Genomic DNA, 54,597 nt, shown 5'->3' on the forward strand with positions numbered 1-54,597 from the left:
GTCGCCCGCTCGGTCTTGTCCGGCGGAGCGGCTGGCTCCCCCGGGGGCGGTGGCGTATTCGGGCTCACGGTCGGCTTCTCCGCGTGCGCCGGGTTGCTCGCGGTCGCACCGAACCCGACGGACACCCCGAGCGCGAGAACGCATGCCGCCGCTCCGGTCCGAACAACACGAAAACGCTGCGAGCCCAGATGTTTCGGAGTCATCGAGCCGAGCTCACAGACCCCGGACGAGGGAGTAGAGATCCGAGACCCAGAAGACCAGCGGCAGCACGGCGGCGACGAAGGTGTACTCGAGCAGTTCGACGCCGCGGCGCATCGGCGGGGTGGCCGACTGGTTCGGGATGATGATGCCGAGGATCAGCGCCGCGACCAGAACGATCATCGCAGCGCCGAACACGGCCAGCGGCTGGTGCATCGCGAAACCGGCGCCAACCAACATGATCAGCACGATCCCCGCGCCGCCCGCGATGAGCACGACGGCCTGCTCCGCGCCCGCGTAGGTGCGGCTGCGGAACATCAGCACCGCCGCGCAGACCAGCGCGAGCGCGACGCCCTGCCAGTACGGGTCGTCGGATGCCGGGTCGGTGGCCGCGAGCGCTCCCGCGGCGGTGACCAGCGTCGTCGCCGCGACGAGACCGGCGAGGTACATGCGGGCGCGTTCGGACTTCACCCGCAGCACCTCCATGGTCGGCAGTGCGCGGTGATCGTCCGGGTCGTCTTCGGTCGGGTCGATCGGGGTGCCCGGCGACGGGACAGGCGGCAGCGGCAGTTTCGCCAGCAGCATGGAAATCCGCGGGGCCAGGGAGAGCCCGCCGAGACCGAGCGCCGCCGCCCCGGCGCCGATCGCGCGCTCCGGTTGGTCGGTGAGCAGGCCGACCAGCGCCGCGGGCACCGTGTACGTGGCTAGCGTGGCCATGCCGATGAACAACGCGAGACCGACGCCGGTGACCCGCCAGGCCAGGATCGCCGTCGCGCCCGCCAGGACCGACCCGAGCAGGATGTGCGCCCAGCCGTAATGGTCGGGTACATAGAGCATGCCCGCGCTGAACGCGGCGGGCAGCGCGCAGCCGCCGAGCACCAGCGCGGTGCCGGTGTCGCCGTACATCCTGCTCAGCACCATCGCCGTGACGACGAGCAGGATCGCGACCACCAGCGCGATCGAACCGCCCACCGCGATCGGCAGCGAGCCGGGGGACAGCAGCAGACCCAGGCAGCCGACGACCATGGTGATCGCCGCGAGCACCGAGCCGGTGATCCGCGCGACCCGCGGGGTCCAGCTGCGGTAGTGATCGGTGTCGGCGATCGCGACGTTGTACATGATGTCGTCGAACAGCGGCGTAGGAGCGGTGTGCGAGGCGCTTTCCAGCATCAGCAGTTCGCCGTCGCGGACACCGTGCTCGCCGAGGCTGAGCGAGTTGGAGAACGGCGGATGGCCGATTCGGGCGAGCACCCATTCCGCGGGCTCGTAGCGCTCGCCCTCGTTGTCGAAGTCGTTGGTGCGGCTGTGCTGGGCGACCATGTCGACCACGCTCGGAATGACCAGGGCGACCGGCACATCCACCGGTATGGCCATGTCGACCTGGGTGTGCTTGGCCAGAATCGTCACCCGGGCGAGGTCGGGAGCGCGGACGATCCCGCGCGAGGATTCTTCGTCGATGTGGTCAAGTCGCGCGTGCGTCAAGCTTCCCCCAACTCGGTCTTCTACCTCGTGATTCCGCAGCCTCGCGGGCCGAATGCGAGCTTGCGAACCCACGGTCCGGGCAGCAGAATGCTGGTCGAACTGTACGACATGTCAGCGGTGACCTCTACACTGAGGCCGAATCACAGCTGGCCGAAGGGGGATTTCTCGTCGATGAGCACTGTCCGCTTCCAGCGCCGTGCGCGCCGCGAGATGCCTCGAACGCCGGGGGGCGAGGTCACGCTTCAGCCGCCGCCCGAAATCCCCCGGGTCACACCGGGAAACCTGGTCATGAAGCTCATGCCGGTCGTGATGGTGATCGGCATGGTCGGCATGATGGCCCTGCTGTTCACCCAGGGTGGCGGCATCGCCTCCAATCCGATGAGCATGATGTTCCCGCTCATGATGCTGTTCTCCATGGTCGGCATGTTCGCCGGTCAGGGCGGCGGCAAGGGGCAGAAGGCCGCCGAGGCCAACGAGGACCGCAAGGACTACCTGCGTTACCTCGACCAGGTTCGCAAGGACGTCAACGAGACCGCCGCGCAGCAGCGCGCTTCCGTCGAGTGGAGCCACCCGGAGCCCGGCCTGGTCTGGATGCTGGCGGGCACCAGCCGCATGTGGGAACGCCGCGCGGGAGACAAGGACTTCTGCCACGCCCGCATCGGTCTCGGCGGGCAGCGCTTGGCCACCAGGCTGGTCGCCCCCGAGACCGGCCCGGTCGAGGAGCTCGAGCCCATCGCGGCTGTTTCGCTGCGCCGGTTCGTGCGCGCGCATTCGACCGTGCCGGACCTGCCGACCGCTATCGCGGTCAAGGGCTTCGCCACCATCGCGCTGGACGGCGACCGCGGCCAGGCGCGGGACATGACCCGCGCGATGCTGGTGCAGCTGTGCATGTTCCAGGCGCCGGACCAGGTTCTCGTCGCGGTCGTCTGCGGGCCGGACACGGCGGCGGAGTGGGAGTGGACCAAGTGGCTCCCGCACACCCAGCACCCCGACTCGCAGGACGGCATCGGCACCGAGCGCATGTTCTACGGTTCGATCCGGGAGGCCATGGCCGGGCTGCATCCGTTGCTGGGCAACCGGGTCCGGTATTCGCGAAACCAGCCGGCCAACGCGAACATGGTGCACATCGTCATCGTGGTCGACGGCGGTCTGCTCGAGGCGGAGGACGATCAGCTGCGCGAATCCGGCTACGAGGGCGTGACCATCATCGACTTGTGCGGTTACGCGCCGCGCTTGGCGGTCTCTCGCGGCATCAAGATGATCGTGGAGAACGGCGAGTGCGTCGGCCGCGGCGCGACCGGCAATCAGGAGCGCTTCGCGCTGATCGACCGGATCAGCCCCGAGCAGGCGCAGCAGGTGGCGCGCAGGCTCGCGCCCTACCGCGCCGCCACGCAGCGCAGCAGCGACGTGGAGAACGACGACTCCGAGGTGATCTCGACCTGGGCCCAGCTGATGGGTCTCGGCGACATCGGCTCCTTCAACCCCGAGCACGCCTGGCGGCCGCGCTACGGGCGGGAACGCCTGCGCGTCCCGTTCGGTGTCGGCGCCGACGGCCTGCCGGTGGATCTGGACATCAAGGAGGCCGCCGAGAACGGCATGGGGCCGCACGGTCTCTGCATCGGCGCCACGGGTTCCGGTAAGTCGGAGTTCCTGCGCACCTTGGTGCTGAGCCTGCTGGCCACGCACTCGCCCGATCAGCTGAACCTGGTTCTGGTCGACTTCAAGGGCGGCGCGACATTCCTCGGCCTGGAAGGGGTTCCGCACGTCGCCGCCGTCATCACCAACCTGGAGGAAGAGGCCGACCTCGTCGACCGCATGAAGGACGCCCTGGCCGGTGAGATGAACCGCCGCCAGGAAGTGCTGCGGGCCGCGGGCAACTTCGCCAACGTCTCCGAGTACGAGAAGGCCAGGGCCGCGGGCGCCGACCTGGATCCGCTGCCCGCCCTGTTCGTGGTGCTCGACGAGTTCTCCGAACTGCTCACCCAGCATCCGGATTTCGCCGAGCTGTTCGTCATGATCGGCCGTCTGGGCCGTTCGCTGCACGTGCATCTGCTACTCGCTTCGCAGCGCCTGGAAGAAGGCAAACTCAAGGGCCTCGAGGCCCACCTGTCCTACCGGATCGGCCTGAAGACGTTCTCCGCCAACGAATCCCGGCAGGTGCTCGGTGTGCCCGACGCCTACAACCTGCCGAACAACCCCGGTGGCGGCTACCTCAAGGCGGATTCCGGTGAGATCCAGCGCTTCCAGGCTTCCTATGTCTCCGGACCGTACGTCGGCGGGGGCTCGCAGCGCGACATGATCGTGGCGACGCAGTCCGGCGAAATCGACGTCAAAGCACGGCCGTTCACCGCGACGCATGTCGACTTCCGTGCCGCTGACCGCGTTCCGCTGCCACCCGAGCCGACTCTGGAGCAGGAGCACCAGGACGAGGACGGCGAGCAGGTGTCCAACCTGAACATGCTGGTCTCCCGGATCCGCGGCCACGGCCGCCCGGCGCACGAGATCTGGTTGCCCCCCTTGGACGAGGCGCCCACGCTCGACCAGCTCCTGCCGCGCTCCCTCCTCACCGGCGAGTACTCCGCGGTGTCCACGCTGCGCGCCCCGATCGGCATCGTCGACCGGCCCTACGACCAGCGCCGCGACCCGATGATCATCGACCTATCCGGCGCCCGCGGCAACGTCGCCGTCGTCGGCGGCCCGCAATCGGGCAAGTCGACCGCGCTGCGGACACTGATCATGTCGATGGCGTTGACGCACACCGCCGAACAAGTGCAGTTCTACTGCTTGGACTTCGGTGGCGGCACCCTGGCGGGCCTACAAGGGTTGCCGCACGTCGGCTCGGTCGCGAGCCGGTTGGACGAGGACCAGGTCCGGCGCACCATCGCCGAGATGACCACCATCGTCCGTCAGCGTGAGGCGCGCTTCCGCCAGCTCGGCATCGAATCGATGGCGGACTTCCGCAGGCTGCGCGCGATGGACCCGGCGAGCAGTCCGGGCGCCGCGGGTGCGCACGAGGATCCGTTCGGCGACGTGTTCCTGGTGATCGACGGCTTCAGCTCGATCCGCCAGGACTTCGAGATGCTCGAGCAGACCATCATGAACCTCGCCGTGCAGGGTCTGTCCTACGGCGTGCACGTGGTCATCGCGCTGAATCGCTGGGCGGAGGCACGGCCCGCGCTCAAGGATCAGATCGGCACCAGGATCGAGCTGCGCCTGGGTGATCCGATGGACTCCGATCTGGGACGCAAGTTCGCCTCCCTGGTCCCGCAGGGGCGGCCGGGCCGCGGCATGACCCCCGAGTGCCTGCACATGCTGACCGGCCTGCCCCGCATCGACGGCAATCCCGATCCGACCGACCTCGCCCAGGCCGTCGCCGACGCGGTCGCCGCCATCGCCCGGCTGACGCCGGGCCGTCATGCTCCGCAGGTCCGCATGCTGCCCGAGCAGCTTGCGCGCGAGCAACTGCTGTACCTGGCGGGCGATTGGCCGTCGCAGGTCGACCCGAACACCAAGTGCCTGCGCATTCCGTTCGGCATCAACGAGTCGGAGCTGGCTCCGGTCTACATCGACTTCGTGGAGAGCCCGCACTTCATCATCATCGGCGACACCGAGTCGGGAAAGACGACATTGCTGCGCTCGCTGATCGAGGGCATCGCCGCGTCCAACACCCCCGATCAAGCCCGCTTCATCCTCGGCGACTACCGGCGCAGCATGCTCGGCCTGGTCCCGGAGGGGTACCTCGCCGGTTACGGCTCGACGGCGCCTCAGTTCACCCAGAACATGAACGACCTGGCCGCTTACGTCAACAAGCGCACGCCGGGTTCGGATGTCACGCCGCAGCAACTGCGGGATCGCTCGTGGTGGAGCGGACCGGAACTGTACGTCATCATCGATGATTACGACCTGGTCGCCACGTCCGCGGGCAACCCGGTCCAGGCGCTGCTCGAACACCTGCCCCATGCTCGCGACCTCGGCTTCCACGTGATCATCGCCCGGCGTTCGGGTGGTGCGAGCAGAGCGATGTTCGAGGCGACGCTGGCCAGGATGCGGGATCTGGGCTCCGCCGGCCTGATCTTGAGCTGCAGTAAGGACGAGGGAGTCCTGATGGGCACCAAACGACCGAGCCCGATGCCCCCGGGCCGGGGCACCTACGTCACCCGCAACCAGGAGGGCCTGGTACAGACGGCGTGGATGCCGTCGCCCTGATGTCCGAGGTCGAGCTCGTCGTCACGGAAGCGCGCATCTGGGCGCGCGGCGCCGACACCCACTGGGACGCGCCGCCCTCGGTCGTTCTGGGCAGCAATGGCTTCGACCTCGTCGTGGGGCAGCCGCTGACCCCGCCTACCCAGGTGGGGTCGGTAGTCCAGTTCGTGCCCGCCGCCGCCATGGCCTTACCGCCTCGAACGCCGTCGGTGGTGGACGCGATGGGCGCCGTTTTCGCGAGTGTGCTCGAGAATCTTCGCGTTGCCGCACCGTGCGCCCGGATGACGGTGATCTGCCCTACCGAATGGGGCGCCGCCCGTCGCGGCGTACTCGAGGAGGCGGCGCGGCGCTGGACGTCGGAGGTCGTGTTCGAGGGGATCGCGGTGCGATCGGTGGCGTCGGACGAGGGCACCAGCCACAGTCGGCGAACGCTGGTGCTGGAATTCGGAACGTTGACCACCACGGCCTCCGCGGTCATCCGAAGCCATCGCGGCGTACATGTCGAATCCTGTGAACACGACCCCGCACTCGCGCTCGCTGAAATCACCGAGGAATCACCGGCTTTCGATGCTTTGCGCGGGCTCGTCACTCGGCTGCTCGAAGGCGGCCCGATCGACCTCGCCCAGGTGGTGGGTATCGCCGACCCCACGAAGCTCGGCCTGCTCGGTGCGGCGATCGAGCAGGCCGCGGGCGCCGCTGTCGAGCTGCGCTCGGTCGCCGGTAACGATCTCCTCCGGGGTCGCCGGCCGGGACCGAGCCATCGACAGGAAATGCCGCCCGCGACCGCGCCCACCGAGTGGATGCGACCGCTGCGGGACCGCGCCGCAGCCGAGCAGCCCCGGTACAGCACAGCGCGGTTCGCGGTCGTTGCGGTTGCTGCTCTCGTAGTCGTCGCACTGGTAGTCATCGGCGCGGTAATCGTGTCCGGTCGCGGAGACGACGCGGCGACAGCAGCGCCGAGCACGGAGACGGCCTCGACCAGCGTGGCGCCGTCCCCGGCCGCCACATCGGCTGAGTCGGCACCGGAAGCATTCGGCCGCATACGGTTTCGAGTTCCGCCCGGCTGGCGTGTGGCTCCAGCGCCGGAGAGTGCACGCGCCCGTGTCGATCTGGTTCCCGAAACTGGTGCGCGGCAGCGCATTACGGTGATGCAGACGCCATTGACGGCGGGTTCCGGCTATGAACAGGTCGCCGCGAAGCTGGAGGTCCAGATGGCGCAGCGTCCGCCGGGAGTCCTGACCGATCTGGAACGCGACGTCGTATTCGGTAGCCGTTCCAGCCTCGCCTACTCGGAACACCCTGAGGACGGGTCAACCGTGCGCTGGCACGTCCTGCTGGAGTCGGGAATTCAGGTCAGCGTCGGTTGCCAGTACGTGGGGGAAGGGTGGAGTCAGTTGGAGACCTTGTGCACGAATTTCGGGGACTCGGTCCGCGTCGTCCCGTGAGCTGCCTCCGGTGTCGCGGCAGCGGTTGTGGTCGCGGCAGCGGTTGTGGAGGAAACGAAGTTCAGCGTAGAACGATTCGAGCCCCCGGCACCGAAGTACCGGGGGCTCGAATCAGCCGAGACGGGATCTCAGAAGAGGCCCGCCAGCGCGGTGTCGGTGCCCTGCAGGTCGGCGTTGCCGCTGCTGACCAGCTTGCCCGCGCTTTCCAGCGTGGTGTTCAGCTGGGTGACCTGCGTGTTCCACTGGGCCTGCAGTGAGGCGAACGCGTCGTTCGCGTCACCCTTCCAGTAGTTCGTCACGAAGTCGGTGACCTGCTTGTGGAAATCTTCGAGCATGGTCATGACGCTGCGCGCCTCGGCCACGATGGCCTGTGCGCCCGCATCGACTTCGCCGAAGTTGGAGGCAATCCGACCGGGGTCGTTCGCTACCATGGGGAGCTCCTTGTTGTCTGTGGTACGGCTATCGGATCAGGGGAGGTCCAGGCTGGAGGACTGCGCCGCCACCTGCTGGGCGAACTGCTGATCCTGATCCGCGAACTTCCGTCCGGCGTGAGCGAGCTTGTCCGAAGTCTGATCCAGCTGGTCGTTCAGCTTCCGCGCCTGGGCGAAGTAGCTGTCCATGAAGGTGTCGAACGCCTGGCGGGCCGCGCCGCTCCAGGTGGCGGTGGTCTGATCCGACTTGCTGTTCAGTGCGGTGATCGCGGTCTGCAGATCCTGGTGCCGCTGGCGGCAATTGTCTACAAACTTCGTGATCGCCTCTTCGCTCGCTTCGAGCTGTCCTGCCATTTCGGCTCCTTTCGGTTCCCGTCTCGGCCAACGGCGGAAGCCTCAGTTGGCCTGTACATCTGGTTGGACGCGGTGCGGGTCTGATCGGTTCCATCCCGACTCGAGAAAGTTCGGCCTCGAGAAGTTCGGTATCGCCCCACGGGATCAGGGCCCTGCGCCCCTCAGTCCGGCCCGTCCGTGATTTCGGCGGCCGCGCACGGGCCTGCTCGGAAGACCACGATGCGGTCCGGGCCTGCATGACTTGTAACGCCAGCGCTCGGCTCCCCTCCTTCCCCCTGCTCGCTGCTGTAATGATCGGCGAGTGGGCTGGCTGCGGTACACCTTACCGAACGCCTAAGTCCGCCGCTACCAGCAGATTGCAGTTCGACCATGGCGAAACCAGGTTGTCGCGGAACGCGAAAAGCCCTCGAAGCCTTCGCCGCAGCGGATGTGGCCGCTACACAGGATTCCGCTCGAACCCTTCGTGTTCGGGTGTCTCGAGTGGGTGCCTGGGGTGACTCGTAAGTGGCTGCCGGCCGGGCGTATCAGCGACGACCGGAGGGTGTGGAGTCGTCCATGAGATGTTCACGGCCCCAAGCTTCCAACGGGAGCAGGGCTTGGTTGAGCAGTTCGCCCAGCGGGGTCAAAGAGTACTCGACACGCGGGATCAACTCGTCGTATACCTCGCGATGGACGATCCCGTCGGCTTCCAGTTCGCGCAGCTGTGTGGTGAGCACCTTCTCCGTGACTCCCGGCACCTGGCGGCGTAGCTCACCGAAGCGGTGGGGGCGTTCGCTCAGGGGCCACAGAATCATCATCTTCCACTTGCCGTTCAGTATCGACAGTGTGGCGTCGAGCCCGCACGTGTACGCGCCCGGTCTGCGTGTGATCGGCACGACCACCCCTTTCAGCTGCCTGCTGGCTTACCCGGAAGTAGGTGCCCACTTCCATGTGCGTACTTGATCCACCCGGAATGCCCGGCCAAGAGTAGCCCGTATGTTCGATCATTCGAAGAAGTCGCTCACCGTCCTCGGTCTCGGAGATATGGGCTCGGCACTCGTCCGCTCATGGCTCACCGCCGGATACGCCGTCACGGTCTGGAACCGCAGTGCCCGGCGTGCGCCGGAGGGGGCGGTGGTCGCGGCCACCGCCGCTGAAGCCGTCGCCGCGAACGCTCTCGTCGTCGTTTGCCTTCTCGACGACGCGTCGGTTCGCGCGACTCTGGACGGCATCGACCTCACCGGCCGGGACATCGTCAACCTGACCACCAGCACCCCCGCCGAAGCCCGGGAGTTGTCCGGCTGGATCGCCGAGCGCGGCGGACGTTTTCTGGACGGCGGGATCATGGCCGTCCCGTCCATGATCGGTGTCGCCGACTCCGGCGGGTACGTCTTCTACAGCGGTTCGGTGGAGCTGCACGAGACCCACGCCGAGACTTTGGCCGTACCCGCCGGTGTCACCTACGTCGGGGCGGACGCCGGTTTCGCGGCTTTGTACGACATCGCTCTCCTCAGCGGAATGTGGGGCATGTTCGCCGGGGCCGCGCATGCCTTCGCCTTGATTGGTGGAGAGGACATCTCACCGGTGGAGTTCGCGCCCCTGCTGGTCGGCTATCAGCAGGCGATGGCCGGGTACGCGTACGGCACCGCCGCGCAGCTGGCGAGCGGCGACTACGCCGAGGACGTGGAGTCGAATTTGGCGATGATGGTCACGACGAACGCGACGCTGCTGCGTACCGCCGCCGAACAGGGCGTCAGCCCCGAACTCCTCACGCCCTTCATGGCATTGATGCAGCGCCGGGTCGCCGAGGGCGGGGGGAACGAGTCGACTACCGGCGTCGTGGACCTTCTGCGGCGTCGGCGATCGCAACCTGTGGAATGACCTTCACCCGGGGGACGCGCCGATCGACTTCCTACTTCACCCGATTGCGCAGCACCGGCACCAGACGTTCGAGCAAAGTCTGTTCGGAGGACGCGCTCCAATTGCGGACCGCGGCGACGGCTGCGGGATCGTCGAGCGGGATCACCGTGGCGCGTGTGCCCGCCACCTGGTACGGAAGGCCGAGTAGTCCACCGCCACCGGCCTTCTCGTCGCTGCGCACGGCCAGCACGTAACCGTCCGGTGCGACTTCCAGCCTGGAGGACCCCGTCAATTCCCGAGGTCCTGTCTCGTCACCCTGCCGTGCGTAGTTGAGGTTGTAGACGAATCCGAGATCCTCCAGGAACTTCGTCTGCGGGGTACCGCCGAGGAAGATCGAGACCTGCGAGCCGCGGGCCACGTCGACCATCGTGATCGTCTTGCCGCGGAACACCGGGTTGTTCGCCCGCGCCTGCTCCAGCGGCGACAGCGCGGCCGTACTGCTCGGCGTCGCGACCGCGGGCGCGGGCCCGGATTCGTCCCGGTTCAGTGCCCAGATGCCGATTCCCGCGGCGAGGGCGACGGTCACGACGCCGGCGGCCGCCGCGAGCAGCCAGTTCTTGCGTGCGGGTTGCCGGGGGACGGCTCCCTGGACGGAGACGGCGACGCGGGGATCGGTCCTGGGCCGCGGATCGAAAACCTGGATCGGATAGGTCGGGGAAGTGTTGGTGGCGACCGGGTTGTAGCCGGGAGTGAGCGCGGCGGCGGCGGCGTCGGTGAATTCGCGGCAGCTGGAGAAGCGGTCTGCCGGGTCCTTCGCCATGGCTCGGGCGAAGACATGGTCGATGGCAGGCGGCAATCCGGGGTGGACCGAGGTGGCCGACGGCGGGGGCTCGTGGAGATGCCCCATCATCACCAGGGCGGGTTGCGTTCCGGGGAAAGGGTTGCGCCCGGTGAGCAATTTGTAGAACGAGCACGCGAGACTGTAGACATCGGCGCGGTGGTCGAGCGGGCTGCCGGTGAGCTGCTCGGGCGGAGCATAGGCGATGGTCGCGACGAAACTGCCGGTCTGCGTGAGTTCGGTGGTGTCGTCATTGGCTTTCGCTACGCCGAAATCGGTGAGCAGGACGCGTTCTTCTTCGCCGTCGGCTGGGGTGGACAGCAGGAAATTCGCCGGTTTGACGTCGCGGTGCAGCAGGCCCTTGCGGTGCGCGTAGTCGAGGCCCTTACCGACCTCGGTCGTGATGCGCAGTGCGCGCAGCGGATTCATCGCGTGCGGGTCGCGGGCCAGTTCGGCGGCAGCATCGGTGCCGTCGACGTATTGCATGGCGATCCACAATTGGCCCTGTTCTTCACCACGGTTGTAGACCGAGACGATGTTCGGATGGTCGAGCCCGGCGGCGAGATTGGCTTCGCGTTCGAAACGCGTGCGGAACTCGTAGTCGCGGCTGAGTTCGCCGCCGAGCACCTTCAGCGCGTCGGTCCTGGGCAGGCTGGGATGTTTGGCCAGATATACCGTGCCCATGCCGCCCGCGCCGAGCACCCGCATAATTCGGTACCCGCCGACGATGGTCCCGGGGCTCATCGCCATCTTTTACGATCTCCTGACTCGACGCGGGCCGCTGCGCTCGCCACGCAGCATACTGGACCCCTGTCGCGACGAAAGTGCGGCATTATCGGCTGTTCGCGAAAATGGAATACTGCGCGGCGGCTCGTTGCTGAGCGTCCAGTAGTTGATTGGCGGCGACGAATCCCACGTATTCCTTGTACGCGACGACGCAGGTGAATCGTCGGTCGTCGAAAAGTCCGGACCGGTTCTCCACACAAGACGAATCCGGCAGATGCTGCGGTGGCTCGGCCGGGCCCGCTACCGTCGTGGGGGTGATACGTTCCGCGGCGACACGTCGCGCCGCCTCCGGGCTCGCCGTGCGAATCACCAAGGTGCCGCCGGAGGCCGCGAATTTCTCGGCGCCCATCGCCGTGAAACGTTGTTTCGCGTAATCGCGGTCTTCGGCGTATTGCATGATTCCGCGCAGACCGAACAGGGCGTGCGAGTCGTCGTAGCTCGGGGACTGGACCTCGGCCGGATTCAGGGTACGGCTCAGCAGATGGTCGGGGTCCCACGGCAGCCGCAACATCTCTTCTTCGGTCAGCGCAGGCAGTTGGTCGAGCAGTGGCAGCTGGACGTCGTACGCCTTCTCCGCCAGCGCGACCAAGGCGTTGCGATCAGGTGCGTTGGCCGAGACGAGGAACGCCACCACATAGGAACCGTGCGCGAGCACCGTACGCAGGAACGGAGAGCCGGGACGCCAGTGCGCTCGTGCCTGCGGCTGCCGCGGCAGCGTGAGGGGTTCGTTCTGATCGCGGTAGGCGCCGAAATCGGCATCGTGGAACTCGGTCGCGGCCTGGCGGGCACGCTCCGGGTCGGGGAACTGCATGACGGTCGTGCCGACCGTCGTGGAGTTGGGCCGTGGCTTGGTCGGCCACCCCGAGGGAAACAGGCTGATGTTCTGGTCGGATCCGTTGGTATGGAACCCGTACATCATCCGGTTCCGCTCGGCGATCGGCCGCATGTCCTCCGATCGCCCGAGTTCTCCGGGCAGTACCCCTTTGCTGACGCTCGCCGATGTCCAGCCGTACCTCATCCGCGGATCTATGTCGTATGCGGAGGCGACGTAATCGGCCAGCCGCATCGCGGCGACCTTCCCCATGTCGATGAACAGCGGTTGATAATCGTCGTCGTGGGCGTTCAGCGGCTCGGTGGGGTAGTTGCCATGGTCGAGACTGCGAACGTCGATCTCTCCCGGCTGCGCGGCACCCGGCATCGTGGAACCACAACCGGTGAGGATCACGGTGGCCACCGTGCACGCGAGCGCCGCGGCGGTGGTGCGGAATGTCGTCATGCGGCGTTCACCAACAACGCGTACTGAGACGAGATGCGCTGCTGCGCGTCGAGCAACTGATGCGACCACGCGAATGCCGCGTAGCGGTCGTAGGCCACCGAGCAGTAGAACCGGACGACGACCGTCTTGTTGCCGATGTACTCCTTGCATCGGGCGACGGGGAGGCCTTTCGGCGACTCGGCCGCGCGGAACTTCTTCGACAGGCCGCCGCGTTCCTCCCGCAACTGTATGGCCGCGGCGGCATCGCGGGTGCGGAACAGATCGGTCCCGTCGGTGGCGTACCGATCCGTTCCGGCCGCTTCGATCATCCTGCGGTCCTCGGCCGAATCGGTGGTGAAGTGCAACGCGCCATGGCCGGTGTAGGCGCCCGGCGGGTCGATCCAGGAATCTTCCCGTGGACGCGGCAGGGTTCGGTCCAGCATGCGGTCCATGTCGATCGGCAGCGTCATCAGCTGGTCGACGGGCGTCGGAGTGAAGCGGCCGATCGCCGGGACGACGGTGTCCAAACTCTTCTCGACCAGGGTGAGCAGCTGGGGAAGGTCGACCTTCTCCAGGAAGATCTTCACGTAGTCGAATACCCAGGTGTAAATGACGAACTTCCCGGTGGCGAACCACGAGCCGATCGACTGGGTCTGCGGTTGCCAATGCGCGTGCGCGGCGGGGTACTTCGGGATCTGCACCGGCGTATTCCGGTTGTTGGCCTCGAAGTCGACGCGTTCCAGGGCCGCGGCCGCGGCGGCCGCCTTCTGCTCGTCCGGGAAGATCAGGATCGCGTTGACCAGGTCCGTGCCGCGATTGTCCGGCGCGCTGCCCGCGCTGCTGAGGAACCCCGCGACGAACTCAGGTGCGGCTTCGGCGAAGCGGGAGACGTCCATGATCCGCCCGAGCGCACCCTTCGGCTCGAGGAAGATCTTGGAGATCGACGGATTCGCGGAGACGAACGCCGGGTCGATGTCCGACGGCAGCGGGACGAAGTTCGCCAGCCGCTCCGCCTCGATCATGCGCGCCTGCTCGGGATTCTTCGCGGTTCCCAGCGAACGTGGCTGGGTCGGGTAGTTGCCCACGTCGAGCTGCGCCAAGTCGATGGGTGGTGTGGTTTGCTCCGGCCCGGCCTCCGAGCCGCCGCACGCGGCGCCTGCGACGGCGACGACTGCGGCGAACGTCAGGGCACAGGCGGTTCGAATAGGTTTCGACATGACGCCGTGCTGCACTTCCCTCCCCTGATTGCGGTAGTTGCGCCGGAATCCTACTTCGGGCCCCCGGCGAGCGAAGACCGCGAAAATGGCGGCACCTACCCTGCTGAACTCAGAAACTGTTCGCCAACAGCGCATACTCCGCGGCGACCTTCTGTCGCACGTCCGGTTCCTTATCACTGGTGACGACTCCGACGTACCGCTTGTACGCCACGTAGCACCGGTACTTGTACTCCCGTTCCGCGTCACCCTTGCTGTTGAGCTGCAGGCACTTGGCGCCGGGAACGTCCCTGGGAGCGCCCAGCGGGTCGTAGTGGGCGCCTTCGCTCTCCAACAGGCCGGTGACCAGCTTCTGGGCGGCTTCCGCATCGCGGGTGCGGGCGACGTAGCTGTCGTCGACGAGGCCGATGTGGTCCACGCCCGCGTCCTCGATCAGGCGCAGGTGGACGGACTCGTCGTCGGCGCGGTGCACCGTGTGGTAACCGCCGTAGACGGCGAAGGACGCCGGGTCGGGAGCGCGGTCCTTGCGGTCGGCGACCGCGACGCGGGCGAGCAGGCCGTCCGGGTCGACCTCGAGGGAGTCGAGCTTGTTCTCCGGGGTGGCTGTGAACTCACCCAGCTGCGCGACCTGGGCGGCAAGGGTTTTGTCGACCCATTTCACGAGGTCGTCGCCATCGGCGGTGGGCCGCTGGATGAACAAGGAGATGACGAACTCCTTGTGCGCCATGAAGGTGCCGACAGTCGGAACGCCGGGTCGCCAATGGATGTGGGCGTCGGGATATTTCGTCGACGACAGTTTGCGGTTGTCCGGGGAGATGGCGATGTCGACGTCTTCGAGTTCGCGCGCGGCCAGCTTCGCGGTGGCCTCGTCGGGAAAACGGAACAGGGCGTTGGTGACCGCCGTGGCATCCGGGGCCGGGTTGGACTGGCCCGCGGGATCGGGGCGGTCCGCGCCGCTGGCGGCGTACCCGACGATCAGCTTGCGGTTGTCGAAGACCGGTTTGGACACCTTGGCCACGAAGTTCAGCGCCTGCTCGGCGTCGGTCACGACGGTGCTGCCGCGCCCGAACTTCAGCATTGGGTCGATGCGCACGGTCGGGACCACGGCATCGGACATCCGCATGCCTTCCAACAGCGCGCCCTTGCCGCCGGAGTCCTGGCTGTAGTCGTGCTTGTCGATTGGATAGGTGCCGACTTCCAGCACGCGTACATCGATCTCGCCCGCGGTCGGCGTTCCCTGCACGCCTGCGCAACCGGCCAGCATCCCCGCCAGTGCCAGGCAAGACGCGGTGAGCGCGATGCGTTGCGTCCGAACCATCTCAGGCCCCTCGTTCCTCCCGTTACTGACACTGAAGTTACCCGACGGACGACGGGGAGGGGGACCGGTGGTGTTCGTATTGCCATACCCTTGTGGGTGTGGCGACGACCTTGCACTGCACCCCCGGTGGAGGCCGATACCGTTGAAGGATCGGCAGGTCGAAGTCGTCGTAGGCAGCCACGCCGTGGCCAGGGTCGCGGGGGCGGTCGTAGTCGTCGCGCACCGCAGGCCGGGCAGGCCGACGCAGGACTCGCCCGCCGTCGTCGCTGTCGAATCACTGGCCGAACTGGTGCGCGAGGCGACCGATCGGGAACCGGACGGTCCCGGAGCCCTGGTGGCCCGGCAGGCCACGCGCTGGCTGATGAAACACGCCGAGCGGATCAGCCCGGGGGAACCGATCGACTTCGGCATCCTCTCGCTCGCCGAGAACGGGGGCTTGGCGATCTTCTTGCACGGAGCGGTCACCGCCGTGCTGGCCGGTGACGGCGCCGTCGAGCGGTATCGCGGCAGCGACGCGGCCTTCACGGTGGACCGGGTCGCCGCGATTCCCGCGCGGGCGGCGGCGTTGTTCGTCGACGACGGGAAGGGCCGCATCCCGGATCTGCCGCCGGAGCGCGGCATCGGCTGGCTGGTCGAGGGCATCGCGCAGGCGGGCGGCGCGATCGTCTGGTCGGAGGGTTCCCGCGCCGGTATGCCCGCGAACAGCCACGCGTCCCGTCCACCGGGCACGCATCGCCGCCCGGAGTCGCCGCCGCTGCCGACGGCGCGCATCGAACCCGAGCCCACCGCATCGGAACGGCAGCACCGGCCCGAGCCGGAGCCGCGGCACGTGCTCGGCCAACCGCGGTACCCGACCGCGCCGTCGACCGCGATGCTCGACGCGGAGGCCGAGCAGCCGCCGATCGATCCGCACCACGCGCCCACCCAGGTGGGTGGCACCAACCCCGCGCCGCAGCCGGATCCGCAACTGCGGCGCAGGCTGGAGGCCACTGCGAAAGCCACCGCGCTCACCGTCAAAGTCATGGGATTCAAGTGCGCCCGAGCGCATCCCAGCGATCCGCGGGCGGCGTTCTGCACCGTGTGCGGGATGCCGGTGGACCAGACGCAGGCGCTGATCGAAGTGGTCCGCCCGCCGCTGGGCATGCTGATCCTCGACGACGGCATGACCTACATGCTCGCCGCGGACGCGGTGATCGGGCGCGATCCGGAGCGTTCCCCCGCCGCGGAGAGCGGACTCGTCCCGCTGCGCGTCGACGACGCCTCCGGCGGCATGTCCCGGGCCCACGCGGAGATCCGCTTGGTGAACTGGGACGTGATGGTGGTGGACTGCGGTTCGACCAACGGCACCCGGACCCGGCTGCCGGGCTACCGCGATTGGATGCGCCTGGCGGCGAACCAGTCCACGGTGCTGCTACCGGGCACCGAGATCATGCTCGGCAACCGGGTGCTGCGCTTCGAACTGGCCGCGCCGCCGCCGTTCGGCCGCTGAGCGCGCTAGGCATAGCGTGCGGCGCAGATGCTCTCGCCGTTCAGGACGCCCGCGCGGAAGGCCTCGACCCGGGAGAAACCACTGGGAACGGTCCTGCCTTGGGCGTCGCTCGCGGCCAAGCCGTCGGTGAGCAGACCCGATACCGCCTCGTCCAGATCGCCTGCGGCGAGCTTGATATCGCCCTGACTCACCGGTCGGCCGGATTCGGCGAGCTTGCCGGTGACCACTCCGGACAGACAAGCCGCGCGCAGTCCGGTCTTGGCGCCCACCAGGCTCTGGCCGCGGCTCTGCTGGACGGCCAGGGTATATCGGGAGATGAACACGATGTAGCCGTTGTAGTCGCCGGTCACTTTGAGCGGCAGCGGGTCGTCCTCGCCGGAGTTCGAGGTACCCCGCTCGGCGAGCCCGGGAATGTCCGCGGCGATCGTGTTCTTCGCGGGGCAGTACGACACCGGTTCGGTGACCACGCCGTTGCGGCATTCGATCTTCGCTCGGGAGTAGTCGTAGGTCGGCTCGTGATCGACCGGCAGAATGAACTCGAGCGCTTTGGTGAGTTCGATCAGGCTTTCCTTGGTGATCGGGAATTCGCCGTGCCCTTGGTCGTCGCTGAAACTCTGGGGCAGGTTCGCGCGGCGCTGGTCGATCTCGTCCTGGTCGATGCCCTTGCACCCCTTGGGGCCGTCGGTGAAACCGATCTGCACCGCGGTGACGCGTTCGAAGGCCGAGCCGTGCACGCTCTCCGGGTCGTCGGGGTCGGAGTCGCGGATGGCGACGGTGGCGGCGAGCACCGAGTTCAGGCCGTCGGAGGTGTTGATCGTGAAGTGCCGGGCCTTGCCTTCGGCGACGTGCCGCATGAACGCCCCCGCGAAGCAGTCCGCCTGCTGCTCTTTGACGATCACCGGGTCCTTCGGCCCGACGATCTTGGCCATGGTCTGCACCGCGTGCCCGTACTCGTGCGCGAGCACCATCACCACGGCCATCTTGCCGAAGGCCTCCTCCATGGTGGGAAGCAGCACCGACCGATCCCAGCCGATGGAATTGTCCAAGCGGCAGTAGGCGGCGTTCACCAAGCGGTAGGTGGTCTCCTTGCAGAACTCGACCGCCTCGCTGCGCCCAGCCTTCGCGCTCCACGACAGCAGCTTCTCCACCGGCTTGAACTCGCCTTGGAATTCCTTGCCGAACTCGCCGCGCCAGTAGGTCTGGATGTCGTCGACGGCGTTGAGCGCCAGCGTGTCCACGGCCCCGCCGTCGCCATTCGTCGCGGTCAGTGGGCTGTCCGGGACGCCGGTGCGCGGTCCGCTGGGTCCGCTCGTGGTCGGCAGTCCGGCGACCTTGAACGGATCGTCGTAGACGGATACGGCGCGGCCGTCGACCACTCGGGTGCAGCCCCCGGCCAGTATCAGAACACCCAGCAGCGCCGCGACCAGCGAGGTCGCTCCCACTCTCGGCAAGGTTCCCCCTCGTCGACCGGTACAGCGTTCACGTCGCCGGATCGCGGCAATTGGCGCATCGGGGGCACCGCCGATGTCCGGGTGATGGAATAGTATCCGCTGCATGTCTTCACCGGGGGCGCAGACCATCACCGTGCGCCATGATGGAAACGAACGAGTATTCGATTCGAGCCAGCAGGTCACGATGGGCCGCGCGCCGGAGGTGACGCTGTTCGTCGACAGCCCGCTCGTTTCTCGTGTGCACGCGACGCTGGCCTGGCAGGGCAGCGCCTGGGTGTTGACCGACAACAGGAGCACCAACGGGGTGTTCGTCGACGCGCGCAGGCTGACCCAGCCGGTGTCGATCGACCGGCCAACCCAGGTCCGGCTCGGTGACGCCATCAGCGGTCCGCTGTTGCATCTGCTGCCGGCGAGCCCGCAACCACCGCACCGGCCTTCGGTGCGACCCCCGCAGCAGGCGCCCCAGGCGCAGCCCGGTCCGCCGCCGCAGGCGGTCCGGCGACCCGCGCAGCAGTTCCAGCGTCCGCACTATTCCCCGCCGCAGGACACGCCCGCGCCCGCGCTGAACGTCAACATGACGACCAGGGCCGAGACCTCGAACATGCCGCCGGTCCGGGCCAGGGCCGCCACGGCGCCCATCGCCCGCGCCGACCGGATCCCGCAGACCGGGCTGAGCATCGGCCGCACCACCGACAACCAGATCGTCGTCAACGATCCGCTGGCCTCGCGCAAGCACGCCCGTCTGGTCGCCTCCGCCGAGGGGCTCACCATCGAGGACCTCGGTTCGGCCAACGGCACGTTCGTCAACGGCCACCGCCAGCAGCGGGTGGTGCTGCGCGAACGGGACATCATCACCGTCGGCAACGTCGACTTCGTCGTCCAGCAGGGCACATTGGTGCACCGGCAGAAGCCGGTCGCCGAGCAGGGCCTCGCGGTGCACGGGGTCGGCTTCACCGTCGAGGGCAACAAGCAACTGCTCGTCGACGTGAACATGTCGGCCAGTCGCGGGACGCTGACCGCGCTGATCGGGCCCTCCGGTGCGGGCAAGTCGACGCTGTCGCGCCTGATCGCAGGCACCACCCGGCCCTCGGGCGGCGTGGTCACCTTCGAGGGGCGCAACCTGCACGCCGAGTACGAGGCGCTGCGTTCCCGCATCGGCATGGTGCCGCAGGACGACGTGCTGCACCGCCAGCTCACGGTGCGCCAGGCGCTCGGTTTCGCGGCCGAGCTGCGGCTGCCCCGGGACAACAGCAAGCAGGACCGGCAGAAGGTCATCGACGGTGTATTGCAGGAGCTTTCGCTCACCGAGCACGCCGACACCAGGGTCGACCGCCTTTCCGGCGGTCAGCGCAAACGCGCTTCGGTGGCGCTGGAGTTGCTGACCGGCCCGTCGCTGCTGATCTTGGACGAACCGACCTCCGGCCTCGATCCGGCACTGGACCGCCAGGTCATGGTGATGCTGCGCGAGCTGGCCGACGCCGGCCGCGTGGTGATCGTGGTGACCCACTCGGTGGCGCACCTGGACATGTGCGACCAGGTGCTGCTGCTGGCCCCCGGCGGCAAGACCGCCTACTGCGGCAACCCGGCCGGTGTCGGCGCGGCGCTCGGCACCAGCGACTGGGCGGAGATCTTCGCCAACGTCGCGGCCAACCCGGATCAGGCGTTCGCGGCCTATCGCTCCCGGCAGGCGTTCGCACCGCCGCCTCCGCCGCCTCCGCAGCCGTACGGGTCCGCGGGCAGTCCACCGCAGTCCAGTCGCGGAAAGCAGTTCTCGACCCTGGCGCGCCGTCAGATCCGGCTGATCCTGGCCGACCGCGGTTATCTCACGTTCCTCGTGATCCTGCCGTTCATCCTCGGTGCGCTCTCGCTGGTGGTGCCGGGGAAGAACGGTTTCCAACGCGGCGCGTTGAAAGCGCTGCCGGACGGCACATTCGTGCCGGAGGGCGGCAGTGAGACGCAGCAGCTACTGGTGGTGCTCATTCTGGGTGCCTGCTTCATGGGCTCCACGCTCACAGTGCGCGACCTGGTCGGCGAACGGACCATCTTCCACCGCGAACGCGCTGTCGGGCTGCTGCCTTCGGCGTACCTGATGGCTAAGATCGCCGTGTTCAGCCTGACCGCGCTGCTGCAATCAGCGGTGCTGGTCGGCATCGTGCTCGCGGGCAAGAAGCGTCCTGGAGAGGGGGCGGTGCTGGCCTCCGGCAGCGCGGAGCTGTACATCGACATCGCGCTGACCGCGATCTGCTGCGTGGTCCTCGGCCTGTTGCTCTCGTCGCTGGCGAAGTCGAACGAGCAGGTGATGCCGTTGCTGGTGGTGGCCATCATGTGCCAGCTGGTGATGGCGGGCGGTCTGATCCCGGTCACCGGCCGCATCGTGCTGGAGCAGGTGTCCTGGCTGTTCCCGGCGCGCTGGGGCTACGCGGCCGGTGCGTCGACGGTGAACGTCCGTGAGTTGTTCCTGAACGCGCAGCCCGACACGCTCTGGCAGCACAAACCGGAGATCTGGGCGCTGGACGCGGGCGTGCTGCTGTTGATCACCGTGGTACTGGCGGTCCTCACCTGGCGCCGCTTGCGACTGAAGAAGTCGGCGGCGTGACGCGGCTTCGAGCGTTCGCGGGCGCCCCGGTGCGCGAAAGCGGCTCCGAGCGGCGCGGGAGGGCAACGACGAGCATCTCGGCCGCGAACCGGGCACACTTATGCCTGTGACGGTGCGAGTAGGGGCAGTGCATCTCGGCTGGGATGTGGTGTCTGTGGCGGCCGGTGGCGGTGGCATCCCCATCCGCCCGGTGCAGGTGGAGGGTATGTGGACGCCGCCGGCCTATCTGCTGGCGGATTCGTCGGGCCGGTTGCATACGGCGGGCGTGGAACGCAACAGGCCGGATCTCGGAATGGCGATCGCCGACGTGCGCGACATCCTCGGACATCCGCAGATCGTGGTCGCGGGCGCGACGTGGCCCGCGGAGCTGGTCTTCCGCGCGCGCATGTACAACCCGCTCGCGGAGATCGGCAAACACTTGCGCGGCAAACCGGACCTGGTGGCGCTGCCCTTCCCGGACAACTGGCCGGAGGAGAAGGTCGAGGTATACGCCTCGATGGTGGAACAGCTCGACGTGATGGTGGAGCCGCTGCCGGAGAGCGTCGCGCTGTCCGGCTACGTCCGAGCGCTCGGACTGGTGCACCCGCCGGACCGCTCCATGCCGCACGGCATCGGCGCGACGGGCGTGTACTCCGACGGCCGCAGCATGCTGGTGGTCGCGGTGCACGGCGACGACGAGCAGCCCACCGAGTCGGTCGACGTTCCGGTCGACGCGGAGGCCATGCGCGATGCCAGGTCGGCGGACGACGTGGTGATCGAGGTGATGGCCGCTGCGCGTTCGATCGGCGCGGACACCTCGACGGTCCTGCTGTCGGGCAACGTGCGCTTCAACGACGCGTTGCGCCTGGCTTTCCAGAACCATCTCGGCCACCGGCTGCACGTGGCCGACCATCCGATGCACGCGCTCGTGCTCGGCGCGGCGCACCTGCTGGTCAGCGACACCGAAGCCGAGGAGCCCGAGCCGGCGGGCAGGCATGCCGAGCCTGTCCCGCAGCGCCCGGTGGACGCGCGGCCCCAGGCCGAGTACCCCGCGCCGCCGCAACCCGCGGACGCCGGACAGCGATCGACCGGGCCGGTGCCCGGCGTCCAGTACGGGCCGGGATACCCGACCCAGCACGACGAGGCGCCGCGGGGTCTCCCGCCGAACCTCGCCGAGCTGGGCAGTCGCTTCACCCGGCCGCCGAGCGCGCCCGACGAGCAGCAGACCGGGCGTCCGCAGGGCGACCTCGCGGGCCCGCCGTCGGGGCCGCTGCCCGGTGGGCCGGTGCCGCCGCTGGGCCCGCAGCCGCCCTACTCGGGCGCACCGGAGCCGTTACACGGCGGACAGCGCCAGGACGCCTGGCAGGACCCGGAGTCCGATGCGGACGATCGGCACCGCAAGGGCAAGCTCTGGAACAAGATGAAGGGCAATTTGTTCGGAGCGAACACCGTCGCCGGGGCAGTGGCACTGGCCGTGGTCGCGCTTCCGTCCGGAGGCGATCGGGTCGAGCTGACCGCGCGGCAGGTCGTGGGGGACACGGGATCGGTGGTCGCGGAGGAGATGGCCGCCGACGGTGCGGCCGAGCCGGTCGCGTGTCCGAGCGTCCCCTACGCGATCACCAAGCCCAGACCGGGAGTCACCACAGCGCGGGGGAACGGGCCCGAAGGCCACGAAAGCGTCGCCGAGTGCGGGCGGCCGGACGTCGACACCCTGCGTTACCTGGTCCCCGGCCCGCCCGGAGCCATGGACTTCGGTCCGCCGATCGAAATCTGACGCGATTTCTTCCCGCGATACCCCACTGGTATCGTGGCTCGTTGGCGTGTGGAACGTCCGGTCGATCCCTGGTGGATCGCCCGAGCGTCCACCGAGCCCCGGGTCTCCACCGGCCGCCGGGAACACTCTCGACCGCACGCTCGGCTGGCAACACCGACGACAGACAGGGAAGCACTGTGCCTACGTACAGCCCCAAGGCGGGTGACGTGACCCGTAAGTGGTACGTCATCGACGCCACTGACGTAGTGCTCGGCCGTCTCGCCGTCCAGGCAGCGAATCTGCTGCGTGGCAAGACGAAGCCGACCTACGCCCCGCACGTCGATGGTGGCGATTTCGTCATCATCATCAATGCCGACAAGGTCGCCATCAGCGGCAACAAGCGGCAGGACAAGCTGATCCACCACCACTCCGGGCACCCGGGCGGCCTCAAGTCGCGGACCGTCGGTCAGGTGTTGGAGACCCGTCCCGATCGGCTCGTGGAGAAGGCCGTCAAGGGCATGATCCCGAAGAACAAGCTCGGTAACGCCATCGCGGGCAAGCTGAAGGTCTACGCTGGCCCCACGCACCCGCACGCCGCTCAGCAGCCCATTCCGTTCGAGATCAAGCAGGTGGCCCAGTGACCGCTCCCGAGGAATTCAACGAGGACTTCGTCGAGGAATTCGACGCTGCCGAGCCCGTCGAGGACGGTGCGGGTTACGAGGACTCCGAGGCTTCGGACTCTTCCGAGACCTACGCTCCGGTCGTGATCGACCGCCCGGTGCAGACCGTCGGCCGCCGCAAGGAGGCCGTCGTGCGCGTGCGCCTGCTGCCCGGCTCCGGCAACTTCGTGCTCAACGGCCGCACCATCGAGGACTACTTCCCGAACAAGGTGCACCAGCAGCTGGTCAAGTCGCCGCTGGTGACCGTCGAGCGCACCGAGAACTTCGACGTGCACGCCCGCCTGGTCGGCGGCGGCCCGTCCGGCCAGGCAGGCGCCTTGCGGCTGGCCATCGCCCGCGCGCTGATCGAGGTCACCCCGGACGATCGTCCCGCCCTCAAGCGGGCCGGCTTCCTGACTCGTGACCCGCGTGCCACCGAGCGTAAGAAGTACGGTCTGAAGAAGGCGCGCAAGGCGCCGCAGTACTCGAAGCGCTGATTTCGGCATCGTCGGCCCTCCGCATCCGGCGCCCTCGCGGTGCCGGAGGCGGTACGGTCGACGCGGCAGCTGTACGAGAGCAGGCTTCCAGCGAACAGCTGGTCGCCTGCTCTCGCGCTGTATGAAGATGTGGCGTGCGTGGGGCTTGCATGGTGCACAGTCCGGTGCCTCCCAGGGCCGACGCTCACGTCACGGATCACCAATGAGGGGCGAGGTATGGGACGGTTGTTCGGCACCGACGGAGTCCGCGGGCTTGCCAACGAGTCGCTGAGTCCGGAGTTCGCGCTGCGCGTTTCCGGAGCGGCCGCGCAGATCCTGAGCCGGGGCAAGAAGCGTGCGCTCGCGGTGGTCGGCCGCGATCCCCGGGCCAGCGGAGAGATGCTCGAGGCCGCGGTGACCGCCGGCCTGACCGCGGCGGGCGTGGACGTGCTCTCGGTGGGAGTGCTGCCGACGCCGGCCGTCGCCTACCTCACCGGTCTGTACGATGCCTGTCTCGGCGTGATGATCTCCGCCTCGCACAACCCCATGCCGGACAACGGCATCAAGATCTTCGCCGCGGGCGGGCACAAACTCGACGACGCGATCGAGGACCGGATCGAGGCGCTCGTCGCCGCGGACACGCCGTTCCGCCCGACCGGCGCCGGTATCGGACGGGTGCGCAGCGCGGCGGGCGCGCGGGATCACGGGCTGGTCATCCCGGACCAGTACAGCCTCGCGGGCACCCACGAGCGTTACGTGGAGCACCTGGTGGAGGCGACCGGCCAGGACCTGTCCGGGCTGACCGTCGTAGTCGACTGCGCGCACGGCGCCGCCGCCGAGGTGGGGCCCGCCGCGTATCGCGAGGCGGGAGCGACAGTGATCGCCATCAACGCCGAACCCGACGGGCTGAACATCAACGACGGCTGCGGCTCGACCCATCTCGACCAGGTGCGGGCCGCGGTAGTGGAGCACGGGGCAGACCTGGGCCTGGCGCATGACGGCGACGCCGACCGCTGCCTGGCCGTCGACGCCTACGGCAACGTGGTCGACGGTGACGCGATTCTGGCCATCCTGGCGCTGGCCATGCACGAGGCGGGCGAGCTGGCCGAAAACACCCTGGTCGCCACCGTGATGAGCAACCTCGGTCTGCACATCGCCATGCGCGCGGCCGGAATCATTTTGCGCACCACCGCGGTCGGCGACCGTTACGTGCTCGAGGAGTTGCGGCGCGGCGGCTACACGCTGGGTGGCGAGCAGTCGGGGCATGTGGTGTTCCCCCGCCACGGCACCACCGGTGACGGCATCCTGACCGGCCTGCGCCTGATGGCCCGGATGGCGCAGTCCCGGCGCACTCTGGCCGACCTGGCGAGTGTGCTGCAAACCGTGCCGCAGATCCTGGTGAACGTGCCGGTCAGCGACAAAGCCGTGGTCGCGCGCGCACCGGAGGTGCGGGAAGCGGTGCTGGAGGCGGAGCGGACGCTCGGCGACTCCGGACGAGTACTGCTGCGGCCCAGCGGCACCGAGGAACTGGTGCGGGTGATGGTGGAGGCCACCGATCCGGCGCAGGCGCGGCAGCTGGCGGACGATCTCGCCAAACGGGTAGCGGCTGTGTGATTTCGCCGGCGCCTTCGGCGCTGGGTGTGCGGTCTCGCTTCGCTCGAAACGGGAATTGCGGTGCGCTGGGCAGTATACGCGCGCCCGGTGTCAGTGCGTCTCGGTGAGTACGCCGGCAGCTATGTGCCAGCGACGGGTCGCGCGGACGGTGTCGAGCATGCGGCGGTCGTGGGTGACGAGCAAGAGTGTGCCGGTGAACGATTCGACGGCCTGCTCCAGCTGTTCGATGGCGACGAGGTCCAAGTGGTTGGTCGGCTCGTCCAGCACGAGCAGGTTCACCCCGCGGGCTTGGAGCAGTGCGAGGGCGGCGCGGGTGCGTTCACCGGGGGAGAGGGTGTCGCACGGCCGCAGCACGTGCGGGCCGCGCAGACCGAATTTGGCCAGCAGTGTCCGCACTTCCGCCTCCGGCAGGTCGGGTACCGCGGCCCCGAATGTGTCGGCCAAGGCGGCGGTTCCGCGGAAAAGTTCGCGTGCCTGGTCCACCTCCCCGATCTCCACACCGGAGCCCAGGCTCGCGGTCCCGCTGTCCGGCCGGAGCTTACCCAGCAACAACGCCAGCAAGGTGGACTTCCCGGAGCCGTTCGCCCCGGTGAGTACGATGCGGTCCGCCCAGTCGACCTGGGTGGTGATCGGTCCCAGAGTGAAGTCGCCGCGGGTGACCCTCGCCCGGGACAGCGTCGCCACCACCGAGCCGCTGCGCGGGGCCGTGGCGATGCTCATGCGCAGCTCCCACTCCTTGCGCGGCTCCTCCACTGCCTCCAATCGTTCGATGCGGCGCTGGGTCTGCCTGGCTTTGGCGGCTTGCTTCTCGGTCGATTCGGCCCGCATCTTGCGGCCTGCCTTGTCCGAATCCAGCTTCCTGGGATCACGCGCCTTACGGCGTGCGTTGCGGACGCCGTGCTCGAGCCAGTTGCGCTGCATCTGCGCGCGGGCCTCCAGGCTCGCTCTGGTGTCGGCGTACTCCTCGTAGGACTCGCGCGCGTGCTGCCGAGCGATCTCGCGCTCCATCAGATACGACTCGTAACCGCCGTCGTACTGCCCCACCTGTTGCTGGGCGAGGTCCAGCTCCACGATGCGATTCACGGTGCGCGCCAGAAATTCCCGATCGTGGCTGATCACCATCAGCGGCACCCGCACGCCCGCGACGAACCGCTCCAGCCGGGCCAGGCCGTCCAGGTCCAGGTCGTTGGTCGGCTCGTCCAGCAGCAGGATGTCGAAGCGCGACAGCAGGACCGAGGCCAGCCCGGCGCGTGCGGCCTGGCCACCGGACAAACCGGTCATCGGCGTGTCCAGGCCGCTCGGCAGGCTGTCGGCGAGGCCGAGGTCGGCGGCCACCTCGTGGGCGCGCTGGTCCAAGTCGGCGCCGCCGAGAGCCAGCCAGCGATCCAGCGCGGGGGAGTACTCATCCGGCCCGCCTTCGGCGAGTCGCTCGGCCGCGGCGTCCATCGTCCGCTGGGCCGCGGTGACTCCCGTTCGGCGACTGAGGAAATCGAAGACGGTCTCACCCGCGACACGCTGCGCCTCCTGCGCCAGGTAACCGACCGTCGCGTCCGGCGGACTGAGCGTGATGCTGCCCGTCGGCGCCTGCCGCTCGGCGAGCATGCGCAGCAGCGTCGACTTACCCGCGCCGTTCACGCCGACCAGGCCGATCACGTCGCCCGGCGCGAGGGTCAGATCGAGGTCGGCGAACAGCGTGCGCTCGCCGTGACCGGCCGACAGGCCGCGGGCATGCAGAGTGGTGCTCACCAGCACGAGTCTGCCGTGCTCAGGGTCGCACCCTGAGGTCGGCCCCCGGGAGAAATCAGGGTCGGTATCGCCCGCCGGGCCGATGGCGCGGCCTGCGGCGGCGAGGACAGTGGAGGTCGTAGCGATCACCGCCAGAGAGGGAAGACCAATGACCGTCCCCACCCGCCGTTTCGCCCGTTCCGCCCACGACAAGTGGATCGCGGGCGTCTGCGGTGGCATCGCCGACTACCTCGGCTGGAATGCCAACGTCGTCCGTCTGCTGTTCGTGGTGTCGTGCCTGCTGCCCGGTCCGCAGTTCATCCTCTACCTCGTACTGTGGCTGGTGATGCCGAAGAAGTGAGCTGGAAGGCTGCGCCGAGGCCGCTCGGCTGTCAGGATGGGATGATGCCGCTTGTGCGGCACCGTACGAGTCCTGCTGAGGAGGAGTCATGATCACCTCGGAATTCCCCGGTCTGGATATACCCGGCATCGACGCGTCCTCGTCGCTCGGTGGATTGGGTGCGATCGAACTGCATCACCCGACCCAGGACATCGACGGCGACGGCACCCTCGACACCATCACCACGACGGGCGAGGAGGCGATGCACGTCTGGACCGACTACGACCACGACGGCTTCGCCGACCACGTCACCGTGGTGGAGAAGGACGGCGACTACGCCGCCTGGGAATTCCACCGCCACCCCGACGGCACGTCCGAGTGGGTTCGCACCGATCACGGCCGGATCGGCGGCTAGCCGAACCGGCGTCGGAAGGAACCGATTCGGAGGCGCCCACGTCCAACGATCCGACACGAGCGGTTCGGCCGCCGAGATCGTTGTGCCGCCGGCGCGAAATTCGGGGGAACCGGGTGTCGGCGTGTTGCGTCGAAGGAAGTACGGCGGAATCAGGCGCGAACGAGTTTCACGTCGGCGCAATGACACTACGAGGATGGAGGGGAATCGTGGGTGGGTCGGAGATGGTCGGTGTCCGGACGGGGGAACTCGGTGCGCTGGGCAGCGACTACCGGAGATCGGCGGACGCCGTCCGCGACCAAGCTGTACGAGTCGCCGATCACCGGTTCGGCATCGGCGGCGAGGCGGGCCGCAACTACGCGCCGCAGGGAACGGCGGTTCATCAGGGCCTGGACCGAATCAGCGCATGGCTGCGGAATTGGAGCGACGCCACCACCGCGACCGCCGACGCGCTCGGCGCCGCCGTAGTGGCATACGCCGAGACCGACCAGCAACGCGCCTCCGAGACGAACAAGACATGAAACCGCCGAATGACACGTGTTCGCACCAGCGACACCACACATTCGAGGAGTCGGAATCATGACGGTTTCGTGGCAGGGCAAGGCGATCGACACCCTCTTGGACGAGGGCAGCGCGGGCCTGCAGTACTGGATCGAGTTCATGCCGCTGTACGAGGCGGCGTTCGGCGGCGACGGGGGGCGCGGGAACGTCGACAAGCTGCTGGCGATGTACGACGAGCAGCGCGGCATGCGGGTGGAGAAGCTGGAGCAGGCGGGCGAGGCGCTGAAAGTCGCTCTGGCCGAAGTCGATCGGCAATGGGACGCGCAGCAGGGCTACAACCGCAGGTTGCCCGAGTTGTGGCAGGGAACGGCGGCCGCCACCGCGCTCGACATGCTCGGCAAACAGTCGGTCCTTGCCGACGAGGACCGGCAGCACGCCCGGGCGGCCATGACCGTGATCGCGGATATGGCCGGTTCCTTGCGCTCGGCGGTCGCCGCGAAGGCGTTCGCCACCCGTGAGTTGCTGGAGGGCCCGGTGGGCGGCAGCAAAGTCGTCAAGATCGACGGTAAGACTCCCGAAGACGTGAAAGTCATTGTCGACGTGCACAATGCGCGGGAGTGGATCGACGCCGACCAAGTGCGCGAACTCGGTCGCATCTTCCCCGCGCTCGCCGTGCCGGAGGACCAGATCAACAAAAGCGTTCTCGGCTTCATCAATTCCGACAGCAAGAATCTGCTCACCGGCGCGTACGGCGACCGGGTCCGCAGCGTCACCGACGAGTGGCTGACCAAGACCTTCAAACCGGATTTCGATCGAAAACTGGCGTCGTATGTCGATGTCTGCGCCGAGGTCGATCGCCTGTTCAATGACCAGTACAAGAACCTGACCGATGCGATGGCGCAGGTATCCGAGCAGGCCTACCCCCGCCCGGAAGGACCGGCCACCCCCCAGCCGGATGCTCCTGTGAGCCAGGACAATCCCACGAACACGGCTGCCCCGGGGCCGCCTGGGATACCCGCCACCGCGACCCCGGCGAGTACCACACCCAGCAGCGTACCCACGTCGACCACACCGACCACACCCACTACTCCGACCACGCCCAGCAACCCGACCACCCCGGCGCTCAGGACGCCGTCGCTGGACGGGTTGGCGGCGATCAGCCAGGTGGCCAGGGAGTTCTCCCCCCTGGCAACGGGTCTCGGCCAGGCGGTCACCCAGGGGCTGTCCGCGCTGAGCGGCACGATCAAAAGCGGGGTCGATGACGCGGTCGAAAAGCTCATGCAGAGCGTCGATCCGAAGAACGCCGAGGCCGACGTCGAAAACGAAGAAGCCGAGAACGAGAAAGTGGAGCCGAAGGCCGAATTCGATATCGGCGGAAAGCATGTGAAGTTCGAGATGGGGCCGGACGGCCGGTTGAAACTCCTCCTGTCCGACGCCACCGGCGAAGAACAGGAGTTCACCGTCGAGCTGAACGAGCACGGGATGCCGATCATCTCGACCACCGATCCGAAAGCGGAGAACGCACAGCCTTCGGCGCCTGAGGTTCCGGCGCCGGAGGCTCAGGAGAAGCAGAAATCGCCCGACCCGGCCCCGGAGACCGAAGCCGGTCGGCCCGGTCTGCCGAGCGCGACCCCGCCGAGCACCCGCCGCGAAGAAGACGGCGAGCACTACCCGAAGCCGCTGCCGGAGCAAGGCGAGCCGGAACCCGACACCCCGGTGGACAGCGGCGCGGAACTCGCCGAAGCCGGACCGCTGGGAGCGGACTTCGCCGAGGCTGGTCCGCTGTGAGCGCGGCCGCGACCGGTACCGCCACCTCGGAGGAGCGAGGAGGCGCCGCGTGGTGAATTACGCCGAGGAAGCGAGGCAACTCGCCGCCGAGAATCAGCGCCGCATGTCTCTGCTGCTCGACGAGATCCAGGCGATCAACGAGCAGACTGCGGCGACCGGCCGCGAGTTCGCCGATCGCTTGACCGCGGACATGGACCAGTTCTGGGCGACGCACGCCGCCGAACTGGACAAGGCCGCCGCCGAGGCGGAGGCGCAGCGACGGTTGGAGGACGAAGCGCGGGAGCAGCGCGAGGCCGTCGCGCGATCGATGGCCGCCCGGCGCGCCAATCAGACGGTCGCGCCGGTCGACGAGGAGGACGAGGAGGCCAAGTTCTACCAACGCAAGAGCTGGCTGATCTGACCGGCGCTCCGGACACCGGTGAGTCGGCTACCGTCGCAGCAGCGCGGCCAACTGGCCGACCTTCAGCTTCGGCGGCTCCTTCTCCTGCGGCGCTTCGGGGTCGACGACCGTGGTGTGCGGGATGACCTCGTCGGGCTCGGCGAAGGGACGGTAGGTCTTGTCGCCCGCCAGCGTGGCGAGCAGGTATCCGGCCAGCAGGGCGCGGGTGGTGCGCGCGGTCTTCGATTCGTGCTTGCCCGCGCCGATGGCGGCGAGGATACGCCGGCCCTCGATGATGCCGTTGTGCGAGGCCTTGTCGACGGCGCGAAGGATCGCGGGACCACCCCACGCGGTGGTCAGCGGGATGGCGTTGGAGCTGACCGAGGTGATGTCGGTCGCGCCGGCCAGGATCAACGCCGGAACGTCGAGCTCGGGCGCGACGGCTTCGGCGGCCGGCGACGTCGGCGCGGGGAACAGCGCCACGACGGTGGCGACGTCGCGGCGTCCGGCGGCGATGACGGCGGCGCCCGCGCCCATGCCGTGTCCGGCCAGGGCGAGACGCTCCGGGTGCACGCTGATCTCGCCGTCGCCGAGCCGCACGCCGGTGCAGATGTCGAGCGTGGTCAGCAAGTCGGCGGCCAGCCCCAGATGTGACGGGATCGGCCCGCGCTCGGTGTCCGGGGCGGCGGCCACAATTCCCCACGAAGCGAGGTGTTCCAGCAGGGTGCGGTAGTGCCCCGCCCCGGTCAGCCAGCCGTGCCCGAAGGCGACGGCAGGTAGATTCCGCCCGGACTCGGGGGTGAACACCACCCCCGGCTGGCCGGCGATGGCCAGATTGCCGCGCAACACGCGGTGCGGGCCCCGGCTGGTCAGGGTGCTCAGTAGCGATTTCACAGACGCCGACACGACGTGAACGTTATCCGATAAGTAGTGTGGTGAGCCATGTGCGGAATCGTGGGGTACGTCGGGTACCGAGACGCGCTCGGCGTCGTCGTTGACGCGTTGCGCCGCATGGAATATCGCGGTTACGACTCCGCGGGTGTGGCGATCCTGGACGGCGCGGGCGCGCTGGCGGTGGAACGCAAGGCGGGTCGCCTGGCCAACCTGGAGGCCCAGCTGTCGCAAACCGGCATCGACCGCTTCGTGGGCACCACGGGCATGGGGCACACCCGCTGGGCGACGCACGGCGCGCCGACCGACCGCAACGCGCACCCGCATCGGGACGACAGCGGCAAGGTCGCGGTGGTGCACAACGGCATCATCGAGAACTTCGCTCCGCTGCGCCGCGAACTGGAGGACGCCGGGGTCGAGCTGAGCAGCGACACCGACACCGAGGTAGCCGTGCACCTGGTGGCCCGCGCGTATGCGAACGGCCCGACCGCCGGTGACTTCGCGGCCAGCGCGCTGGCCGTGCTGCGCCGTCTGGAGGGCGCGTTCACCCTGGTCTTCACGCACGCCGATCACCCGGACATGATCGTGGCCGCGCGCCGTTCCACGCCGCTGGTGGTGGGCGTGGGCAAGGGCGAGATGTTCATCGCCTCGGATGTCACGGCGTTCATCGAGCACACCAGGGAGGCGGTCGAGCTCGGTCAGGACCAAGCTGTCGTGATCAACCTGGACAGCTACCGGGTGACCGATTTCACCGGCGAGGACGCGAGTTCGCGCACCCGCCCGTTCACGATCGACTGGGACCTTGCCGCGGCCGAGAAGGGCGGCCACGACTACTTCATGCTCAAGGAGATCGAGGAGCAGCCCGCCGCGGTCGCCGACACCCTGATGGGGCATTTCAGCACCGATCGCGACGGCGCGGGCCGGATCGTGCTGGACGAGCAGCGTCTGGCCGACCAGGAGCTGCGCGATTTCGACAAGGTGTTCGTCGTCGCGTGCGGAAGCGCCTACCACTCCGGTCTGCTGGCCAAATACGCCATCGAGCACTGGACGCGGTTGCCCGTCGAGGTCGAGCTGGCCAGCGAATTCCGCTACCGGGATCCGGTGCTGGATCGCTCCACGCTGGTGGTGGCGATCTCCCAGTCCGGCGAGACCGCCGACACGCTGGAGGCGGTGCGCCACGCGAAAGAGCAGAAGGCGCGCGTCCTGGCGATCTGCAACACCAACGGCGCGCAGATTCCCCGCGAGTCCGACGCGGTGCTCTACACCAGGGCCGGGCCGGAGATCGGCGTCGCCTCCACCAAGGCGTTCCTGGCCCAGGTGACCGCGAATTACCTGGTCGGGCTCGCCTTGGCGCAGGCGCGCGGCACCAAGTACCCCGACGAGGTCGCCCGCGAGTTCGCCGAACTGGAGGCAATGCCGAAGCTGGTGGAACGCGTGCTGGAGACCGCGCCGCAGGTGCGGACCATCGCACGGGAACTCGCGCAGGTGCCGACCGTGCTGTTCCTGGGACGTCACGTCGGCTACCCGGTGGCGTTGGAGGGCGCGCTCAAGCTCAAGGAGCTGGCCTATATGCACGCCGAGGGATTCGCGGCGGGCGAGCTCAAGCACGGTCCGATCGCGCTGATCGAGGACGGCCTCCCGGTGATCGTGGTGATGCCGTCGCCCAAGGGTCGCGCGGTGCTGCACTCGAAGTTGCTGAGCAATATCCGGGAGATCCAGGCGCGCGGGGCGCGCACGATCGTGATCGCCGAGGAAGGCGACGACACGGTTCGCCCGTTCGCCGACGACCTCATCGAGATTCCCAGCGCGCCGACTCTCTTCCAGCCGCTGCTGTCGACGGTCCCGCTGCAGATCTTCGCCGCCGAGGTGGCGCAGGCTCGAGGTTACGACGTCGACAAGCCCCGCAACCTGGCTAAATCCGTCACCGTGGAATAGGCACGGCGGCCGTGCACCCTCGAGTGCGCGGCCGCCGCTTCGCATGTTTCTATGCGTGCACCGCGTCCGATGGCTCCGCCGCAACGGCGGGGGTGTCGCGGCGTTCGAGGTATCCGGACAGGACCGCGAGACCCAGCGCGACCAGAACCAAACCCACGCCGACCCAGTTGGGGGAGGTGTAGCCCAGACCCGCTGCGATCACGACGCCACCGAGCCAGGCCGACACGGCGTTGCCGAGGTTGAACGCACCGATATTGACCGCGGAGGCCAGGGTGGGCGCGCCCGCCGCGTGGTCGAGGACGCGCTTCTGTAGCGGCGGGACGGTCGCGAAGCCGAGTGCGCCGATCAGCACGACAGTGACGGCGGCGGCCACCTTGTGGTGCGCGGTGACGGTGAACAGCGCGAGCACGATCGCGAGCCCGCCGAGGGTGAGATACAGCATCGGCATCAGGTGGCGGTCGGCGAACTTGCCGCCGATCAGGTTGCCCGCGAAGAAGCCGAGCCCGAAGAGCACCAGCAGCCAGATGACCGAACTCTCCGCATAGCCGGTGACCTCGGTCATCATCGGCGCCAGATAGGTGATCGCTGCGAATACGCCGCCGAAGCCGAGCACCGTCATCGCCATCGCCAGCAGCACCTGGGGATTGCGGAACACCGCCAATTCGGTGCGCAGCCGCGCGTCCGCGGGGGCGGGTTGTTCCGGGACCAACGCCGCGACTCCCACCAGCCCGACCAACCCGACCAGCGCGACGAACAAGAAGGTCAGCCGCCAGCCGAAGTGCTGACCGAGCAGCGTTCCGAGCGGCACGCCCACGATCGTGGCGACGGTGAGACCGGTGAACATGATCGCGATCGCACCGGCACGCCGGTCGGCGCTGACCAGCGTCCCCGCGACGACCGCGCCGATACCGAAGAACGCGCCGTGGGCGAGCGACGCCACGATCCGTCCGCTGAGCATCAGCCCGAAGGTGGGTGCGACCGCGGAGAGCACGTTGCCGAGAACGAGCAGCGTCAGCATGCCGAGCAGCATGCGTTTGCGCGCCACCCGGGTGCCGAGGCCGGTCATCAACGGCGCACCCACCACGACGCCTAGCGCGTACCCGGTGACCAGCAGGCCTGCCGTGGGGATGGACACCGAATAGGTGCCCGCGATGTCGGGCAGAAGACCGACGACGACGAATTCCGTCGTCCCGATCCCGAATGCCCCGAGGGTCAGGGCGAGGAGTGCGAGCGGCATGGAGCCTCCACATGGATGTTGCCTTAGAGCTTTACAGGCGCAAACAATAATTGCATACGCTTGATAATTGCAAGCGCTGGATATTGCGTAGCCTGTCTATCCTGGAGGCACGATCCCCGAGCCGAAGGAACGCCATGACCGCGGATGCCGCCCTGACGGGCCTGGCCGATGGTTGGTACGCACTCTCGCTGCTGCACGACCGGATCGAGGCGCACATCGAGCGGGCGCTGCAATCCGGCCACGACCTGAGCGTTCGCGAGTTCTCGCTGCTGGTCGTCCTGAGCCGCCAGCACGATGGCCCCGGCGGGCACCTGCGCATGAACCAGGTCGCCGAAGCCGTGGTCCTGAGCCAGAGCGCCACCACCCGCCTGGTCTCCCGGCTCGAAGATCGCGGCCTGCTCCAGCGCTACCTGTGCCCCGACGACCGTCGTGGCATCTACACCGACGTCACTCCGGCGGGATTGGACCTGCTCGCGCGGGCCCGGCCCACACACGACGCCGCCCTCGCGGGCGCGCTCGGTCAAGCCGCCGCCAACCCCGAACTCGCTCCGCTCGTGGCCGCGGTCGAAGCCCTCAACACCAGCTCGGCGCGTGGCGCACGCCCCCGCGACTACCGCCCGGTCTGACCGGATACAAGGAGGAGCCTGCGATCTGGCGGCAGGCATGTGGTGGTCCGCGAACGCGCCGCAGCGCGCCCTCGCCCCGCTATTCGACGGTGACCGACCCGCGCATCTCCGGATGCAGTGAGCAGAGGTAGCGGTAGGTGCCCGGCGTGGTGAAGGTGTAGCTCCACTCGCCCCGGTCGAGGATCGGGCTGTTGATGCCCATCGCCTTGTCGCCGATGCCCTGCACGGTGTGCGGGACCTGGTCGTCGAATTTCCAGGTGACCGTGTCGCCGACCGCGACGGCGACCTCGGCGGGGGAGAATTCCATATCGTCCACCACCACGGTGGCGGCGGCGGGTTTGCGCTCGCCGGTCTGCTGAGCGGTGGTGGTGGGCCGAGCCGGTTTCCTCGTGGTGGTGGCGGCCGAGCCGGGTTCGTCTCCGCCGCAGCTCGACAGCAGCAGCGCCCCGGCCAAGGCGACTCCCGTGACGAGGCGGACAGTCCCGGTGTGGCGGCGGACGCTTGGCATGATGGCCAAGCGTAGTAGGCCACACCGACGAAGGGAGCGGCGATGTCCACGCAGCGGGGCTATTTCACCGTAGACGAAGTGCGTGCGGCGGAGGCCGAGCTGTTCACCCGGGTGCCGGACGGCGTGCCCATGCGTCGTGCGGCGCACGGCTTGGCCACCGTGGTGGCGGGCGAACTCCGGGAGCGCACCGGCGGTGTCGCGGGTCGGGCGGTGACCTTGCTGGTCGGGTCCGGCGACAACGGGGGCGACGCGCTTTACGCCGGAGCGCAGTTGCGCCGCCGCGGTGTCGCGGTCACCGCGGTATTGCTGAACCCGGAGCGGGCGCACGCGAAAGGACTCGCGGCGCTGTGCGCTGCGGGCGGTCGAGTCGCCGACGACCCAGGTCGCCCGGATCTGGTGATCGACGGGATCGTCGGTATCTCCGGTCGTGGTCCGCTGCGGCCGCGTGCCGCGGAAATCGTTGCGGCGCTGGACGCTCCGATCGTCGCGGCCGACCTGCCCAGCGGCGTCGATCCGGACACCGGCGCGATCGAGGGCCCGGCCGTGCGCGCGGACGTCACGGTCGCCTTCGGCGGCTACAAACCGGTGCATGCGCTCGCCGCGCCGCAGTGCGGCCGAATCGAGTTGGTCCCCATCGGTTTACGTCTCCCGGAGCCGGGTCTCGTCGCACTGGAGCCCGCCTCGATCGGCGCCGAATGGCCGGTTCCCGGCGCGGCCGACGACAAGTACACACAGGGTGTGACCGGCATATGCGCGGGAAGCGCGACATATCCGGGCGCCGCGGTGCTGTGCGCGGCCGCTGCCGTCGCCGCGACGTCGGGCATGGTGCGGTACGCGGGAACCGCGGCGGCCGAGGTGCTGAGCCACTTTCCGGAAGTCATCGCCACCCGGCAGCTCGCCGACACCGGTCGCGTCCAGTCCTGGGTCTTCGGTCCCGGCGCGGGCACCGATGCCGACGCCGGGCAACGCCTCCGCCAGATCTTGGACACCGACCTACCGGTCGTGGTCGACGCCGACGGCCTGACCTTGCTGGCCGCACGGCCGCACCTGGTGCGCGATCGCGCGGCGCCGACCGTGCTGACCCCGCACGCGGGCGAGTTCGCCCGCCTCACCGGTCACGAAGTCGGCCAAGACCGGGTGGCCGCGGTCCGGGACCTCGCGGATGCCTGGCAGGTCACGGTACTGCTGAAGGGTCGGGCCACGCTGGTCGCCGCACCGGGCCGCCCCGTGCTGGTCAACGAAGCGGGCGGTTCGTGGGCCGCCACCGCGGGCGCGGGCGACGTGCTCTCGGGCATCATCGGGACGCTGCTCGCCGCGGGTCGCGACACCGCCTGGTCCGCTGCCGCGGCCGCGCGGGTGCACGCCCTGGCCGCGAACCTCGCGGCCCACGACGGCGCGCCCGCGGGAGCCCCGGTCTCGGCGAGCGTCCTGGCGACCCACGTCCGTCCCGCGATCGGAGTCCTCCGCGGCCTCGCCCATACGTAGGCTGTGCTCATCGTGGCGTCGAGCACAGCGCTGACCGGCGCGTAAACCGGTTGCAACCGAGATCGAGCACGCCAATAGACTCGACCGGAACCAACGCGACGACTGATCTCGAGGGCACATGGGTAACTCCCCGGGTACGCCCAGAACTCCGGCGGCACCAGACGGAAGACCTGAACGCGAATATAGCGCCCCCCGGCTGGTACGGCCCGAATACTCGAAAGAGGCGGAGAAGACTGCCGTGAATGCGCAAGCGGAAACGGTCATCGACCTGGATGCCATCGCCGACAACGTGCGGATCCTGCGGGAACACGCGGGCGACGCCGCGGTGATGGCGGTGGTGAAGGCCGACGGCTACAACCACGGCGCAGTCGAGGTGGGGCGGGCCGCCCTCGCGGCGGGGGCGGCGGAATTGGGCGTCACGACGGTGGCGGAAGCCGTGCAGTTGCGCGCGGCCGGAATCACCGCGCCCATCCTGTGCTGGTTACACAACACCGACGCCGACTTCGCGGCCGCGGTGGACGCCGACGTCGAGATCGGGGTCTCCTCGCCCGCCCATCTGCGGGCGGTCGAAGCCGCGGCGCGCCGCGTCGGCCGTCCGGCGACGGTCGCCTTGAAGGTGGACACGGGCCTGAACCGCAACGGGGTCTCACCGGCCGAGTACCCGGAAGTGCTGACAGCGCTGCGCGCTCTGGTCGACGAGCAGGCGGTGCGTTTCCGCGCGATCTTCTCCCATCTCGCGCACGCCGACGAACCTGAACACCCCAACAACGACGTGCAACGCGCCCGGTTCCTGGACGCGATCGCCACGGCCAAGGAACACGGCTTGGAGCCGGAACTGGTGCACATCGCCAACTCGGCCGCCGCCCTGACCCGCCCCGATCTGGCCTTCGACCTGGTCCGGCCGGGCATAGCCGTGTACGGCCTGTCCCCCATACCGGGCAACGACTTCGGCCTGCGGCCCGCGATGACCTTCCAGGCCCGGGTCGCCTTGGTCAAGCGGGTGGCCGCGGGCGAAGGCGTCTCCTACGGGCACCAGTGGGTCGCGCCGCACGACACCACCGTCGCGCTGATCCCCACGGGTTACGCCGACGGCGTGTTCCGCCCCCTGAGCGGGCGATTCGACGTCTGGCTCGGCGGAGCCCGGCGCAGAAACGTGGGCCGGGTGTGCATGGACCAGTTCGTCGTCGACCTGGGAGACAACGCCGCGGGCGTCCGGGAGGGCGACACCGCGATCCTCTTCGGCGCGCGACCGCACGCCCAGGACTGGGCCGACCTGCTCGGCACCATCCACTACGAAGTGGTGTGTTCGCCGCGCGGCCGGGTCACCCGGCGCTACACGGGTGGCGACCGGTGAGCCGGTTCCGGGTGACCCCGCTGCGCGGCGGGCTCGCCACCGTGGGGCTCGTGGGCGCGCTGGCGGGTGCCCATGCCCTGCGCCGCGCCGGCGCGCGCGTGCTGTGGCCCCCGCGGGGCGACGACTACCGCGACGAGGATTTCGGACTGATCGATGCCGACCGCGCGGGGACCGTGCTCGCCGATGACGGCGTGCCGCTGGCCACCCGGACCTGCGGCCCCGACGACGCGCCGGTGACGGTGATTTTCGTGCACGGGTTCTGCAACAGCATGGCTTCCTTCCACTTCCAGCGTCGCGATCTGGAAAAGCGTTGGGGCGCGCGGGTTCGCATGGTGCTGTTCGATCTGCGCGGGCACGGTCGATCCGGAGTGCCGAGCGCCGCGAGCTGTACCGTCGCCCAGCTGGGCCGCGACCTGGCCACTGTGCTGAGCGCCACCGCTCCGGCCGGGCCCGTGGTGCTGGTCGGGCATTCGCTGGGCGGTATGGCGGTCCTGGCCGCGGCCGCGCGATTCCCGGAATTGTTCGCGGCCAGGGTGATCGGCGTCGCACTGCTGTCGACCGCGGCGGCCGGGGTCACCGCGGCGGGGATCGGGCAACTGCTGCGCAACCCCGCGATCGACGGCTTCCGGTTGGCCGTGCACACCGCGCCCGCGCTGGTGCAGGCGGGCCGCGCCACCGCGCGGCATGTGATCACACCGATCCTGCACGTCAGCTCGTTCCACGGTCCGGTGAGCCCGACCCTGTCGCGCTTCGCGACGCTGATGATCGACCAGACGCCGGTGGAGACCATCGTGAAGTTTCTCCAAGCCATCGAGCTGCACGACGAGTCGGCGGCGTTGCCCGCCCTGGCGGGCACACCGGTTCTGGTGCTCGGCGGTAAGCACGATCTGGTGATCCCGTTCCGCAATTCGCGCGCGCTGGCCGCCGCTCTGCCCGAAAGCGAACTCATTCTGCTGCCGGGGGCGGCGCACATGCCGCATCTGCAGTACCCGGACATCGTCAATGCCGCGCTGGATCGATTGCTGGTGCGCGCGGGTGCCATCGACCCGGTGGCGGGAAACGCCTCCGAGGTGTCCGGTGGCTGATCGACGGTCTCGGATTTTGCCCACCGTCGCCGACACCGAGGCGCTCGGCCGGGAATTGGCCATGGATCTGCGCGCCGGTGACCTGGTGGTTCTGGACGGCCCGCTCGGCGCGGGCAAGACCGCGCTGACCCGTGGTATCGCCGAGGGGCTCGGCGTACAGGGCCGGGTCAGCTCCCCGACGTTCATCATCGCCCGCCAGCACCGCGCCGGGGAGCGGGAGGGCGGGCCCGCCGTGCCCATGGTGCACGTGGACGCCTATCGGCTCGGTGGCGATCTGGACGAGCTGGACGCGCTGGATCTGGACACCGATCTGCATCAGGCGGTGGTCGTGGTGGAGTGGGGCCGCGGCGTGGTCGAGCACCTCGCCGAGCGCCACCTGCGCGTGGTGCTGTCGCGTGAGCCGGATTCGGATGTGCGCACCGCGATCTGGGAATGGGTGGATTAGCTATCAGGTAGCTCTGCATCCGTGGGGCCTACCACCCGGTATCGTTGGGCCAATCATGCTTGTACTAGCCGTCGACACCGCGACCCCCGCCGTCACAGCGGGACTGGTGGAATTGGAGCAGGGCGCCGGCTCGGCGGATCCCGTCCTGGCACGCACCGTCGCCTCCCGGGTGCGGGTCGACCCCCGTGCTCATGCCGAGGTGCTCACCCCGCAGATCCTCGAATGCCTCGACGAGGCAGGCCGTTCCAGGACCGATATCGACGCGATCGTGGTCGGCGTCGGTCCGGGGCCGTTCACCGGCTTGCGCGTCGGTATGGCCACCGCGGCCGCGTTCGGTGACGCGCTCGGCATTCCGGTGTACGGGGTGTGCAGTCTCGACGCGATCGCCGCCGACGCCGCCATCGACCCCGCCGTGCCGCCTCCGGTCGAGTTCCCGCTCGATGCCGAACTGCTCGTGGTGACCGACGCGCGGCGGCGGGAGGTGTACTGGGCGCGGTACCGCGAGGGCGCGCGCGTGGCAGGCCCCGAGGTGTGCAAGCCCTCCGACTTGGACGAAGGACAAGCCACGGCGATCGCCGGATCCGCCTCGCACGTGGACTTCTTCGACTTGCCGGTGCTGCCCGCCGAGACGCCCTCGCCCGCCGGACTGGTGCGCGTCGCCGCCCCCGAGCTGCTGTCGCGCAGCGTGCCGGAGCCGCTGGTTCCGCTGTACTTGCGCAGGCCGGACGCGGTCGAGAACGCCTACCGTCGACTCGACCGGACGGGAGCGTGACGGCCGTGGCTTTCCGTATCGAGCCGATGGTGGCCGCCGACATCACGCGCTGCGTCGAACTGGAGCAGTTGCTGTTCCCGGAGGACGACCCGTGGGCCGCCGTGGCGTTCCAGTCCGAGCTGGCAGGCAGGCACAACTGCTACATCACCGCGCGCGACGACGACGGGCGAATGGTGGGCTACGCGGGCATCGCCCTGCTGGGTGACGCCGAACACCCCGAGGCCGAGGTGCACACCATCGGCGTCGACCCCCGCTGCCACCGCGCGGGCGTGGGCACGCTTCTGCTGGAGGCGCTTCTCGCCGAGGCAGGACGGCGCGGCGGGCCGGTGTTCCTGGAGGTCCGCACCGACAACGCGCCCGCGATCGCGCTGTACGCCAAGCACGGTTTCCACATCATCGGATTGCGCAAGAACTACTACCACCCCAGTGGCGCGGACGCGTACACGATGCGCCGGCCCGCGCTGACCAGCGCGGACCGTCAGTGGCGCACACCGGACGAGGTGCTGTCGTGATCATCATGGGCATCGAGAGCTCCTGCGACGAAACCGGAGTGGGCATCGTCCGCCGCCACCCCGACGGCACCTGCGAGCTACTCGCCGACGAAGTCGCCTCGAGCGTCGACCAGCACGCGCGCTTCGGTGGCGTGGTCCCCGAGATCGCCTCGCGCGCGCACCTCGAGGCGATCGTGCCCGCCATGCGCCGTGCGCTGTCGGCGGCGGGTATCGCGAAGCCGGACGCGCTGGCAGTGACCATCGGACCGGGCTTGGCCGGCGCGTTGCTGGTGGGCGTCGCCGCCGCGAAAGCGTATGCGGCGGCGTGGGATGTGCCTTTCTACGCGCTCAACCATCTCGGCGGCCACGTCGCGGTGGACACCCTGGAACACGGGCCGATGCCACCGTGCGTCGCGCTGCTGGTGTCGGGCGGGCACACTCACCTGCTGCACGTCACGGATCTGTCCGAGCCGATCGTCGAGCTGGGCAGCACGGTCGACGATGCGGCGGGGGAAGCCTTCGACAAAGTGGCGCGCCTGCTCGGGCTGGGTTTTCCCGGCGGCCCGGCGCTCGATGCCGCAGCCGCGGACGGCGATCCGCGCGCCATCGCCTTTCCCCGGGGCATGACCGGGCCGCGTGATCCGCGCTACGACTTCTCCTTCTCGGGCCTCAAGACCGCGGTGGCACGATACGTGGAGGCGGCGCAGCGCGACGGCATCGCCGCGGAAGATCTCCCCATTCCCGATATCGCGGCGTCGTTCCAGGAGTCGGTCGCGGATGTGCTCACCATGAAGGCGGTGCGCGCGGCGCGGGATGTCGGTGTCGGCACGCTGGTGCTCGGCGGCGGCGCGACGGCCAACTCACGAATTCGCTCGATGGCCGAGGAACGTTGCGCCGCGGCCGGTTTGACTCTGCGGGTGCCCAAGCCCCGGCTGTGCACGGACAACGGGGTGATGATCGCCGCGCTGGGCGCACATGTCATCGCGGGCGGCGCGGCGCCGTCACCGCTGACGGTCGCCACCGACCCCGGTCTGCCGGTGTCGGTCAGCATGGTCCGCTGATCTGCTCGGACTCGGTGAGCCGTCGGTAGCGCGCGGGTGGCTCGACGGCTTCCGTGGAATCGTCCGGAAACCGCCGTTGTGCCGTCGGATCAGTTCGGTACGAGTAGGCCCGGGTCGAATGCCGACCCCGAGCTTCCATGCGGCGGCAGCGGCAGGCCCGACCGCGCGGGCACCTGGCTCGGCGTCGAGCTCGGGCCGGGCCTCTCGACGCTCGGCGTCGGCGAAGAGGTCTGGCTCGGCCCCGGCTCGGGCGAACTGCCCTGTGTGGCATTCGGGTTGCCGAACAGCGGACCGAGGAGTTCGGGGAACGGGATCGGCGGAAGGTCGGGATCCGGTCGCAGCGTGGGTTGTGTCGGTGTGACCGCCTCCGTGGTGAACGGTACGCCGGTCGTACTGCGCGGCCCGCGTCCGGTGGTGGTCGGCGCGACGCCGGTGCTGTCCGGGGTGCCGCCTGCCCGCGTTACCGCCGCCGCGGTCGAGGGCGCCGCGGACGTCGGAGGCGGCAGCTGCGAAGCGCTGCTCGTGGTCCCGGCGGGGGAGACCTCGTCGTCCGCGGTGGGCGCGAACGTCTGCACGCCGTAACCGACGATCAGTCCGACCACCACGATCGCCCCGGCCAGTGTGCCGAACACCTTGGTGACCGTTCCGGCGGGCGCGTCGCCGCCGCGCGTGCCCACCGGGAACACCGCGGGTTGCACCGAATCCGCGACCAGCGCCGCGCCTTTCGCGGTCACCGCCTCCGGGTCCGGCACGGTGAAGACCGGGACGTCCAGCGCCGCGGTGAGTGTGTCGAGCACCGAGGGAATGTTGGCGCCGCCACCGATGACCGCGACCGCCTGCGGCTGCCGGGGCGCCCGGCCGAACGCCGCCGTGACGAACCGCGCCAGGTCGCGCAGCAGGTCGGCGATCAACTCTTCGAAGTCGGCCCTGGTCAGCTTCAGCGGCCGCCCCGCGACGTGGTCGATGGTGACGGCGGGCGCGATGGACAAATGCTCTTTCGCCGCGCGGCCTCGATTGGTCAGCATGCCGCGGTTGGGCCGGGTGCCGCGCCGGGCGAAGTGCATGTCCACCAGATGGTGGTAGATCAGGTCATCGATCGCCTTGCCGCTGACGGTCGCGGTGCGGTCGGAACGCAGCAGCGAGCCGTCGGTTCGATCGGCGACGGTGACGCTGAGCCCCGAGGCGCCGAGATCGACGATGGCTACCGTGTCGTAGCGGTCCAGCAGGCCGGTGTGCCGCAAGTAGGTCAGCGCGGCGGTGCCCTCCGGGATCAGCCGCAGTTCACGCTGTTTGCCGGTGGCCGCGCGGATGATCTGCGCCTGCTCCCTGGTGCGGTAGGCGACCGCGACGCTGGTGGGCGGATGACCGGTCATCGACGCCCAATCGCGTGCGGTGCCCGCGAATCGCCCGCCGACCGGGCTGATGATCTCGCGCGGCGGCTGCGTGGTCGGCAGTTGCGTGGTCATCAACTCGATCGAGGACGCCACCAGATCGCCGAGATCGGAATGGGCCGCATCGGCGGAGACGACGCGGTAGTCGAAGCTCTGCGCGCCATTGGACGCGGTGGCGACCAACGCCGAGCACACGACCTCTGCCCCGGCCGAGATGCCGAGGGATGTTCGCATGTTCACCTCCCTTCGAGCGGATGGTCATGGTGTCGCCGACCATCTCGAATGGACTGCCGGACCGCCGTATGGATGACGAGCGCCCCGGATCGGGAAACGAACCGGCCCCTCGTCCGGGTGGGTCGCGGGGACCGGCCATGGATCACGTGTCTTGCTCTCTGGTGACGCTGGTAATGCAACGACTGCTGCGGCGCTGCGTGTTTCGGCGACGCTGCGGTAACGCTGTGCGGCCCCGCCGCCGCCCACAGGCGACGGACGTGGCGGCCGGACCGCGACCGTCGTCAATAGTGTCACAATCCGTTATCCGAACGTTACTGTTTCCTCGAACGAATCGCCAAGCCGCGAGTCGGATGGGCGCGCCGCGCAAAGTTGGCACCGTCCAGCCTTGAGCGCTGGCACTCTCATGTATAGAGTGCTAGTCGGCACTGTATGAAGTGCTTGTGCCAGCAGCTTGACCATTGGGCAGGGGTCCCGGCACCCGCGACGACGGGGCTATGCGCAAGGTCAGCATCGTGACCAACCGACGAGTCCGGGACAACAGTTCCGGACGACCGAATCCCCTGAAAGTGGAGGGCTCAACGTGGCGAGCGTGAACATCAAGCCGCTCGAGGACAAGATCCTCGTCCAGGCCAACGAGGCCGAGACGACGACGGCCTCCGGCCTGGTCATCCCCGACACGGCGAAGGAGAAGCCGCAGGAGGGCACCGTTGTCGCCGTCGGTCCCGGCCGGTGGGACGACGAGGGCGAGAAGCGCATCCCGCTGGATGTCCAGGAGGGTGACACCGTCATCTACAGCAAGTACGGCGGCACCGAGATCAAGTACCAGGGCGAGGAGTACCTCATCCTGTCGGCGCGCGACGTGCTGGCCGTCGTCACCAAGTAGCCGAACGGGCACGCATGCGTTCCGCCCCGGTGTCTTTCAGGCCCCGGGGCGGAACGCGTTCGACGCCGACAGAAACCCGGTACTGAACACGCGGTGCGAGCGACGGGCCCGGAGGCGGCAGCCTGCGTGACCACGGAGGGACCCGGGAGCGCCGCAAATCAGATACAGCGGTGCGAGCGACGGGCCCGGAGGCGGCAGCCTGCGTGACCACGTAGGGACCCGGGAGCGCCGCAATCCACTACAGGAGCGAATTCCCATGGCAAAGCAGATCGAGTTCGACGAGAAGGCTCGCCGGGCTCTGGAACGCGGTGTCGACAAGCTCGCCGACGCGGTGAAGGTCACCCTGGGCCCGCGCGGACGGCACGTCGTGCTCGCGAAGTCCTTCGGCGGTCCGACCGTCACCAACGACGGCGTCACCATCGCGCGTGACATCGAGCTGGAAGACCCGTTCGAGAACCTCGGCGCGCAGCTGGTCAAGAGCGTCGCCACCAAGACCAACGACGTCGCGGGCGACGGCACCACCACCGCCACCGTGCTGGCCCAGGCGCTGGTCCGCGCCGGGCTGAAGAATGTTGCCGCGGGCGCGAATCCGATCGCGCTCGGTTCCGGCATCGCCAAGGCCGCCGACGCGGTCTCCGAGGCGCTGCTCGCGCTGGCCACCCCGGTCTCCGGCGAGCAGGCCATCGCGCAGGTCGCGACGGTGTCCTCGCGCGACGAGCAGATCGGCGAGATGGTCGGCAAGGCGCTGACCACCGTCGGCAAGGACGGCGTCGTCACCGTCGAGGAGTCCTCGACGCTGCAGACCGAACTCGTCGTCACCGAGGGCGTGCAGTTCGACAAGGGTTACCTGTCGCCCTACTTCATCACCGATCCCGACAGCCAGCAGGCCGCCCTCGAGGACGCGTTCGTCCTGCTGCACCGCGAGAAGATCAGCTCGCTGCCGGACTTCCTGCCGCTGCTGGAGAAGATCGCCGAGAGCGGCAAGCCGGTCGTGATCATCGCCGAGGACGTCGAGGGCGAGGCGCTGTCGACCCTGGTGGTCAACGCCATCCGCAAGACGATCAAGGCCGTCGCGGTGAAGGCGCCGTTCTTCGGCGACCGCCGTAAGGCGTTCCTCGACGACCTGGCCGTGGTCACCGGCGGCACCGTGGTGAACCCCGACCTCGGCATCACCCTGCGCGAGGCGGGCCTGGACGTGCTCGGCAAGGCGCGTCGCGTGGTCGTTACCAAGGACGACACCACGATCATCGACGGCGCCGGTTCCGCGGCGGACGTGGAGGGGCGCGTCGCGCAACTGCGTCGCGAGATCGAGTCCACCGATTCCGATTGGGACCGCGAGAAGCTCGAGGAGCGGTTGGCCAAGCTGGCCGGCGGCGTCGCGGTGATCAAGGTCGGCGCGGCCACCGAGACCGCGCTCAAGGAACGCAAGTACCGCGTCGAGGACGCGGTGAGCGCGGCCAAGGCCGCTGTGGCCGAGGGCATCGTGCCCGGCGGCGGCACCGCGCTGGTGCAGGCGAGCGGCAAGCTCGTCGAGCTGCGCGACTCGCTGTCGGGTGACGAAGCCGTCGGCGTCGAGGTGGTTCGCACCGCGCTGCGGGCGCCGCTGTTCTGGATCGCCACGAACGCGGGCTTGGACGGCGCGGTGGTGGTCAGCAAGGTGGCCGAGGGCAAGGAGGGCTTCAACGCCGCCACCCTCAGCTACGGCGACCTGCTCACCGACGGCGTCGTCGACCCGGTGAAGGTGACTCGTTCGGCCGTCGTGAACGCCGCCTCGGTCGCGCGCATGATCCTCACCACCGAGAGCGCCGTGGTCGACAAGCCCGCCGAGGAGCACAACGATCACGGCCACCACGGCCACGCTCACTGAGCCGAGCGCCTCTTCGCGACGATTCATCAGGCAAGGCCCTCGAACCACCTGGTTCGGGGGCCTTGCCCGTACCCGGGACAAGCCGGGGCCGGCAGGCGACTACCAGTGAGACCGAGGATGTTCCGAAGCTCGACGCGCTGGCTGCCGCGAACCGGAAGGAGGCTGCGGGATCGTCCGGCTGTCGGACCCGGACGCGCGGAGCGGGAGTGCCTGACGGATCGCTGAATTCAGCTGGCGACCGGTGGCTGCTCGGCGGCGATGGCCGCGAGGAGGCGAGCGCGCAGCGACGGCGGTGGCATGGCCGCCGTGGCTGTGGCGAGAACGGAGAGCGCTTCTTTCGTGTCTCTGACTTCCTGGATGAACTCCGCGCGTAGCACGGGGTCCTCGCTGTCGAGCAGATCCTGCACTTCCTGATGGTCTTCGTCGTCGATCGATCCGAGCGCGACGGTGTGCGCGAGATCGATCTGGCGTTCGTTCATCTCACGTCACCCCCAAACTTTTCTTCAGTCGTGTCAATCCGTCCCGAATCCGGGACTTAACGGTAGGTAACCCTACGTTGAGGTAGGTGGCTACCTCCGCATAGGTGCGCCCGCCGTAGTAGGCGAGCGAGATGGCTTCCCGTTGGGTTTCGGTGAGTGTGGCGAGACCCGCCAGGACGGCCTGTTGTTCGAGCCTGCGCTCGACCTCTTCGGTGACCTCGTCGAATTCGTTGCCGAGCACCCGGATCCCGTACGCGACCTCGCGCTGGGTGTGGGCCTGCTCGGCGCGCACCCGGTCGACGGCGCGCCGGTGCGCGAGCGTCATCAGCCAGGTCACCGCGGAACCCTTCGCGGGATCGAAGCTCGACGCCATCCGCCAGATCTGGAGAAAGACCTCCTGGGTGGTCTCCTCCGCGTATCCCGGATCGTGCAGGACACGCAACACCAGACCGAAGACGCGCGCACACGTCCGGTCGTAGAGCTCGGCGAATGCTTCCTGGTCGGCTCGGCCACATCGATGTAAAAGCGCGGCGAGCTCGATACTTTCGGCTGCGCGTGCCGTAACCGCAGAATCCACCGTAGGTGGGAAGGCCGCTCTTCGGAACGAGTCGCCCTCTGCGGCTGGCGGCCGCGTTGTCACAACGCTCCATTCTGTGTCATCAGTCACTACCGTAGCGCGCCGCTATGACCTCCCTTCCGGTGGGGTGCCCACGAGCGCGTCATGGGACGGCGCCGCGTTGCGGAAAAGCGCCGTTACGTCGGACATCTGGGAGAAGACACGCCATGACACGCCGTGACACGCCGAACGCTGTCGCATCGCGCCGGACCGGTAGTGCACCGGCCTTCGCCGCGGCGGCCGGCCGATCGATGGTGACCGATCGGAACCCACGCGCCGACCTTCGGACAGGAACCGATCGGCGTGTTGCGTGACCGGCTCGGCCGAAAAGCATGTTGCAGTGGCCCGTTGTTTGCTAGGGATTCGATGCCCGCTGGCGTGCGGATGGGAGGAGATTGGTTCAGACGGCCATGCGGCGGCGGTTGCGCCGCGCGTGCATCTCGCGCTCGGTTTCCGACATGCCGCCCCAGATGCCATAGGGCTCGCTGACTTTCAGCGCGTGGGCGCGGCACTGCATGAGCACCGGGCAGGTGCGGCAGATCTCCTTGGCGCGCATCTCGCGCGCGGTGCGGGCTCGGCCACGCTCGCCATCGGGATGGAAGAACACCGCGGAATCCTGCCCGCGGCACGATCCTCGCATCTGCCAATCCCAGACATCGGCGTTGGGTCCCGGGAGGTGGGTCGGCATGGGCATGTGAACTCCTCGTGGTGCGAGCTCGTCAGCGTTGTCGAGCAGTTGTTCTGCAACAGTTGTGGGCCACGACGCCGTGTCGGCGGGGGTACCCGGAGGGCTCGCCCCTTCGTGGTCGCTGCAATTTCGCGCGGCGCCGTCCGTGGCGATGAGCTACGTTAGGTCCAGCCGCGAAATTCCGTCAATAGTTCCACGCAGCACTTTTCCAAATCTCGCGCTGCGAAATTTAACCTCCGAACTGTTTACTTTTCGCGTTGGTTCCGGCGATACTGTTCGGTTGGCCGGAGGTCGGTGGTTTCCGCTTGTGCCATGACGAGTCAAGTTTCTGCAGGTAGATGCGATTTACGGTGCGTGGGGCCGCTGCGGTGCGGATGCTGGGCGCACGGCGGCGGCGGCCCTGCCGCCCACGACGTTCCCTTCGCGCGGATCCGAAGATGGCGGAAACGGGGCGCGCAGGTTAATTACGCGAAACGCGCATGAATTCCCGGCGCGGCCGCTCGGTGATTGCCGGAGCTAGATTTACCTAATGGAAACATCGGCTCGGCGGCGGAAATGCCGGGCGGTTGCGGGTCGGCGGTCGATCACCTTTCGTCGTCTCCGGCCCGCGTACCGGGCGGGATAGAGTGCGCCCGTGTTCGCGCCCGCTCCGTTCGGAGATCCTCACGTCGCGGCCCTCGCCGAGGCCGCCTTCGGTGCCGACCCTGGTCGCGCCGCCGCCGAGTTGCCGCCCGCTTCGGACCCACTCGGCCGGTGGTATCGCGCGGTGGTCCTCGGCGGTCAGGGTCGTTATGCCGCGGCGCGCGTCGAATTGCGAAGGTTATGCAATCACAGCGCCGACCCCGTGCTCCTCTCACTGGCGGGAAGTACGGAGGGCTCTTTCCTTCGCCAGCTCGGGTGGCACGAGCGGGCGGCCGCGTTCGACGGGCGGGCCGCCGCGCTGCTGCTCGCCACCGACGCCGTGGCAGAGGACGAGACCGCAGGCGGTCCGTCGAACGGGCCGGGCGGCTACCTTCCCAGCCGCGCCGACGCGATCTGCGACGCCCTCACCGGCTTGGCCGCTGACGCGCTGGGAACCGGGCGGCTCGCGCTGGCCGATCGGCTGCTGCGGCGCAGCGCCTCGGCGGCACAGCGGTATCGGGCCGGTTGGCGTCCCGCGATCCGCCTGGGCTGGGTACGCGCGGAAACCGCGTTGGCGGCAGGTGATTTCGAGTCGGCCGCCGAGCACGCGTCGGTCGCGCTGGAGCTGGCCGATCGGTCCCCCTCGGTACGCCACCAGGTCAAGTCCCGCCTACTGGTCGCCGCGGCCGACGCGGCGCGCGGCGCGCGCGAACGATCCCGGGCCTCGGCCGAGGAGGTCGCCGAGCAATGCCGCGAGCACGGGCTGCTGCCGTTGCGGTGGGCTTGCGCCATGCTCCGCGCCGGATCGGGTGCCGAGAAAGCGGCGGCGGAAGCGGCCGAGTGTGCAGCGGTCATAACCCGCGCAGGCGGGGCATTGCGCCCCATGGATGGTTGGTAGCTGATCACGGAGACCACCGTGTTGCCCAGATCCCGCCGACGGGTCGCTATTGTTAGATCCGTTCCGCCCCTTCGGTGGAAGCACTGGTCGTCACCGGACCGTGCCACTTGTAACGCCAGGAATATCTCTGACGATGACGCACACGGGCGAAGAGTTGGACCTCGCCGTCGCTGCCGCTGCGCAGGGCGACAGATCCGCTTTAGCTCAGGTACTGGAGATGGTCCGCCCGCTGGTGGTGCGCTACTGCCGCGCGCGGATCGGAGCCGCGGAGCGTGGGCAGCTCTCCGCGGACGACGTTGCGCAGGAGGTTTGCCTGGCTGTGATGACCGCCTTGCCCAGGTATCAAGACCAGGGCAGGCCCTTCATGGCCTTTGTCTACGGGATCGCTTCGCACAAGGTCGCCGACGCTCATCGCAATGCCGCCCGTAACAAGGCGGAGGCGATGGCCGAAGTACCAGATGTCATATCCACCGACCAGGGACCGGAACAACGAGCTCTCGAATCCGAGACGAGCAGACAGATGAACCGTTTGCTCGCGACGCTTCCCGAGAAGCATCGAGAGATCTTGATCCTGCGCTTGGTCATGGGTTTGTCAGCGGAAGAAACCGCAGTCGCCGTGGGCAGTACGGCGGGTGCGATACGGGTGGCCCAACACAGGGCACTCGCGAAACTCAAGTCACAAGTGGCGAGGGCAGGTGAAATGTATGGCTAGGGATGGCGAGCGCGGTCGGGGTGACTGGAAGGCGCGGCTTGGATCGCGAAACAGCGGTCCCTACGCCGAGGCGTCCGGTGACAGCGACCCGGTCGACATCGCCGCGGTACGCCGCGACGATGCTCTGATCGACGCCATCGCCAGCGATGGTCCGGTGCACACCGACAGCGCCGAGGAGTATCAGCTCGCGACGCTGCTCGCGGATTGGCGAGCGGAGCTGACCGCGGCTCCGATGTCGGCCGAACCGGACCTGGATGCGATCGTGGCCGCGGTCAACCAGGAGATCGGCGCGCGGCAGGTTCGTATCGGGGCGCACAGCGGCGGGCGACTGAGGCTTCTGCGCCCGATCATGGGCACCGCGGCCGCACTGGCGCTGGTCTTCGGCGGCATGACGGCGTTCTCGTACAACGCGGAGCCGGGCGACCCGCTATGGCGGGTCAAGGAAGTCGTGTTCAGCGAACAGGCCCAGACAACCGTCGTGCAGCGGGCCGACGACGACCTGAGCCAGGCCTCCGCGCTGGTCGCGCAGAACCCGGAACAGGCGAAGGCGCGGTTGGAGCGCGCCAAGGAGAACGCCGCGCAGGTCAGCGATCCGGGCAAGCGCGCCGAGTTGATGACCGAGTGGGAGCGGCTGCTCGCGGAGCTGGGGAAGGTGTCGCCGGAACTGGCCCAACAGCTGGAGTCGACGGTGCCGAAGAGCACCGACCCGCGTGCCACCCCGGGCACCAGCGTCACCACGAAGCCCAATGCGACCGGCGGGTCCGCGACGATCATGCAGCAGCCGGGCGAGCAGACGGACAAGCCCTCGCCCACCGTGGACGCGACCGCGCCGAACGGCGGCGGCGCCACGAACGGCGGCGCGCCGACCACGGCGCCACCGGTTACCACGCCCCCGCCTGCGGCCACCACACCGCCGCAGGCGACCGTGGAGCCGACGGCTCCGCAGCAGCCGCCGGCCACGGATGTCCGGCCGCCCACAGCGGATCCGACGGTGGACACCGGGAATCCGACGGTGGCACCGCCGCCGCAGCAACCGGCCACCCGGCCGCCGACCCAGGGCCAGCCGCCGACTTTCAGCGTGCCGTCCTTCCCCAACCCGGGCTCGTTCTTGCCGCCCGGTAGGTAAGCGAACATCTCGGACGTACGACACGAACCGATCGCCGGCCAGGCGATCGGTTCTTTGTTCTTCTGACGCCGAAGGAGCCGGTCATCCGCGCTTCAGGCGGACGTCCGGCTCGTCGGGGTGCGTTGTCTGCTCGAACCGTGATCCTGTGCGTCGAAGATCACAGTGGCAAGCGCGAGATGCGCGGGCCGGGGAACGGCTCGCGCGCGTCTCGGGTCGGGCCGGTCAGCCGTCGAATCCGTCGAACCCGTCGCCGTGGAAAGCCTCGTTCATCGAGGCGTCCGCGTAGCCACGGCAGTAGTCCCAGGTGACGTACGCTTCCGGCGTCGGGTCGTAGGCGGGCTCGTGCGGGCGGACCGTGCCGTCGACCAGCAACTGGAGCAGGTTGGCGCGCAACATGTCCCAGTCGTGGTAATGGTCCTGCCTACAGTCTTCGCAGCTGACCACGAGTCCGCGGATCCCGCGGTGAGCCAGCAGCGCCTCGTAGACCGCGAGGTCGGCGAGATCCTCCTCGACCGCAAGGCGCTCGTGGGGATCCAGCGGTTCGCCGGGCTCGATGGCGTCGAGCGCGGCGGACGGGTCGGAGGGGTCTCCGGCGAACGGATCCGGCGGCAAGCCAGGTGGTAGATGGTCACGCACATCCCCACGGTACGCAGAACAGGGTGGTCTGCGCCAGCGATGCGGCCCGCCAGTTTCGGGGGTGGGCTCACTTCGTCGGCGAGTTCACCGGACAGATACCATGGAGCACAGGCTACGGCGGGTCCCGACATCACCGCCGCCGAACGCAACGTCCATCCCATCAGCCGTCACGGCGCCGGTCGCACCGGCGCCGGTCGCTATCGACGTCCAGGAGGGGTCGATCCGAATGAGTAATCCCGTAACGGGCGAACGAAGCGCAGTCCGCCCTCCTACGGGTGGCGACGATCCGAACAAGATCGCCATGCTCGGCCTCACATTCGACGATGTGCTGTTGCTGCCTGCCGCCTCGGATCTCATCCCCAGCTCTGTGGAGACCTCCAGTGTGCTGACCAGGGAGATCCGTCTGCGCACCCCGCTGGTCAGCTCGGCCATGGACACGGTGACCGAAGCGCGGATGGCGATCGCCATGGCCCGCGCGGGCGGCATGGGCGTGTTGCACCGCAACCTCTCGGCGGCCGACCAGGCTTCGCAGGTGGAGACGGTCAAGCGGTCCGAGGCGGGCATGGTCACCGACCCGGTGACCTGCCGTCCGACCGACACCCTCGCCGAGGTCGACGCCATGTGCGCCAGGTTCCGTATCTCCGGACTTCCGGTGGTGGACGAGACCGGTGCGCTTGTGGGCATCATCACCAATCGCGACATGCGTTTCGAGGTGGATCAGAACCGCCGCGTCGCCGACGTGATGACCAAGGCTCCTTTGATCACCGCGCAGGAGGGCGTGACCGCCGAGGCGGCGCTCGGGCTGCTGCGCAGGCACAAGGTGGAGAAGCTGCCGATCGTCGACGGCAACGGGCGCCTGCGCGGCCTGATCACCGTCAAGGACTTCGTCAAGACCGACCAGTACCCCAACGCCACCAAGGACCGTGACGGCCGCCTGCTGGTCGGCGCCGCGGTCGGCGTGGGCGAGGACGCCTGGTCGCGCGCCATGACGCTCGCCGACGCGGGCGTCGACGTGCTCGTGGTGGACACCGCGCACGGTCATCAAGCGCAGGTGCTGCAGATGGTGACCAAGGTCAAGACCGAGGTCGGCGACCGCATCCAGGTGGTCGGCGGCAACGTCGCCACCCGCGCGGGCGCGGCAGCCCTGGTCGAAGCGGGCGCGGACGCGGTCAAGGTGGGCGTCGGTCCCGGTTCCATCTGCACCACCCGCGTCGTCGCGGGCGTCGGCGCGCCGCAGATCACCGCGATCCTGGAGGCGGTCGCCGCGTGCAAGCCCGCGGGCGTCCCGGTGATCGCCGACGGCGGCATCCAGTTCTCCGGCGACATCGCCAAGGCCATCGCGGCGGGCGCGTCCACGGTGATGCTCGGCTCGTTGCTCGCGGGCACCGCCGAGTCGCCGGGCGAGTTGATCCTGGTCGGCGGCAAACAGTTCAAGAGCTACCGGGGCATGGGCTCGCTGGGCGCCATGCAGGGCCGCGGCCAGGCCAAGTCGTTCTCCAAGGACCGCTACTTCCAGGACGACGTGCTGGCCGAGGACAAGCTGGTCCCCGAGGGCATCGAGGGCAGGGTGCCGTTCCGCGGCCCGGTCAACCAGGTGATCCACCAGTTGGTCGGCGGCCTGCGCGCCGCCATGGGCTACACCGGCTCGCAATCGATCGCGCATCTGCAGGAGGCTCAGTTCGTGCAGATCACCGCGGCGGGCCTCAAGGAGAGCCACCCGCACGACATCACCATGACCGTCGAGGCCCCTAACTACACCGGACGGGGCTAGTCCGGCTACGTTCATGTACAGGACCAACCGGTCCGTGCATGATTGAGCTTGCCCACCGGCTGTGGCGGTGAGCAACCTGCGCGGTAGTTGGCGGTTCATTCGTGCTGCCCACCTGCCCCCACAAGTAACCACTGGAGGCGCGAGTCCTACGAGCGCCGTTCGCGGCCTGGCTCGTTGTCCGAGTGGGCGAAGCGCATGCGCCGGAGGCGCGAGCCTCGCCCGCTCGGACAACGAGCCGCCAACGGGCCCGAATACGCAGC

48 protein-coding genes (1 of these 48 only partly in view) are annotated in these 54,597 nt (G+C 68.7%); 29 read left to right on the forward strand and 19 right to left on the reverse strand.

Translation table 11 applies throughout. The annotated features are described in order from the left end of the window. Together mycP and eccD are read right to left on the reverse strand one after the other, a co-directional pair. A protein-coding gene (mycP, locus tag M8859_RS22660) for a type VII secretion-associated serine protease mycosin (protein ID WP_249644129.1) crosses the window boundary here: on the reverse strand, window positions 1–203 show its beginning. The gene continues 1,261 nt to the left of window position 1, outside the view; the window shows 203 of its 1,464 coding nt (coding positions 1–203); the start codon lies at window positions 201–203; its stop codon lies off the left edge, out of view. A 10-nt stretch (window positions 204–213) separates the two neighbouring features. Then, on the reverse strand, window positions 214–1,680 hold the full coding sequence (gene eccD, locus M8859_RS22665) for a type VII secretion integral membrane protein EccD (protein ID WP_159922937.1): 1,467 nt from the start codon (window positions 1,678–1,680) through the stop codon (window positions 214–216). A gap of 171 nt (window positions 1,681–1,851) precedes the next feature. Between eccD and eccCa the strand changes: the two genes are divergently transcribed. Continuing rightward, entirely contained in the window at window positions 1,852–5,886 is a 4,035-nt protein-coding gene (eccCa, locus tag M8859_RS22670) for a type VII secretion protein EccCa (protein ID WP_159922939.1), read from the forward strand. Next, a complete protein-coding gene (locus M8859_RS22675) occupies window positions 5,886–7,328 on the forward strand; it encodes a type VII secretion-associated protein (RefSeq protein ID WP_159922941.1) in 1,443 nt (480 codons plus the stop codon). Before eccCa ends, M8859_RS22675 begins: the two co-directional genes overlap by 1 nt. Before the next feature lie 128 nt (window positions 7,329–7,456). On the opposite strand, the gene M8859_RS22680 is transcribed toward M8859_RS22675, so the two are convergent. The 3 genes from M8859_RS22680 to M8859_RS22690 form a co-directional block, all read right to left on the reverse strand. Further along, entirely contained in the window at window positions 7,457–7,759 is a 303-nt protein-coding gene (locus M8859_RS22680) for a WXG100 family type VII secretion target (protein ID WP_159922943.1), read from the reverse strand. A gap of 36 nt (window positions 7,760–7,795) precedes the next feature. Next, window positions 7,796–8,113 (reverse strand): WXG100 family type VII secretion target, encoded by a 318-nt coding sequence (locus M8859_RS22685; protein WP_159922945.1) that lies wholly within the window; start codon window positions 8,111–8,113, stop codon window positions 7,796–7,798. Between the two features lie 524 nt (window positions 8,114–8,637). Next, on the reverse strand, window positions 8,638–8,988 hold the full coding sequence (locus M8859_RS22690; protein WP_159922947.1) for a winged helix-turn-helix transcriptional regulator: 351 nt from the start codon (window positions 8,986–8,988) through the stop codon (window positions 8,638–8,640). Between the two features lie 100 nt (window positions 8,989–9,088). On the opposite strand from M8859_RS22690, the gene M8859_RS22695 reads away from it, so the two are divergent. After that, entirely contained in the window at window positions 9,089–9,973 is an 885-nt protein-coding gene (locus M8859_RS22695) for an NAD(P)-dependent oxidoreductase (protein WP_159922949.1), read from the forward strand. A gap of 31 nt (window positions 9,974–10,004) precedes the next feature. Here the strand turns inward: M8859_RS22695 and M8859_RS22700 are convergent, their stop codons facing one another. From M8859_RS22700 to M8859_RS22715, 4 genes are all read right to left on the reverse strand, one after another. Next, window positions 10,005–11,534: a serine/threonine-protein kinase gene (locus M8859_RS22700; RefSeq protein WP_372492893.1), complete on the reverse strand. Its 1,530-nt coding sequence runs from the start codon at window positions 11,532–11,534 to the stop codon at window positions 10,005–10,007. 88 nt (window positions 11,535–11,622) lie between these two features. After that, window positions 11,623–12,852 (reverse strand): DUF7373 family lipoprotein, encoded by a 1,230-nt coding sequence (locus tag M8859_RS22705; protein WP_249644131.1) that lies wholly within the window; start codon window positions 12,850–12,852, stop codon window positions 11,623–11,625. After that, window positions 12,849–14,048 carry a DUF7373 family lipoprotein gene (locus M8859_RS22710; RefSeq protein ID WP_236565387.1) on the reverse strand — a complete coding sequence of 400 codons (1,200 nt, stop codon included), beginning with the start codon at window positions 14,046–14,048 and terminating at the stop codon, window positions 12,849–12,851. Before M8859_RS22710 ends, M8859_RS22705 begins: the two co-directional genes overlap by 4 nt. Window positions 14,049–14,157: 109 nt before the next feature. Beyond that, on the reverse strand, window positions 14,158–15,363 hold the full coding sequence (locus M8859_RS22715; RefSeq protein WP_249644132.1) for a DUF7373 family lipoprotein: 1,206 nt from the start codon (window positions 15,361–15,363) through the stop codon (window positions 14,158–14,160). Window positions 15,364–15,505: 142 nt separating this feature from the next. On the opposite strand from M8859_RS22715, the gene M8859_RS22720 reads away from it, so the two are divergent. After that, window positions 15,506–16,852 (forward strand): FHA domain-containing protein, encoded by a 1,347-nt coding sequence (locus tag M8859_RS22720; RefSeq protein WP_249644133.1) that lies wholly within the window; start codon window positions 15,506–15,508, stop codon window positions 16,850–16,852. Between the two features lie 5 nt (window positions 16,853–16,857). Here M8859_RS22720 and M8859_RS22725 read toward each other — a convergent pair whose 3' ends face one another. Then, complete coding sequence (locus M8859_RS22725; protein WP_159922961.1) at window positions 16,858–18,303, reverse strand: neutral zinc metallopeptidase; 1,446 nt, start codon at window positions 18,301–18,303, stop codon at window positions 16,858–16,860. Between the two features lie 103 nt (window positions 18,304–18,406). Here M8859_RS22725 and M8859_RS22730 point away from each other — a divergent pair, with 103 nt between their 5' ends. From M8859_RS22730 to glmM, 5 genes are all read left to right on the forward strand, one after another. Beyond that, complete coding sequence (locus M8859_RS22730; RefSeq protein WP_159922963.1) at window positions 18,407–20,899, forward strand: FHA domain-containing protein; 2,493 nt, start codon at window positions 18,407–18,409, stop codon at window positions 20,897–20,899. Window positions 20,900–20,999: 100 nt separating this feature from the next. Beyond that, the gene (locus M8859_RS22735) at window positions 21,000–22,652 is read left to right on the forward strand and encodes a hypothetical protein (protein WP_159922965.1); all 1,653 of its coding nucleotides are present in this window, start codon (window positions 21,000–21,002) and stop codon (window positions 22,650–22,652) included. Between the two features lie 176 nt (window positions 22,653–22,828). Next, window positions 22,829–23,272 carry a 50S ribosomal protein L13 gene (gene rplM, locus M8859_RS22740; RefSeq protein ID WP_040864934.1) on the forward strand — a complete coding sequence of 148 codons (444 nt, stop codon included), beginning with the start codon at window positions 22,829–22,831 and terminating at the stop codon, window positions 23,270–23,272. Next, window positions 23,269–23,787, forward strand: a complete 519-nt coding sequence (gene rpsI, locus M8859_RS22745; RefSeq protein WP_159922967.1) for a 30S ribosomal protein S9 — start codon at window positions 23,269–23,271, stop codon at window positions 23,785–23,787. Before rplM ends, rpsI begins: the two co-directional genes overlap by 4 nt. Before the next feature lie 216 nt (window positions 23,788–24,003). Then, a complete protein-coding gene (glmM, locus tag M8859_RS22750; protein WP_195071248.1) occupies window positions 24,004–25,380 on the forward strand; it encodes a phosphoglucosamine mutase in 1,377 nt (458 codons plus the stop codon). Between the two features lie 90 nt (window positions 25,381–25,470). On the opposite strand, the gene M8859_RS22755 is transcribed toward glmM, so the two are convergent. Continuing rightward, a complete protein-coding gene (locus M8859_RS22755) occupies window positions 25,471–27,126 on the reverse strand; it encodes an ABC-F family ATP-binding cassette domain-containing protein (RefSeq protein WP_195071312.1) in 1,656 nt (551 codons plus the stop codon). A gap of 148 nt (window positions 27,127–27,274) precedes the next feature. Between M8859_RS22755 and M8859_RS22760 the strand changes: the two genes are divergently transcribed. From M8859_RS22760 to M8859_RS22780, 5 genes are all read left to right on the forward strand, one after another. Continuing rightward, a complete protein-coding gene (locus M8859_RS22760; protein ID WP_159922971.1) occupies window positions 27,275–27,466 on the forward strand; it encodes a PspC domain-containing protein in 192 nt (63 codons plus the stop codon). Between the two features lie 88 nt (window positions 27,467–27,554). Continuing rightward, on the forward strand, window positions 27,555–27,860 hold the full coding sequence (locus M8859_RS22765; protein ID WP_159922973.1) for a DUF6802 family protein: 306 nt from the start codon (window positions 27,555–27,557) through the stop codon (window positions 27,858–27,860). 206 nt (window positions 27,861–28,066) lie between these two features. Further along, window positions 28,067–28,378, forward strand: a complete 312-nt coding sequence (locus tag M8859_RS22770; RefSeq protein WP_195071247.1) for a hypothetical protein — start codon at window positions 28,067–28,069, stop codon at window positions 28,376–28,378. Between the two features lie 58 nt (window positions 28,379–28,436). Then, on the forward strand, window positions 28,437–30,146 hold the full coding sequence (locus tag M8859_RS22775) for a PspC-like choline-binding domain-containing protein (protein ID WP_249644134.1): 1,710 nt from the start codon (window positions 28,437–28,439) through the stop codon (window positions 30,144–30,146). 49 nt (window positions 30,147–30,195) lie between these two features. Continuing rightward, window positions 30,196–30,546 carry a hypothetical protein gene (locus M8859_RS22780; RefSeq protein ID WP_159922979.1) on the forward strand — a complete coding sequence of 117 codons (351 nt, stop codon included), beginning with the start codon at window positions 30,196–30,198 and terminating at the stop codon, window positions 30,544–30,546. A gap of 27 nt (window positions 30,547–30,573) precedes the next feature. Here the strand turns inward: M8859_RS22780 and M8859_RS22785 are convergent, their stop codons facing one another. Next, a complete protein-coding gene (locus M8859_RS22785; RefSeq protein WP_249644135.1) occupies window positions 30,574–31,431 on the reverse strand; it encodes a poly(ethylene terephthalate) hydrolase family protein in 858 nt (285 codons plus the stop codon). Between the two features lie 36 nt (window positions 31,432–31,467). Here M8859_RS22785 and glmS point away from each other — a divergent pair, with 36 nt between their 5' ends. Continuing rightward, on the forward strand, window positions 31,468–33,351 hold the full coding sequence (gene glmS, locus M8859_RS22790) for a glutamine--fructose-6-phosphate transaminase (isomerizing) (protein WP_195071244.1): 1,884 nt from the start codon (window positions 31,468–31,470) through the stop codon (window positions 33,349–33,351). Window positions 33,352–33,400: 49 nt separating this feature from the next. Here the strand turns inward: glmS and M8859_RS22795 are convergent, their stop codons facing one another. Further along, window positions 33,401–34,588 carry an MFS transporter gene (locus tag M8859_RS22795; RefSeq protein WP_195071243.1) on the reverse strand — a complete coding sequence of 396 codons (1,188 nt, stop codon included), beginning with the start codon at window positions 34,586–34,588 and terminating at the stop codon, window positions 33,401–33,403. 134 nt (window positions 34,589–34,722) lie between these two features. Here M8859_RS22795 and M8859_RS22800 point away from each other — a divergent pair, with 134 nt between their 5' ends. Continuing rightward, complete coding sequence (locus M8859_RS22800; RefSeq protein ID WP_159922985.1) at window positions 34,723–35,214, forward strand: MarR family winged helix-turn-helix transcriptional regulator; 492 nt, start codon at window positions 34,723–34,725, stop codon at window positions 35,212–35,214. Window positions 35,215–35,293: 79 nt separating this feature from the next. Here M8859_RS22800 and M8859_RS22805 read toward each other — a convergent pair whose 3' ends face one another. Next, complete coding sequence (locus M8859_RS22805; RefSeq protein WP_159922987.1) at window positions 35,294–35,722, reverse strand: cupredoxin domain-containing protein; 429 nt, start codon at window positions 35,720–35,722, stop codon at window positions 35,294–35,296. Window positions 35,723–35,764: 42 nt separating this feature from the next. Here M8859_RS22805 and M8859_RS22810 point away from each other — a divergent pair, with 42 nt between their 5' ends. The 7 genes from M8859_RS22810 to tsaD all read left to right on the forward strand — a co-directional run bounded on the left by M8859_RS22810 (window position 35,765) and on the right by tsaD (window position 42,415). Further along, a complete protein-coding gene (locus tag M8859_RS22810; RefSeq protein WP_159922989.1) occupies window positions 35,765–37,207 on the forward strand; it encodes an NAD(P)H-hydrate dehydratase in 1,443 nt (480 codons plus the stop codon). Between the two features lie 118 nt (window positions 37,208–37,325). After that, the gene (alr, locus tag M8859_RS22815) at window positions 37,326–38,561 is read left to right on the forward strand and encodes an alanine racemase (protein WP_159922991.1); all 1,236 of its coding nucleotides are present in this window, start codon (window positions 37,326–37,328) and stop codon (window positions 38,559–38,561) included. Beyond that, window positions 38,558–39,646: an alpha/beta fold hydrolase gene (locus M8859_RS22820; protein WP_159922993.1), complete on the forward strand. Its 1,089-nt coding sequence runs from the start codon at window positions 38,558–38,560 to the stop codon at window positions 39,644–39,646. Before alr ends, M8859_RS22820 begins: the two co-directional genes overlap by 4 nt. After that, window positions 39,639–40,091, forward strand: coding sequence for a tRNA (adenosine(37)-N6)-threonylcarbamoyltransferase complex ATPase subunit type 1 TsaE (gene tsaE / locus M8859_RS22825; protein ID WP_249644136.1), 453 nt, complete (start codon window positions 39,639–39,641; stop codon window positions 40,089–40,091). Before M8859_RS22820 ends, tsaE begins: the two co-directional genes overlap by 8 nt. A gap of 55 nt (window positions 40,092–40,146) precedes the next feature. After that, the gene (gene tsaB / locus M8859_RS22830) at window positions 40,147–40,863 is read left to right on the forward strand and encodes a tRNA (adenosine(37)-N6)-threonylcarbamoyltransferase complex dimerization subunit type 1 TsaB (protein WP_195071241.1); all 717 of its coding nucleotides are present in this window, start codon (window positions 40,147–40,149) and stop codon (window positions 40,861–40,863) included. A 5-nt stretch (window positions 40,864–40,868) separates the two neighbouring features. After that, window positions 40,869–41,375: a ribosomal protein S18-alanine N-acetyltransferase gene (gene rimI, locus M8859_RS22835; RefSeq protein ID WP_159922999.1), complete on the forward strand. Its 507-nt coding sequence runs from the start codon at window positions 40,869–40,871 to the stop codon at window positions 41,373–41,375. Beyond that, the gene (gene tsaD / locus M8859_RS22840) at window positions 41,372–42,415 is read left to right on the forward strand and encodes a tRNA (adenosine(37)-N6)-threonylcarbamoyltransferase complex transferase subunit TsaD (protein ID WP_195071240.1); all 1,044 of its coding nucleotides are present in this window, start codon (window positions 41,372–41,374) and stop codon (window positions 42,413–42,415) included. The genes rimI and tsaD overlap by 4 nt, the downstream gene beginning before the upstream one ends. An 89-nt stretch (window positions 42,416–42,504) precedes the next feature. Here the strand turns inward: tsaD and M8859_RS22845 are convergent, their stop codons facing one another. Next, on the reverse strand, window positions 42,505–44,040 hold the full coding sequence (locus M8859_RS22845; protein ID WP_159923003.1) for a DUF7159 family protein: 1,536 nt from the start codon (window positions 44,038–44,040) through the stop codon (window positions 42,505–42,507). A gap of 580 nt (window positions 44,041–44,620) precedes the next feature. On the opposite strand from M8859_RS22845, the gene groES reads away from it, so the two are divergent. Together groES and groL are read left to right on the forward strand one after the other, a co-directional pair. Continuing rightward, window positions 44,621–44,923: a co-chaperone GroES gene (gene groES / locus M8859_RS22850; RefSeq protein ID WP_028479292.1), complete on the forward strand. Its 303-nt coding sequence runs from the start codon at window positions 44,621–44,623 to the stop codon at window positions 44,921–44,923. A gap of 256 nt (window positions 44,924–45,179) precedes the next feature. Continuing rightward, window positions 45,180–46,790 carry a chaperonin GroEL gene (gene groL / locus M8859_RS22855; RefSeq protein WP_159923005.1) on the forward strand — a complete coding sequence of 537 codons (1,611 nt, stop codon included), beginning with the start codon at window positions 45,180–45,182 and terminating at the stop codon, window positions 46,788–46,790. Between the two features lie 227 nt (window positions 46,791–47,017). On the opposite strand, the gene M8859_RS22860 is transcribed toward groL, so the two are convergent. The 3 genes from M8859_RS22860 to M8859_RS22870 form a co-directional block, all read right to left on the reverse strand. Then, window positions 47,018–47,269, reverse strand: coding sequence for an RskA family anti-sigma factor (locus M8859_RS22860; RefSeq protein WP_159923007.1), 252 nt, complete (start codon window positions 47,267–47,269; stop codon window positions 47,018–47,020). Window position 47,270: 1 nt separating this feature from the next. Next, window positions 47,271–47,846 (reverse strand): sigma-70 family RNA polymerase sigma factor, encoded by a 576-nt coding sequence (locus M8859_RS22865; protein ID WP_159923009.1) that lies wholly within the window; start codon window positions 47,844–47,846, stop codon window positions 47,271–47,273. A gap of 439 nt (window positions 47,847–48,285) precedes the next feature. Next, window positions 48,286–48,579, reverse strand: coding sequence for a WhiB family transcriptional regulator (locus tag M8859_RS22870; protein ID WP_039796164.1), 294 nt, complete (start codon window positions 48,577–48,579; stop codon window positions 48,286–48,288). Window positions 48,580–49,207: 628 nt separating this feature from the next. On the opposite strand from M8859_RS22870, the gene M8859_RS22875 reads away from it, so the two are divergent. From M8859_RS22875 to M8859_RS22885, 3 genes are all read left to right on the forward strand, one after another. Beyond that, window positions 49,208–50,092: a hypothetical protein gene (locus M8859_RS22875; protein ID WP_195071239.1), complete on the forward strand. Its 885-nt coding sequence runs from the start codon at window positions 49,208–49,210 to the stop codon at window positions 50,090–50,092. 133 nt (window positions 50,093–50,225) lie between these two features. Next, window positions 50,226–50,804 carry a sigma-70 family RNA polymerase sigma factor gene (locus M8859_RS22880; RefSeq protein WP_043687710.1) on the forward strand — a complete coding sequence of 193 codons (579 nt, stop codon included), beginning with the start codon at window positions 50,226–50,228 and terminating at the stop codon, window positions 50,802–50,804. After that, on the forward strand, window positions 50,797–51,930 hold the full coding sequence (locus tag M8859_RS22885) for an anti-sigma-D factor RsdA (RefSeq protein WP_249644137.1): 1,134 nt from the start codon (window positions 50,797–50,799) through the stop codon (window positions 51,928–51,930). Before M8859_RS22880 ends, M8859_RS22885 begins: the two co-directional genes overlap by 8 nt. Window positions 51,931–52,152: 222 nt before the next feature. Here M8859_RS22885 and M8859_RS22890 read toward each other — a convergent pair whose 3' ends face one another. Then, window positions 52,153–52,566 (reverse strand): DUF5319 domain-containing protein, encoded by a 414-nt coding sequence (locus M8859_RS22890; RefSeq protein WP_039795739.1) that lies wholly within the window; start codon window positions 52,564–52,566, stop codon window positions 52,153–52,155. A gap of 226 nt (window positions 52,567–52,792) precedes the next feature. On the opposite strand from M8859_RS22890, the gene guaB reads away from it, so the two are divergent. Next, on the forward strand, window positions 52,793–54,337 hold the full coding sequence (gene guaB / locus M8859_RS22895; RefSeq protein ID WP_159923015.1) for an IMP dehydrogenase: 1,545 nt from the start codon (window positions 52,793–52,795) through the stop codon (window positions 54,335–54,337). Window positions 54,338–54,597 lie beyond the last annotated feature (260 nt).

Source organism: Nocardia sputi (genome assembly GCF_023501985.1).

Excerpts from the sequence above, each read along its gene's own strand:
- eccCa (WP_159922939.1), top strand. The coding sequence starts at position 1,852 with ATGAGCACTGTCCGCTTCCAGCGCCGTGCGCGCCGCGAGATGCCTCGA.
- M8859_RS22675 (WP_159922941.1), top strand. The coding sequence starts at position 5,886 with ATGTCCGAGGTCGAGCTCGTCGTCACGGAAGCGCGCATCTGGGCGCGC.
- M8859_RS22680 (WP_159922943.1), bottom strand. The coding sequence starts at position 7,759 with ATGGTAGCGAACGACCCCGGTCGGATTGCCTCCAACTTCGGCGAAGTC.
- M8859_RS22685 (WP_159922945.1), bottom strand. The coding sequence starts at position 8,113 with ATGGCAGGACAGCTCGAAGCGAGCGAAGAGGCGATCACGAAGTTTGTA.
- M8859_RS22695 (WP_159922949.1), top strand. The coding sequence starts at position 9,089 with ATGTTCGATCATTCGAAGAAGTCGCTCACCGTCCTCGGTCTCGGAGAT.
- M8859_RS22700 (WP_372492893.1), bottom strand. The coding sequence starts at position 11,534 with ATGAGCCCCGGGACCATCGTCGGCGGGTACCGAATTATGCGGGTGCTC.
- M8859_RS22705 (WP_249644131.1), bottom strand. The coding sequence starts at position 12,852 with ATGACGACATTCCGCACCACCGCCGCGGCGCTCGCGTGCACGGTGGCC.
- M8859_RS22710 (WP_236565387.1), bottom strand. The coding sequence starts at position 14,048 with ATGTCGAAACCTATTCGAACCGCCTGTGCCCTGACGTTCGCCGCAGTC.
- M8859_RS22715 (WP_249644132.1), bottom strand. The coding sequence starts at position 15,363 with ATGGTTCGGACGCAACGCATCGCGCTCACCGCGTCTTGCCTGGCACTG.
- M8859_RS22730 (WP_159922963.1), top strand. The coding sequence starts at position 18,407 with ATGTCTTCACCGGGGGCGCAGACCATCACCGTGCGCCATGATGGAAAC.
- M8859_RS22735 (WP_159922965.1), top strand. The coding sequence starts at position 21,000 with ATGCCTGTGACGGTGCGAGTAGGGGCAGTGCATCTCGGCTGGGATGTG.
- glmM (WP_195071248.1), top strand. The coding sequence starts at position 24,004 with ATGGGACGGTTGTTCGGCACCGACGGAGTCCGCGGGCTTGCCAACGAG.
- M8859_RS22760 (WP_159922971.1), top strand. The coding sequence starts at position 27,275 with ATGACCGTCCCCACCCGCCGTTTCGCCCGTTCCGCCCACGACAAGTGG.
- M8859_RS22765 (WP_159922973.1), top strand. The coding sequence starts at position 27,555 with ATGATCACCTCGGAATTCCCCGGTCTGGATATACCCGGCATCGACGCG.
- M8859_RS22775 (WP_249644134.1), top strand. The coding sequence starts at position 28,437 with ATGACGGTTTCGTGGCAGGGCAAGGCGATCGACACCCTCTTGGACGAG.
- glmS (WP_195071244.1), top strand. The coding sequence starts at position 31,468 with ATGTGCGGAATCGTGGGGTACGTCGGGTACCGAGACGCGCTCGGCGTC.
- M8859_RS22795 (WP_195071243.1), bottom strand. The coding sequence starts at position 34,588 with ATGCCGCTCGCACTCCTCGCCCTGACCCTCGGGGCATTCGGGATCGGG.
- M8859_RS22800 (WP_159922985.1), top strand. The coding sequence starts at position 34,723 with ATGACCGCGGATGCCGCCCTGACGGGCCTGGCCGATGGTTGGTACGCA.
- M8859_RS22805 (WP_159922987.1), bottom strand. The coding sequence starts at position 35,722 with ATGCCAAGCGTCCGCCGCCACACCGGGACTGTCCGCCTCGTCACGGGA.
- M8859_RS22810 (WP_159922989.1), top strand. The coding sequence starts at position 35,765 with ATGTCCACGCAGCGGGGCTATTTCACCGTAGACGAAGTGCGTGCGGCG.
- alr (WP_159922991.1), top strand. The coding sequence starts at position 37,326 with ATGGGTAACTCCCCGGGTACGCCCAGAACTCCGGCGGCACCAGACGGA.
- tsaB (WP_195071241.1), top strand. The coding sequence starts at position 40,147 with ATGCTTGTACTAGCCGTCGACACCGCGACCCCCGCCGTCACAGCGGGA.
- M8859_RS22845 (WP_159923003.1), bottom strand. The coding sequence starts at position 44,040 with ATGCGAACATCCCTCGGCATCTCGGCCGGGGCAGAGGTCGTGTGCTCG.
- groL (WP_159923005.1), top strand. The coding sequence starts at position 45,180 with ATGGCAAAGCAGATCGAGTTCGACGAGAAGGCTCGCCGGGCTCTGGAA.
- M8859_RS22860 (WP_159923007.1), bottom strand. The coding sequence starts at position 47,269 with ATGAACGAACGCCAGATCGATCTCGCGCACACCGTCGCGCTCGGATCG.
- M8859_RS22870 (WP_039796164.1), bottom strand. The coding sequence starts at position 48,579 with ATGCCCATGCCGACCCACCTCCCGGGACCCAACGCCGATGTCTGGGAT.
- M8859_RS22880 (WP_043687710.1), top strand. The coding sequence starts at position 50,226 with ATGACGCACACGGGCGAAGAGTTGGACCTCGCCGTCGCTGCCGCTGCG.
- M8859_RS22885 (WP_249644137.1), top strand. The coding sequence starts at position 50,797 with ATGGCTAGGGATGGCGAGCGCGGTCGGGGTGACTGGAAGGCGCGGCTT.
- guaB (WP_159923015.1), top strand. The coding sequence starts at position 52,793 with ATGAGTAATCCCGTAACGGGCGAACGAAGCGCAGTCCGCCCTCCTACG.